The sequence below is a fragment of the Paraburkholderia piptadeniae genome, from assembly GCF_900007165.1.
Lineage (GTDB): Bacteria > Pseudomonadota > Gammaproteobacteria > Burkholderiales > Burkholderiaceae > Paraburkholderia > Paraburkholderia piptadeniae.
This window is the reverse complement of the sequence record NZ_CYGY02000043.1, coordinates 1-56,221: the sequence shown is the minus strand read 5'-3', so window position 1 is coordinate 56,221 and position 56,221 is coordinate 1. Positions and strand designations below refer to the sequence as shown.

General features: G+C 63.2%; 58 protein-coding genes, 1 tRNA gene and 1 riboswitch (1 of these 60 cut by a window edge). Of the genes, 49 read left to right on the top strand and 10 right to left on the bottom strand.

Annotated features, from left to right (window positions below; all coding sequences use genetic code 11):
* A protein-coding gene (gene aroB, locus BN2476_RS22580) for a 3-dehydroquinate synthase (protein WP_438942895.1) crosses the window boundary here: on the top strand, positions 1-571 show its 3' portion. Its footprint begins 512 nt before the window's first position; the window shows 571 of its 1,083 coding nt (coding positions 513-1,083); its start codon lies beyond the left edge, outside the window; its stop codon occupies positions 569-571.
* 81 nt (positions 572-652) lie between these two features.
* Positions 653-1,846, top strand: coding sequence for a deoxyguanosinetriphosphate triphosphohydrolase (locus BN2476_RS22575; RefSeq protein WP_438942896.1), 1,194 nt, complete (start codon positions 653-655; stop codon positions 1,844-1,846).
* Between the two features lie 321 nt (positions 1,847-2,167).
* Here BN2476_RS22575 and BN2476_RS22570 read toward each other — a convergent pair whose 3' ends face one another.
* On the bottom strand, positions 2,168-2,551 hold the full coding sequence (locus BN2476_RS22570) for an ElaB/YgaM/YqjD family protein (protein WP_087736390.1): 384 nt from the start codon (positions 2,549-2,551) through the stop codon (positions 2,168-2,170).
* Between the two features lie 376 nt (positions 2,552-2,927).
* On the bottom strand, positions 2,928-3,650 hold the full coding sequence (locus BN2476_RS22565) for an OmpW/AlkL family protein (RefSeq protein ID WP_087736389.1): 723 nt from the start codon (positions 3,648-3,650) through the stop codon (positions 2,928-2,930).
* A gap of 185 nt (positions 3,651-3,835) precedes the next feature.
* Between BN2476_RS22565 and BN2476_RS22560 the strand changes: the two genes are divergently transcribed.
* The 4 genes from BN2476_RS22560 (at position 3,836) to thpR (ending at position 12,039) form a co-directional block, all read left to right on the top strand.
* Complete coding sequence (locus BN2476_RS22560; RefSeq protein ID WP_087736388.1) at positions 3,836-4,543, top strand: transposase; 708 nt, start codon at positions 3,836-3,838, stop codon at positions 4,541-4,543.
* A gap of 320 nt (positions 4,544-4,863) precedes the next feature.
* On the top strand, positions 4,864-9,567 hold the full coding sequence (locus BN2476_RS22555; RefSeq protein ID WP_087736387.1) for a glutamate synthase-related protein: 4,704 nt from the start codon (positions 4,864-4,866) through the stop codon (positions 9,565-9,567).
* A gap of 114 nt (positions 9,568-9,681) precedes the next feature.
* The gene (locus tag BN2476_RS22550; protein WP_087736386.1) at positions 9,682-11,148 is read left to right on the top strand and encodes a glutamate synthase subunit beta; all 1,467 of its coding nucleotides are present in this window, start codon (positions 9,682-9,684) and stop codon (positions 11,146-11,148) included.
* 258 nt (positions 11,149-11,406) lie between these two features.
* Positions 11,407-12,039, top strand: a complete 633-nt coding sequence (thpR, locus tag BN2476_RS22545) for an RNA 2',3'-cyclic phosphodiesterase (RefSeq protein WP_087736385.1) — start codon at positions 11,407-11,409, stop codon at positions 12,037-12,039.
* A gap of 138 nt (positions 12,040-12,177) precedes the next feature.
* On the opposite strand, the gene BN2476_RS22540 is transcribed toward thpR, so the two are convergent.
* Positions 12,178-13,911: an ABC transporter ATP-binding protein/permease gene (locus BN2476_RS22540; protein ID WP_087736384.1), complete on the bottom strand. Its 1,734-nt coding sequence runs from the start codon at positions 13,909-13,911 to the stop codon at positions 12,178-12,180.
* 329 nt (positions 13,912-14,240) lie between these two features.
* A riboswitch (TPP riboswitch) is annotated at positions 14,241-14,351 on the top strand.
* Positions 14,352-14,573: 222 nt separating this feature from the next.
* On the opposite strand from BN2476_RS22540, the gene BN2476_RS22535 reads away from it, so the two are divergent.
* From BN2476_RS22535 to tatC, 29 genes are all read left to right on the top strand, one after another.
* On the top strand, positions 14,574-15,734 hold the full coding sequence (locus BN2476_RS22535; RefSeq protein WP_087736408.1) for an FAD-dependent oxidoreductase: 1,161 nt from the start codon (positions 14,574-14,576) through the stop codon (positions 15,732-15,734).
* Positions 15,735-15,743: 9 nt separating this feature from the next.
* The gene (gene thiS, locus BN2476_RS22530; RefSeq protein ID WP_087736383.1) at positions 15,744-15,941 is read left to right on the top strand and encodes a sulfur carrier protein ThiS; all 198 of its coding nucleotides are present in this window, start codon (positions 15,744-15,746) and stop codon (positions 15,939-15,941) included.
* Positions 15,942-16,029: 88 nt separating this feature from the next.
* Positions 16,030-16,866, top strand: coding sequence for a thiazole synthase (locus BN2476_RS22525; RefSeq protein WP_087736382.1), 837 nt, complete (start codon positions 16,030-16,032; stop codon positions 16,864-16,866).
* Positions 16,863-17,960: a thiamine phosphate synthase gene (gene thiE / locus BN2476_RS22520; RefSeq protein ID WP_087736381.1), complete on the top strand. Its 1,098-nt coding sequence runs from the start codon at positions 16,863-16,865 to the stop codon at positions 17,958-17,960. The genes BN2476_RS22525 and thiE overlap by 4 nt, the downstream gene beginning before the upstream one ends.
* Before the next feature lie 109 nt (positions 17,961-18,069).
* The gene (locus BN2476_RS22515; RefSeq protein WP_087736380.1) at positions 18,070-18,891 is read left to right on the top strand and encodes an ABC transporter ATP-binding protein; all 822 of its coding nucleotides are present in this window, start codon (positions 18,070-18,072) and stop codon (positions 18,889-18,891) included.
* Positions 18,888-19,655 (top strand): lipid asymmetry maintenance ABC transporter permease subunit MlaE, encoded by a 768-nt coding sequence (gene mlaE, locus BN2476_RS22510; protein ID WP_087736379.1) that lies wholly within the window; start codon positions 18,888-18,890, stop codon positions 19,653-19,655. The genes BN2476_RS22515 and mlaE overlap by 4 nt, the downstream gene beginning before the upstream one ends.
* Before the next feature lie 108 nt (positions 19,656-19,763).
* Complete coding sequence (mlaD, locus tag BN2476_RS22505) at positions 19,764-20,318, top strand: outer membrane lipid asymmetry maintenance protein MlaD (RefSeq protein ID WP_087736407.1); 555 nt, start codon at positions 19,764-19,766, stop codon at positions 20,316-20,318.
* 12 nt (positions 20,319-20,330) lie between these two features.
* A complete protein-coding gene (locus tag BN2476_RS22500) occupies positions 20,331-21,314 on the top strand; it encodes an MlaA family lipoprotein (RefSeq protein ID WP_087736378.1) in 984 nt (327 codons plus the stop codon).
* Positions 21,315-21,452: 138 nt separating this feature from the next.
* Positions 21,453-22,085, top strand: coding sequence for an MlaC/ttg2D family ABC transporter substrate-binding protein (locus BN2476_RS22495; protein WP_087736377.1), 633 nt, complete (start codon positions 21,453-21,455; stop codon positions 22,083-22,085).
* Positions 22,082-22,390: an STAS domain-containing protein gene (locus tag BN2476_RS22490; protein ID WP_087736376.1), complete on the top strand. Its 309-nt coding sequence runs from the start codon at positions 22,082-22,084 to the stop codon at positions 22,388-22,390. The genes BN2476_RS22495 and BN2476_RS22490 overlap by 4 nt, the downstream gene beginning before the upstream one ends.
* A 281-nt stretch (positions 22,391-22,671) precedes the next feature.
* Entirely contained in the window at positions 22,672-23,598 is a 927-nt protein-coding gene (locus BN2476_RS22485) for an ABC transporter ATP-binding protein (protein ID WP_087736375.1), read from the top strand.
* The gene (locus tag BN2476_RS22480) at positions 23,595-24,350 is read left to right on the top strand and encodes an ABC transporter permease (RefSeq protein WP_087736374.1); all 756 of its coding nucleotides are present in this window, start codon (positions 23,595-23,597) and stop codon (positions 24,348-24,350) included. Before BN2476_RS22485 ends, BN2476_RS22480 begins: the two co-directional genes overlap by 4 nt.
* An 11-nt stretch (positions 24,351-24,361) precedes the next feature.
* Entirely contained in the window at positions 24,362-24,601 is a 240-nt protein-coding gene (locus BN2476_RS22475) for a BolA family protein (RefSeq protein WP_087736373.1), read from the top strand.
* 235 nt (positions 24,602-24,836) lie between these two features.
* Complete coding sequence (gene murA, locus BN2476_RS22470) at positions 24,837-26,099, top strand: UDP-N-acetylglucosamine 1-carboxyvinyltransferase (RefSeq protein ID WP_087736372.1); 1,263 nt, start codon at positions 24,837-24,839, stop codon at positions 26,097-26,099.
* Positions 26,096-26,794, top strand: a complete 699-nt coding sequence (gene hisG / locus BN2476_RS22465) for an ATP phosphoribosyltransferase (RefSeq protein WP_087736371.1) — start codon at positions 26,096-26,098, stop codon at positions 26,792-26,794. The genes murA and hisG overlap by 4 nt, the downstream gene beginning before the upstream one ends.
* A gap of 54 nt (positions 26,795-26,848) precedes the next feature.
* Positions 26,849-28,171 (top strand): histidinol dehydrogenase, encoded by a 1,323-nt coding sequence (hisD, locus tag BN2476_RS22460; RefSeq protein ID WP_087736370.1) that lies wholly within the window; start codon positions 26,849-26,851, stop codon positions 28,169-28,171.
* A gap of 152 nt (positions 28,172-28,323) precedes the next feature.
* The gene (hisC, locus tag BN2476_RS22455; RefSeq protein WP_087736406.1) at positions 28,324-29,394 is read left to right on the top strand and encodes a histidinol-phosphate transaminase; all 1,071 of its coding nucleotides are present in this window, start codon (positions 28,324-28,326) and stop codon (positions 29,392-29,394) included.
* Between the two features lie 59 nt (positions 29,395-29,453).
* Positions 29,454-30,041, top strand: coding sequence for an imidazoleglycerol-phosphate dehydratase HisB (gene hisB / locus BN2476_RS22450; RefSeq protein WP_087736369.1), 588 nt, complete (start codon positions 29,454-29,456; stop codon positions 30,039-30,041).
* Positions 30,042-30,084: 43 nt separating this feature from the next.
* A complete protein-coding gene (locus tag BN2476_RS22445) occupies positions 30,085-30,705 on the top strand; it encodes a MarC family protein (RefSeq protein WP_087736368.1) in 621 nt (206 codons plus the stop codon).
* Complete coding sequence (gene hisH / locus BN2476_RS22440; protein ID WP_087736367.1) at positions 30,702-31,343, top strand: imidazole glycerol phosphate synthase subunit HisH; 642 nt, start codon at positions 30,702-30,704, stop codon at positions 31,341-31,343. Before BN2476_RS22445 ends, hisH begins: the two co-directional genes overlap by 4 nt.
* 198 nt (positions 31,344-31,541) lie before the next feature.
* Complete coding sequence (gene hisA, locus BN2476_RS22435) at positions 31,542-32,294, top strand: 1-(5-phosphoribosyl)-5-[(5-phosphoribosylamino)methylideneamino]imidazole-4-carboxamide isomerase (protein WP_087736366.1); 753 nt, start codon at positions 31,542-31,544, stop codon at positions 32,292-32,294.
* A 161-nt stretch (positions 32,295-32,455) separates the two neighbouring features.
* Positions 32,456-33,229, top strand: a complete 774-nt coding sequence (gene hisF / locus BN2476_RS22430) for an imidazole glycerol phosphate synthase subunit HisF (protein WP_087736365.1) — start codon at positions 32,456-32,458, stop codon at positions 33,227-33,229.
* Between the two features lies 1 nt (position 33,230).
* Positions 33,231-33,641: a phosphoribosyl-AMP cyclohydrolase gene (gene hisI, locus BN2476_RS22425; protein ID WP_087736364.1), complete on the top strand. Its 411-nt coding sequence runs from the start codon at positions 33,231-33,233 to the stop codon at positions 33,639-33,641.
* Positions 33,638-34,012 (top strand): phosphoribosyl-ATP diphosphatase, encoded by a 375-nt coding sequence (locus BN2476_RS22420; RefSeq protein WP_087736363.1) that lies wholly within the window; start codon positions 33,638-33,640, stop codon positions 34,010-34,012. The genes hisI and BN2476_RS22420 overlap by 4 nt, the downstream gene beginning before the upstream one ends.
* A gap of 110 nt (positions 34,013-34,122) precedes the next feature.
* The gene (locus BN2476_RS22415) at positions 34,123-34,518 is read left to right on the top strand and encodes a DUF4870 family protein (protein WP_087736362.1); all 396 of its coding nucleotides are present in this window, start codon (positions 34,123-34,125) and stop codon (positions 34,516-34,518) included.
* A gap of 45 nt (positions 34,519-34,563) precedes the next feature.
* The gene (locus tag BN2476_RS22410; RefSeq protein ID WP_087736361.1) at positions 34,564-34,929 is read left to right on the top strand and encodes a histidine triad nucleotide-binding protein; all 366 of its coding nucleotides are present in this window, start codon (positions 34,564-34,566) and stop codon (positions 34,927-34,929) included.
* 322 nt (positions 34,930-35,251) lie between these two features.
* Positions 35,252-35,488: a Sec-independent protein translocase subunit TatA gene (gene tatA / locus BN2476_RS22405; protein ID WP_087736360.1), complete on the top strand. Its 237-nt coding sequence runs from the start codon at positions 35,252-35,254 to the stop codon at positions 35,486-35,488.
* A gap of 58 nt (positions 35,489-35,546) precedes the next feature.
* Positions 35,547-36,095 (top strand): Sec-independent protein translocase protein TatB, encoded by a 549-nt coding sequence (gene tatB / locus BN2476_RS22400; protein ID WP_087736359.1) that lies wholly within the window; start codon positions 35,547-35,549, stop codon positions 36,093-36,095.
* Between the two features lie 42 nt (positions 36,096-36,137).
* Positions 36,138-36,914: a twin-arginine translocase subunit TatC gene (gene tatC, locus BN2476_RS22395; RefSeq protein ID WP_087736358.1), complete on the top strand. Its 777-nt coding sequence runs from the start codon at positions 36,138-36,140 to the stop codon at positions 36,912-36,914.
* A 200-nt stretch (positions 36,915-37,114) separates the two neighbouring features.
* On the opposite strand, the gene BN2476_RS22390 is transcribed toward tatC, so the two are convergent.
* Complete coding sequence (locus tag BN2476_RS22390) at positions 37,115-38,329, bottom strand: Do family serine endopeptidase (RefSeq protein ID WP_087736357.1); 1,215 nt, start codon at positions 38,327-38,329, stop codon at positions 37,115-37,117.
* Between the two features lie 20 nt (positions 38,330-38,349).
* On the opposite strand from BN2476_RS22390, the gene BN2476_RS22385 reads away from it, so the two are divergent.
* The 8 genes from BN2476_RS22385 to BN2476_RS22350 all read left to right on the top strand — a co-directional run bounded on the left by BN2476_RS22385 (position 38,350) and on the right by BN2476_RS22350 (position 44,748).
* A complete protein-coding gene (locus BN2476_RS22385; RefSeq protein WP_087736356.1) occupies positions 38,350-39,096 on the top strand; it encodes a Nif3-like dinuclear metal center hexameric protein in 747 nt (248 codons plus the stop codon).
* A 219-nt stretch (positions 39,097-39,315) separates the two neighbouring features.
* The gene (gene petA / locus BN2476_RS22380; RefSeq protein WP_087736405.1) at positions 39,316-39,933 is read left to right on the top strand and encodes a ubiquinol-cytochrome c reductase iron-sulfur subunit; all 618 of its coding nucleotides are present in this window, start codon (positions 39,316-39,318) and stop codon (positions 39,931-39,933) included.
* Positions 39,933-41,315 carry a cytochrome b gene (locus tag BN2476_RS22375; protein WP_087736355.1) on the top strand — a complete coding sequence of 461 codons (1,383 nt, stop codon included), beginning with the start codon at positions 39,933-39,935 and terminating at the stop codon, positions 41,313-41,315. The genes petA and BN2476_RS22375 overlap by 1 nt, the downstream gene beginning before the upstream one ends.
* Before the next feature lie 23 nt (positions 41,316-41,338).
* Complete coding sequence (locus BN2476_RS22370) at positions 41,339-42,091, top strand: cytochrome c1 (protein WP_087736354.1); 753 nt, start codon at positions 41,339-41,341, stop codon at positions 42,089-42,091.
* Positions 42,092-42,186: 95 nt separating this feature from the next.
* Positions 42,187-42,798 (top strand): glutathione S-transferase N-terminal domain-containing protein, encoded by a 612-nt coding sequence (locus tag BN2476_RS22365; RefSeq protein WP_006052302.1) that lies wholly within the window; start codon positions 42,187-42,189, stop codon positions 42,796-42,798.
* 69 nt (positions 42,799-42,867) lie between these two features.
* A complete protein-coding gene (locus BN2476_RS22360; RefSeq protein ID WP_087736353.1) occupies positions 42,868-43,344 on the top strand; it encodes a ClpXP protease specificity-enhancing factor in 477 nt (158 codons plus the stop codon).
* A 19-nt stretch (positions 43,345-43,363) separates the two neighbouring features.
* A tRNA-Thr gene (locus tag BN2476_RS22355) sits at positions 43,364-43,439 on the top strand.
* A 184-nt stretch (positions 43,440-43,623) separates the two neighbouring features.
* Complete coding sequence (locus tag BN2476_RS22350; RefSeq protein ID WP_087736404.1) at positions 43,624-44,748, top strand: methyltransferase; 1,125 nt, start codon at positions 43,624-43,626, stop codon at positions 44,746-44,748.
* A 37-nt stretch (positions 44,749-44,785) separates the two neighbouring features.
* On the opposite strand, the gene BN2476_RS22345 is transcribed toward BN2476_RS22350, so the two are convergent.
* A complete protein-coding gene (locus tag BN2476_RS22345) occupies positions 44,786-46,057 on the bottom strand; it encodes a TIGR03862 family flavoprotein (RefSeq protein WP_087736352.1) in 1,272 nt (423 codons plus the stop codon).
* A gap of 309 nt (positions 46,058-46,366) precedes the next feature.
* On the opposite strand from BN2476_RS22345, the gene BN2476_RS22340 reads away from it, so the two are divergent.
* Complete coding sequence (locus BN2476_RS22340) at positions 46,367-46,579, top strand: DUF1059 domain-containing protein (protein WP_087736403.1); 213 nt, start codon at positions 46,367-46,369, stop codon at positions 46,577-46,579.
* A 120-nt stretch (positions 46,580-46,699) separates the two neighbouring features.
* On the opposite strand, the gene BN2476_RS22335 is transcribed toward BN2476_RS22340, so the two are convergent.
* Positions 46,700-47,020 carry a type II toxin-antitoxin system HicA family toxin gene (locus BN2476_RS22335; RefSeq protein WP_087736351.1) on the bottom strand — a complete coding sequence of 107 codons (321 nt, stop codon included), beginning with the start codon at positions 47,018-47,020 and terminating at the stop codon, positions 46,700-46,702.
* Positions 47,021-47,429: 409 nt separating this feature from the next.
* Here BN2476_RS22335 and BN2476_RS22330 point away from each other — a divergent pair, with 409 nt between their 5' ends.
* Complete coding sequence (locus BN2476_RS22330; RefSeq protein WP_087736350.1) at positions 47,430-48,260, top strand: class I SAM-dependent methyltransferase; 831 nt, start codon at positions 47,430-47,432, stop codon at positions 48,258-48,260.
* A 21-nt stretch (positions 48,261-48,281) separates the two neighbouring features.
* On the opposite strand, the gene BN2476_RS22325 is transcribed toward BN2476_RS22330, so the two are convergent.
* Both BN2476_RS22325 and BN2476_RS22320 read right to left on the bottom strand, forming a co-directional pair.
* Positions 48,282-48,863, bottom strand: a complete 582-nt coding sequence (locus tag BN2476_RS22325) for a DUF1415 domain-containing protein (RefSeq protein WP_087736349.1) — start codon at positions 48,861-48,863, stop codon at positions 48,282-48,284.
* Positions 48,864-48,899: 36 nt separating this feature from the next.
* Entirely contained in the window at positions 48,900-49,532 is a 633-nt protein-coding gene (locus tag BN2476_RS22320) for a TetR/AcrR family transcriptional regulator (protein WP_087736348.1), read from the bottom strand.
* Positions 49,533-49,687: 155 nt separating this feature from the next.
* On the opposite strand from BN2476_RS22320, the gene BN2476_RS22315 reads away from it, so the two are divergent.
* Positions 49,688-50,974, top strand: a complete 1,287-nt coding sequence (locus BN2476_RS22315) for an MFS transporter (protein WP_087736347.1) — start codon at positions 49,688-49,690, stop codon at positions 50,972-50,974.
* Between the two features lie 236 nt (positions 50,975-51,210).
* Entirely contained in the window at positions 51,211-51,804 is a 594-nt protein-coding gene (locus BN2476_RS22310; RefSeq protein WP_087736402.1) for a nitroreductase family protein, read from the top strand.
* Positions 51,805-51,878: 74 nt separating this feature from the next.
* Here BN2476_RS22310 and BN2476_RS22305 read toward each other — a convergent pair whose 3' ends face one another.
* Complete coding sequence (locus BN2476_RS22305; protein ID WP_087736346.1) at positions 51,879-53,348, bottom strand: MFS transporter; 1,470 nt, start codon at positions 53,346-53,348, stop codon at positions 51,879-51,881.
* A 262-nt stretch (positions 53,349-53,610) separates the two neighbouring features.
* Between BN2476_RS22305 and BN2476_RS22300 the strand changes: the two genes are divergently transcribed.
* Positions 53,611-54,879, top strand: coding sequence for an Hsp70 family protein (locus BN2476_RS22300; protein WP_087736345.1), 1,269 nt, complete (start codon positions 53,611-53,613; stop codon positions 54,877-54,879).
* A gap of 92 nt (positions 54,880-54,971) precedes the next feature.
* On the opposite strand, the gene BN2476_RS22295 is transcribed toward BN2476_RS22300, so the two are convergent.
* On the bottom strand, positions 54,972-55,175 hold the full coding sequence (locus BN2476_RS22295) for a cold-shock protein (RefSeq protein WP_012402098.1): 204 nt from the start codon (positions 55,173-55,175) through the stop codon (positions 54,972-54,974).
* 525 nt (positions 55,176-55,700) lie between these two features.
* On the opposite strand from BN2476_RS22295, the gene BN2476_RS22290 reads away from it, so the two are divergent.
* A partial coding sequence (locus tag BN2476_RS22290) for an APC family permease (RefSeq protein WP_143811022.1) occupies positions 55,701-56,221 on the top strand: 521 nt, incomplete at its 3' end.

Here is a 56,221-nt window from a genome sequence, read left to right as displayed (position 1 = left end):
CACGCTGCCCGCGCGCGAACTCGCGGCTGGCATCGCGGAAGTCATCAAGACAGGCGCAATCGCCGACGCAGCGTTCTTCGAGTGGATCGAGGCGAACGTCGAAGCGCTCAACCGTTGCGAGCCGCAGGCGCTCGCGGAAGCCGTCAAGCGTTCGTGCGAGATCAAGGCGTCCGTCGTGGCTGCCGACGAACGCGAAGGCGGTCTGCGCGCGATCCTCAATTTCGGCCACACGTTCGGTCATGCGATCGAGGCGGGCCTCGGCTACGGCGAATGGCTGCACGGCGAAGCAGTCGGCTGCGGAATGGTGATGGCGGCCGATCTGTCGGTGCGGCTCGGTCATCTGGACGAAGCCGCGCGCGAGCGACTCGTTGCCGTCATCAAGGCCGCGCATCTTCCGACTCAGGCTCCCGAGCTCGGCGCGTCGCGTTATGTCGACCTGATGCGCGTCGACAAGAAAGCGGAAGCGGGCGAAATCAAGTTCATCCTGCTGAAGCGTTTCGGCGACACACTGATTACGCGCGCACCAGACGACGCCGTGCTACGGACGCTCGACGCCAGCGTCGGCGACTGACACGACGCGCAGCCAGCGCAACGGCATGAGGACGTCGCTTCTGATTCGGAGACATCGGTGAGTGAAACACGCAGCGACAATCTGATCGGATCAAGTGACGTATCGGGGGCGCCCTCCACGGGCGCCGCGTCGTTGCCCACCATCGCCGCGCTCGAAGCGCATCTCGCGCCTTACGCCGCGCACTCTTCGCAGTCGCGCGGCCGGCGCCATTACGAACCGCCGCCGAGCGCGCGCACCGAGTTCCAGCGCGATCGCGATCGCATCGTTCACTCCACGGCTTTCCGGCGGCTCGAATACAAGACGCAGGTGTTCGTGAATCACGAGGGCGATCTGTTTCGCACGCGGCTCACGCACAGTCTCGAAGTCGCGCAGATCGCGCGTTCCGTTGCGCGCAATCTGCGCGTGAACGAGGACCTCGTCGAAGCGATCTCTCTTGCACACGATCTCGGACACACGCCGTTTGGCCACGCGGGACAGGACGCGCTCAACGAATGCATGCGTGAGTACGGCGGCTTCGAGCACAATCTGCAGAGCCTTGCCGTTGTCGACGATCTCGAAGAGCACTACGGCGCATTCGATGGCCTGAATCTGTGCTTCGAAACGCGCGAAGGCATCCTCAAGCATTGCTCGCGCGAAAACGCGCGGCGTCTGGGCGAACTAGGCGAGCGTTTTCTGCAAGGACGCCAGCCGTCGATCGAAGCGCAGATCGCAAATCTCGCAGATGAAATCGCGTACAACAATCACGACGTGGACGACGGTCTGCGCTCGGGATTGCTCACCATCGACCAGCTAGCCGAAGTCGAGCTGTGGCGCACGCATTACGAGGCGGCGCGTCACGACTATCCGCATATCGAAGGGCGCAGGCTGGTTCACGAGACGGTTCGCCGCATCATCAACACGCTGATCGTCGATCTGATCGACACGACGACGCGCAACATCGCGCGCCATGCGCCGTCGTCGCTCGACGATGTGCGACGTTCGCCGCCGCTCGTCGCGCATAGCGCAGCCGTCGCCGCGCAGGCCACGGCGCTCAAGCAGTTTCTGTTCAAAAACCTGTATCGGCACTATCGGGTGATGCGCATGGCGAGCAAGGCGCGGCGTGTGATCATCGGTCTGTTCGATGCGTTCATCGACGACCACCAGTTGTTGCCGCCGGATTACCAGACAGCGGACGCGGCGAAGCAGCCGCGACTGATCGCGCATTACATCGCGGGGATGACGGATCGTTACGCGTTGAAGGAATACCAGCGGCTCTTCGTCGTCGACGGTAATTGATGTCATATGTGTGCCGCGTTTCACAAGCGATGCTCAACCCGTGTCCGCCGTGGATGTGACGCAAGACCTCTCACGCTCACCGTCGCGCGCAAAACGGTCCGTGCGCCGTGCAACGTCCATCGCACCTGTGTGAAGACGCAGACGCGCGATCACGACGGATCACGACAACACGCGCACGCGCGCATGCACAACCGCGCGCTGGCGCGCGGTTGTGCATGGCGTCCTGTCCTTTACAGCGATCCGATGTCCAGCCGATCCAATCGCCTGACCGTTCAACCAGGTCCGTTCAGTCGGCACATCAGCACGCGCTCCGCACGTACATCAACGCATGCCGCCTCGTGCGATGAGCGCTCCCGCGATCAACGCGACGCCGCCGACGAGCGCAATCGTGCGCCATGGGTTTTCGTGCACGTATTCGTCGGCATCGTGAAACGCTACTTGCGCGCGGTCGCGCATCGCGTCGCGTGTGTCGTTCAGGCGTGAGCGCGCATCGTCGAGGCGTTTGCGGAATTGCGTCTTGATGGCCTCGGCATCCGCCTGCGTGCCGTCGCCGAGCGAGTTCTCGAGTTCCGTCATCAGTCTGCGCAGTTCACTAGCAATGTCTTCAGCGGCATGCCGGCTATGGCGCGCTATGCGGCGCGCGCGACGACCCGTCGTTGTCAAGGATTCGCCGATGGCATCTCGCGTATTAGGTAGTGCTGTCATGGTCGCTCCGTCGATGAGGGTGGTTCAACATGCCCGCAACACAGCGCGGGAAGACTCCCTTGACGCAACTTCGATGCCCGCCTGGCGCGAGGCTCTACAACGTGCGCCCTAACATGCATCGACGACGCGTTTTGCGTCAGATGATGCGCGAGGCATGCGGCAGAAATTGCGTCGGAAGTCTTCGCGCGTCAGTCAAATTTACAACGAGTCGCGCGGGCGAGCAGGGCAAGGTCGCAAGTGGCGGAAACGATGTCGCGATACGCCGGAGACGAAGGCACGTCCATACGAGTATCGTGATGGGATTGAAAGCAGAACGCCGTCACGGTTTAACGCGACGGCGTTGTTCAAGCCCGAAAATCTCGACTAACCTGTTGTGTTAGAAGCGGTATCCGAGGCTCACGTACGTGACGATCGGGTTCAGACGGATCTTCGTTTGCGATTGCACGGTCAGTGGGCCGACGGGTGTGCTTGCCGTGGTGTTCAGCTTGGCTGTCGTGCTGAGCGGCAGGTACGAAATCGAGAAGCCGGCGAACCAGTGATCGGTGAACGCGTACGTGAAGCCGGCATTAAACACGGGCTCCCACGAACTATCCGTGGTCACCGTGGTCGGACCATGCAGGACGTTGTTCTGGAAAGTGCCGTTCGTGATGTGTTCGTCGGTGAACCAGATGCGGCTCACGCCGATGCCGAGATACGGACGGAACTTCGCTTGCGGCTGATTGAAGTAGTACTTCAGCAGCAGTGTCGGGCTCCATTGTTTGGCCGAGCCGATCTTGCCGTACTGCGCGAATGCGCCTGTGCCTTTCAGATCGAATTGCGGCGGAATGCCGATGTCGAACTGGGTGGCGATGTGGTCGGTAATGAAATAGCCGGCCGTGAAACCAAGGGTGTCGCCATCGCCGAGCGAGGCGCCGGAGTTGGGTATCGTAACGTTGACGGGCGAACCGCCGACGTTTGTCTCTCTCAACGGCTGACTGCTGGACTGCGGCGCAAGGTGGAACCACCCGGTTGTAACGTAGATACTGCCGGCCGATTGCGCGTGCGCTGCGGTAGTCATGCAAGCAAGCGTCGCGATCCCCAAGGCCTGTTTTAATTTCATTTGTGCTCCTCCAAAAAAGGCCCGCTAATTATGACCACAACGTTTCAAACAAACCATGGCGCCGGTTAGAGCGTTCTGCCTGGGCTTTATGCCGTTTCCGGCAGACCCGTACGGCGCGTGAGGTCGCGCCGGCGCAGTTTTTCGGACCTTCGGGTATGTACCAACGCGACTTTGGATAATCCAGCATGGCACGGCTTGCACGTCTTTATGTCCCCGACCAGCCGCAGCACGTGATCCTGCGCGGACTCGACCAGCAGCCCGCATTCGTCGACGACCAGGATTACGAACTGTTCATCGATTGCCTGAAGGCGGCTTCGCGCGATCACCATCTGTCCGTTCATGCATACGCGCTGATGCCAGGCGCGGTGCAACTGCTCGTCACGCCCACCGACGAATCGAGCTTGCCTAAAGCGATGCAGGCAGTCGGCCGGCGCTACGTCGCGCATTTCAACCGTCGTTACTCGCGACGCGGCACGTTGTGGGAAGGCCGTTATCGCGCGACGGTCATCGAAGGCGAGAAGTACTTCCTGCTCGCGAGCCGCGTCGTCGAGATGTCGCCGGTGCGCAATCAGCTCGTGAGCTCGCCCGAGGACTATCGATGGTCCAGTTATCGGCATCACATCGGGCTGACCCTGGACAGTCTCATCACCGACCATCGTCTGTACTGGTCGCTCGGGAATACGCCGTTCGAACGTCAGCGCGCTTATCGCGAACTGTGCGAGCAGCCGCTCGACGAACGCGAAGCGAGCCAGCTTCAGCAGGCCACGCTGAAGGGATGGGTGCTCGGCAGCGACTCGTATCGCGAGTGGGCAGCGCGGGCGGCGAACCGGCGCGTGTCGCCGCTGCCGCGAGGCCGGCCGCGCAAGGTCCGGGAGACGCCGCAAACACAATAAAGCCTTTTTGATCAAGGGTTTGTAGGCAACAAGAGAAAGCGAACGGCATCCGCGAATGCCGTTTTCTTTTGCCCTTTTTTGATGTGGAGCCAATTAATTTGATGAAAAATGCACCACATTGATAATAGGGGCCTGAACATCAGATTTTGTTTGCTATTCCTTTGATTCGTCGCGTATATTTCGACTTCCGGCGTCCGAATGTGCAACTGCAATATCGCGCAGTCACACGACAAGCGGCCGCCCGCGCAGTTGAGGTTGAAACTGCGGGCAACAACAAAATGGATTAACGGCCCCCACGGCCCCTGACAGACGGTGTCCCCATGAACGACCACCAGCAGCCGATTTCCACGGTTCCCGCCGCGCAGGGTCTTTACGACCCGCAGAACGAGCACGACGCATGCGGCGTCGGCTTTGTTGCACATATCAAGGGCAAAAAGAGCCACGAGATCATCCAGCAAGGCCTGAAGATTCTCGAGAACCTCGATCACCGGGGCGCCGTCGGCGCCGATCCGCTGATGGGCGACGGCGCGGGCATCCTGATCCAGATTCCGGATGCGTTCTACCGCGAGGAAATGGCGAAGCAGGGCGTAACGCTGCCGCCCGCTGGCGAATACGGCGTCGGCATGATCTTCCTGCCGAAGGAGCACGCATCGCGTCTCGCGTGCGAACAGGAGCTGGAGCGCACGGTGAAGGCCGAAGGCCAGGTCGTGCTCGGCTGGCGCGACGTGCCCGTCGATCACAACATGCCGATTTCGCCGACCGTCAAGGCGAGCGAGCCGCTGATCCGCCAGATCTTCATCGGTCGCGGCAAGGACATCATGGTGACGGACGCGCTCGAGCGGAAGCTGTATGTAATCCGCAAGACGGCGAGCCACCGCATTCAGGCGCTCAAGCTCAAGCACGGCAAGGAATACTTCGTGCCGTCGATGTCGGCGCGCACGGTCGTCTACAAGGGCCTGCTGCTGGCGGGCCAGGTCGGCGTGTACTACCGCGACCTGCAGGACGAGCGCGTCGTGTCGGCGCTGGCGCTCGTGCACCAGCGCTTCTCGACCAACACGTTCCCGGCGTGGGAGCTGGCTCACCCGTACCGGATGATCGCCCACAACGGCGAGATCAACACGGTGAAGGGTAACGTCAACTGGCTGAACGCGCGTACGGGCGCGATCGCGTCGCACGTGCTCGGCGACGACCTGCCGAAGCTGTGGCCGCTGATCTATCCGGGTCAGTCGGATACGGCATCGTTCGACAACTGTCTCGAACTGCTCGTGATGGCCGGCTACCCGCTCGTCCACGCGGTGATGATGATGATTCCGGAAGCGTGGGAACAGCACACGCTGATGGACGACAACCGCCGCGCGTTCTACGAATATCACGCCGCGATGATGGAGCCGTGGGACGGCCCCGCTGCGATCGCATTCACTGACGGCCGCCAGATCGGCGCGACGCTCGATCGTAACGGCCTGCGTCCGGCGCGCTACATCATCACCGACGACGATCTCGTGATCATGGCGTCGGAAGCGGGCGTGCTGCCGATTGCCGAATCGAAAATCGTCAAGAAGTGGCGCCTGCAGCCGGGCAAGATGTTCCTGATCGACATGGAGCACGGCCGCATCATCGACGACAAGGAACTGAAGGACAACCTGGCGAACGCGAAGCCGTACAAGAGCTGGATCGACGCCGTGCGCATCAAGCTCGACGAAATAGAGCCGAGCGCGGAAGACGTCGTCACGGAGCGCCGCGAAGCGGCTGCGCTGCTCGACCGCCAACAGGCGTTCGGCTACACGCAGGAAGACCTCAAGTTCCTGATGGCGCCGATGGCGCAGGCAGGCGAGGAAGCCGTCGGCTCGATGGGCAACGACTCGCCGCTCGCCGTCATGTCCAACAAGAACAAGACGCTCTATCACTACTTCAAGCAGCTGTTCGCGCAAGTCACGAACCCGCCGATCGACCCCATCCGCGAAAACATGGTGATGTCGCTGGTGTCGTTCGTCGGTCCGAAGCCGAACCTGCTCGACACGAACAACATCAACCCGCCAATGCGTCTCGAAGTGTCGCAGCCGGTGCTCGACTTCAAGGACATCGCGAAGATCCGCGCAATCGATCAGTACACGGGCGGCAAATTCAGTTCGTACGAGCTGAACATCTGCTATCCCGTCGGCTGGGGCAAGGAAGGGATCGAAGCGCGCCTCGCGTCGCTGTGCGCGGAAGCCGTCGACGCCGTCAAGTCCGGCTACAACATGCTGATCGTGTCGGATCGCAAGACGGACCGCGACAACGTCGCGATTCCGGCCCTGCTCGCCACGTCCGCAATCCATACGCACCTCGTGCAGCAAGGTCTGCGCACGAGCACGGGCCTCGTCGTCGAGACGGGCTCGGCGCGTGAGACGCACCACTTCGCGCTGCTCGCGGGCTACGGCGCGGAAGCCGTGCATCCGTATCTCGCGATGGAAACGCTCGCGCAGCTGGCAGCGGGCATGAAGGGCGACCTGTCGGCGGAAAAGGCCGTCTACAACTTCACGAAGGCAGTCGGCAAGGGCCTTCAGAAGGTCATGTCGAAGATGGGCATCTCGACGTACATGTCGTACACGGGTGCGCAGATTTTTGAAGCGGTCGGTCTCGCCGAAGATCTCGTGAACAAGTACTTCAAGGGCACGGCGTCGAAGGTCGGCGGCATTGGTCTCTTCGAAGTGGCTGACGAAGCGATTCGCCTGCATCGCGAAGCGTTCGGCGAGAGCCCCGTTCTCGCGAACATGCTCGACGCGGGCGGCGAGTACGCATACCGCGTGCGCGGCGAAGACCATATGTGGACGCCCGATGCGATCGCGAAGCTTCAACACTCGGCGCGCAGCAACTCGTATCAGACGTACAAGGAATACGCGCATCTGATCAACGATCAGACGAAGCGTCACATGACGTTCCGCGGCCTGTTCGAATTCAAGGTCGATCCGTCGAAGGCGATTCCGCTCGACGAAGTCGAACCGGCGAAGGAAATCGTCAAGCGCTTTGCGACGGGCGCGATGTCGCTCGGCTCGATCTCGACGGAAGCGCACGCCACATTGGCCGTCGCGATGAACCGTATCGGCGGCAAGTCGAACACGGGTGAAGGCGGCGAGGACGAGAACCGCTACCGCAACGAACTGCGCGGCATCCCGATCAAGAACGGCGACACGATGAAGACCGTCCTCGGCGACGAGGTGATCGTCGACATCCCGCTGAAGGACGGCGATTCGCTGCGCTCGAAGATCAAGCAGGTTGCGTCGGGCCGTTTCGGCGTGACGGCGGAATACCTCGCGTCGGCGGACCAGATCCAGATCAAGATGGCGCAAGGCGCGAAGCCGGGCGAAGGCGGCCAGTTGCCGGGCCATAAGGTGTCCGAGTACATCGGCAAGCTGCGTTACTCGGTGCCGGGCGTCGGCCTCATTTCGCCGCCGCCGCACCACGACATCTACTCGATCGAAGACCTCGCGCAGCTCATTCATGATCTGAAGAACGCGAACTCGTCGGCGAGCATTTCGGTGAAGCTCGTGTCGGAAGTGGGCGTCGGCACGGTCGCTGCGGGTGTCGCGAAGGCGAAGGCCGATCACGTCGTGATCGCGGGCCATGATGGCGGCACGGGTGCATCGCCGCTGTCGTCGATCAAGCACGCAGGCACGCCGTGGGAACTGGGCCTCGCGGAAACGCAGCAAACGCTGGTGCTGAACCAGTTGCGCGGCCGCATCCGCGTGCAGGCCGACGGCCAGATGAAGACGGGCCGCGACGTCGTGATCGGCGCGCTGCTCGGCGCGGACGAATTCGGCTTTGCGACGGCGCCGCTCGTCGTCGAAGGCTGCATCATGATGCGCAAGTGCCACCTGAACACGTGCCCGGTCGGCGTCGCGACGCAAGACCCCGTGCTGCGCGCGAAATTCCAGGGCCAGCCGGAACACGTCGTGAACTTCTTCTTCTTCATCGCCGAAGAAGTGCGCGAAATCATGGCGCAACTGGGCGTGCGCAAGTTCGACGACCTGATCGGCCACAGCGAATTCCTCGATATGAAGAAGGGCATCGAGCACTGGAAGGCGAAGGGTCTCGACTTCTCGCGCGTGTTCTACCAGCCAAGCGTTCCGGCGAGCGTTGCGCGTCTGCACGTCGAATCGCAGGATCACGGTCTGGACCGCGCGCTCGATCACACGCTGATCGAAAAGGCGAAGGCCGCGATCGAGAAGGGCGAGCATGTGTCGTTCATCCAGCCGGTGCGCAACGTGAACCGTACGGTCGGCGCGATGCTGTCGGGCACGATCGCGAAGAAGTACGGCCACGACGGTCTGCCCGACGACACGGTGCACATCCAGTTGAAGGGCACGGCGGGCCAGAGCTTCGGCGCGTTCCTCGCGAAGGGCGTCACGCTCGATCTCGTCGGCGACGGCAACGACTACGTCGGCAAGGGCCTGTCGGGCGGCCGCATCATCGTGCGTCCGACCAACGATTTCCGCGGCAAGTCCGAAGAGAACATCATCATCGGCAACACGGTGATGTACGGCGCAATCGAAGGCGAATCGTTCTTCCGCGGCGTCGCGGGCGAGCGCTTCTGCGTGCGTAACTCGGGCGCGACGGCCGTCGTCGAAGGCACGGGCGATCACGGCTGCGAATACATGACGGGTGGCACGGTCATCGTGCTCGGCGAGACGGGCCGCAACTTCGCAGCGGGCATGTCGGGCGGCATCGCTTACATGTACGACCCGGACGGCACGTTCGCCGCGAAGTGCAACAAGTCGATGGTCGCGCTTGAGCCGGTGCTGCAACAGGCCGAACAGGAACGCACGGTCGACAAGGCGCTGTGGCACACGGGCCAGACCGACGAAGCGCTGCTCAAGGGGCTCATCGAACGTCACTTCCAGTTCACCGGCTCGCCGCGCGCAAAGGCGCTGCTCGAAAACTGGGATGCGTCGCGCCGTCAGTTCGTGAAGGTGTTCCCGACCGAATACAAGCGCGCGCTGGGCGAAATGGGCGCGAAGAAGGCCAGCAAGGAAGTGCTCGCGGCCTGATCGTTTCCTGATAAAGCCACTGACGACATAACGAAGCGCACCCGCCGCTTGCGAACGAAACGCAGGCGGCGGGCGCCGATCCCCTCACCGATTCAGATAGACATAGAGAACCACATGGGCAAGGCAACCGGTTTTCTCGAGTTCGAACGCCGCCACGAGGCGTACGAAGCACCGCTTACGCGTGTGAAGCACTACAAGGAATTCGTCTCGGCGCTGACCGACGACGAAGCGAAGATTCAAGGTGCACGTTGCATGGACTGCGGCATCCCGTTCTGCAACAACGGCTGCCCGGTGAACAACATCATCCCGGACTTCAACGATCTGGTGTTCCGCCAGGACTGGAAGAACGCGATCGAAGTCCTGCACTCGACGAACAACTTCCCCGAGTTCACGGGCCGCATCTGCCCGGCGCCGTGCGAAGCGGCGTGCACGCTCGGCATCAACGACGACCCGGTCGGCATCAAGTCGATCGAGCACGCGATCATCGACAAGGCATGGGCCGAAGGCTGGGTCGCGCCGCAGCCGCCAAAGCACAAGACGGGCAAGAAGATCGCGGTCGTCGGTTCGGGACCCGCGGGTCTCGCCGCCGCACAACAACTCGCGCGCGCCGGCCATGACGTGACGGTGTTCGAGAAGAACGACCGCATCGGCGGCCTGCTGCGTTATGGCATCCCCGATTTCAAGCTGGAGAAGTGGCTGATCGACCGCCGCATGCGCCAGATGGAAGCCGAAGGCGTGACGTTCCGCGCGAACGTGTTCGTCGGCAAGGACCCGATTCCGGCGCACATCGGCAACACCGCGAAGGAAACCATCACGCCGGACCAGCTGAAGGAACAGTTCGACGCCGTGATCCTGACGGGCGGTTCGGAAACGCCGCGTGATCTGCCCGTGCCGGGCCGCGAACTCGCGGGCATTCACTACGCGATGGAGTTTCTGCCGCAGCAGAACAAGGTCAACGCGGGCGACAAGGTGGCCGATCAACTGCTCGCGAAGGGCAAGCATGTCGTCGTGATTGGCGGCGGCGATACGGGTTCGGACTGCGTCGGCACGTCGAACCGTCACGGTGCGAAGGACGTCACGCAGTTCGAGCTGTTGCCGCAACCGCCGGAGGAGGAAAACAAGCCGCTCGTGTGGCCGTACTGGCCGGTGAAGCTGCGCACGTCGTCGTCGCATGAGGAAGGCTGCGAGCGCGACTGGGCCGTCGCCACGAAGCGCTTTGAAGGCAAGAACGGCAAGGTCGAGAAGCTGATCGCGGCGCGCGTCGAATGGAAGGACGGCAAGATGCAGGAAGTGCCGGGCTCCGAGTTCGAAATGAAGGCCGATCTCGTGCTGCTCGCGATGGGCTTCACGCAGCCGGTTTCGCCCGTGCTGGAGGCGTTCGGCGTCGACAAGGATGCGCGCGGCAACGTGCGCGCGTCGACGGAGGGGGACAAGGCCTATTACACGTCCGTCGACAAGGTGTTCACGGCAGGCGACATGCGCCGTGGCCAGTCGCTCGTCGTGTGGGCGATCCGCGAAGGCCGCCAGTGCGCGCGCTCCGTCGATGCGTACCTGATGGGGCACTCGGAGCTGCCGCGTTAAGTTTCGCGCTCGGGCGTGGCCGCGCGGCATGCATCGCGCGGTTCGCTACTCCAAATGCGCTCTGCGTGGGACCGGAGTAAGGCGCTAAAGCGCCAACTCCGGTCGACAGAGGAAGTGGAGACAGACGCGGACGCGTTAAACCGTACCGCACAGCAGTAGAAGCAGGACAAAACCGGGCGCTCGCAAGAGCGACCCGGTTTTTTCCTTGCGTCAGGCGATAATGTGTCGATGAGCGGGAAAGCGTACGGAGACAGAACGATGCAACGCACCGATCCGCAGCCTGATCCAGAGGAAAGCGCAGACACGGCATTCGACAATGCGTCCGCGAACGGCGTGCCGGCCGAACAGGACGCGCAGCAGGACTATCAGCGCTGCTTCATCGCGCTGGTGCCGGATGCCGCGACACGCGATGCGCTCACGTCGATTGCCGTTCCGTCGACGGCGCGTCGCGTCCCTTACGAACAACTGCATCTGACCGTGACATTCATCGGCATGCTGCCGCACGAGAAAAGCGCGGCGCTGATCGACGCACTGACGCGCGAGACGGTGCCGCTGCAGCTCACGCCTGTCACGAAGATCGAGCATTGGCCGCGCGCCTCGCATCCGCGTCTGACGGTCGCGACGCTCGCGATGTCCGATGAGTTTGTCGCGCTGGACTGGCGCGTGCGCTCGTCGATGATCGCACTCGGCCTGCCCGTCGATGCGCGCACGTTCCGGCCGCACGTGACACTCGCGCGATTCCGGCACGACGCAGCGGCCGTCGGTCCCGCAACCGAGTTGCAAGGCGAACTGATGGCGCGTTTCGATTCGCTGATACTTTATTCGAGCACATTGGCCCGCAACGGCGCGCGGTATCGGTCGCTGGCGAGCGTGCCTGTCGTCTACGCATGACTATGCACGACGCGCGGCGCGGGCCGCCGTGCGTCGTGCATCAAGCGCGATAGCGTGCCAGCGTCAGCCCGTCGAGATTGATGTCCGGCTTGCGCCGCGTGTCCGTGACGAGCACCACGCGATCGAACGGCGCGTCGCTCATGCGGCCACGCGCTCGACGGCGCGCTCGACGAACAGCGTCTGATCATGGAACGTTTCGAGCGTCTTGCGATGCGCGACGCTGATGATCGCCGCATTCGGCAGACGCTCGATCAGCGCGTTGTAGACGATGCTTTCGTTGTCCGGGTCGAGCGCGCTCGTCGCTTCGTCGAGGAACAGGAAGTCCGGCTTTTGCAGCAATGCGCGCGCGGCTGCGAGGCGCTGCTGTTCACCCGGCGACAGCGAGCGTTCCCAATGCGCCGCTTCGCCGAGCCGGTCCGCGAACTCGGACAGGCGGCAGACCGTGAGCACTTCGCGGCACGCTTCATCGGAGAACGCGGACGCCTCCGACGGATAGCAGAGAGCGGCCTTCAGCGTGCCGATGGGTAGATAGCTTCGCTGCGGAATGAAGAGCAGCTTCGCGTCGGCGGGCATCTCGATCGTGCCTTCGCCGAACGGCCACAAGCCCGCGAGCGTGCGCATCAGCGTGCTCTTGCCCGCGCCCGACGGACCGCGCACGAGCCAGCGCGACTTCGGCGCGATGCGGAACGAGCCGACGTTCGCCATCGCTTCGCCGTTCGGGCGCAGCAGGCGCAGGTCCGTCACGTCGAGCGAGTCGGTGTCGGTGAGGTGAATGTTGATGCCACCGTGCGCGGTGCCTTCGACCACCGATTCATGCAGATGCTGCGAGCGCATCACGCGATTGAATTCCCGCAGACGGTTGACGGTGGCGCGCCATTCGGCGAGCGAATCGTAATTGTTGATGAACCACGAAAACGAATCGCTGACCGTACCGAACGCACCCGTCAGCTGCTGGTAGACACCGAACGAGATGCTCTTCGAAAAATACTTCGGGGCGGCCGCGATGTATGGAAAAACGATGGCCAACTGCGAATAGCTGATGACGACGATGTTGAAGCGCCGCGTGAAGCGCATGATGAGACGCCAGTTATCGCGGATATGACCGAACACGCCTTTGAGCGCGCGCTCTTCCGACGGCTCGCCCTGGTACAGCGCGATCTGGTCGGCGTTCTCGCGGATGCGGATCAGCGAGAAACGGAAGTCCGCCTCGACGCGCTGCTGCTGGTAGTTGATCGACACAAGCGGGTGGTTGACCTTGTGCGTGACCCACGAGCCGAGCGCCGCGTAGATCAGCGCGACCCACACCATGTAGCCGGGGATCGACATCTGCGTGCCGAGGATGTTGAACGACAGCGCGCCCGACAGGTTCCACAGGATCACGATGAACGAGAACAGCGTGACCGTGGTCGACAGCAGGCCGAGCGACAGATTCAGCGTCGTGCTGGCCAGCCCTTGCAGGTCGGCGGACACACGCTGGTCGGGGTTGTCGGCGAGACTGTCGCGCTCGATCCGGTAGTACGCGCGGTCGCCGAGCCATTCGTTCAGATAGCGGTTCGTGAGCCATTGCCGCCAGCGGAATTCGAGCATCTGGCGGAAGTACGTGCGGTACGAGCCGAGCAGGATCAGCGCGAGCGCGATGACGGTGAACTGAAGAAGCGAATACTTGAAGACGGGGTAGTTGTATTGCTGGATCGCGTCGAAGAACGTGCGCTGCCAGGTGTTGAACCAGACGTTGGCCGCGACCATCGTCATGTTCATCGCAATGACGAGCGCGAGAAGTCCCCACGCTTTCCATTTGTCCTCGGACACCCAGTAGGGCTTGATGAGACCCCACGCGGTGATGTCCGCGGAGCTGGTCGAGTTGTTGGCCATATGCGTCCTTTCAAACGGTCGTCGCGAGTGGCGGCGCGGTGCCTTCGTGGTGCGGTTTCGTGCTGCGCGCCCTATGCCTCGTCGCGTTGCGGCTCGGGCGGCGATTGTCCCGGCAGCGGCTTAATCTGAACTTAAGCAGACGATGCGCAGCGCCGCGAGTTCGCCGCCCGTAGCCGGGCAGTGGCCTGACAGCGCGGCGTGGTTCCGTCCGCATTGACGCGTGCCATTGTGCCAGACCCGGCGAAGGCCACGGCATTTCGAAAATAAGCCCCGGCCGATTGCGTTCCTTCCGGGTTTGCGGCGCGCGCGGCTTTTATGGTCTAATGGTCCGGACGAAACAGGGGTGCTTCGTGCGCAAGCAGTCGTTGCAGCGAGGCTGAGAGAGACCCTTCGCACCCGATCCGGGTAATACCGGCGCGGGAAGTTTTCGGGAAGTTTTTCCTGGAAGTGCTCCTTCCGCCGGGCCGCGCTCCCGTTCAACGGTGAGCGTCCATGCCCGGCCGGCCTCGCCCGCCGGTTTCGTCCTTGGGTACGTGCGCACGTCTGCCGTACGGAAAGGATTCGATGACCGCTCATTGTTCAGTTATTTGCTTCGTTGGCCCGGCTTCTGCCGGTCGCTTCGTCATGCGCGTGCCGTTTGCGGCGCGCCGGGGAGCCGCGTGATGACGATCTCTGCTCAACCGGATTTCGCCGTGATCGGCGGCGGGCTGTGCGGGCGTCTCGTCGCATGGCAACTCGCGGGCGACGGGCATCGTGTCGCGCTGTACGAGCGCGGCGACGTGTCGGGCTCGCAGGCGGCCGCGTGGGTCGCGGCGGCCATGCTCGCGCCGCTCGCCGAGGCGGCCAGCGCCGAACTGCTGATTACGCGGCTGGGCGCGGCGTCGCTGGAAACGTGGCCGACGTTGCTCGATCAGTTGCCCGAGCGGGTCTTTTTCCAGCGCAACGGCTCGCTGATCGTGTGGCACCACAGCGATCGCGCCGAAGCGCCGCTGTTCGAGCGCCGCCTGCGCGCGAACGCGCCCGCCGAACTGCTCGACGGCGGCCTCGTGGCGCTGGCGGGTGCTCAGGTCGGCGCGGCCGAACCGGCGCTCGGCGGCCGTTTCAATCAGGGCTGGCTGTTGCCGCACGAGGGACAGCTTGACAACCGTCAACTGCTGGCGGCGCTCGCGGCGGGTCTAGCGGCGCGCGGCGTCGAGACGCACTGGAATACGTCCGTCGACGACAACGCATTGCCGGCCGCGCGCATCACGATCGATTGCCGCGGGCTCGGCGCGAAGCCCGTCATGCCGACGCTGCGCGGCATTCGCGGCGAGGTCGCGCGCGTGCACGCGCCCGGCATCGGCCTGACACGCCCGGTGCGGCTGCTGCATCCGCGCTATCCGCTCTATATCGCGCCGAAGGAGAACGATCTGTACGTGATCGGCGCGACGGAAGTGGAGGGCGAGGACATGTCGCCCGTCAGCGTGCGCTCGGCACTAGAACTGCTGAGCGCGGCGTTTTCCGTCCACCCGGCTTTCGGCGAGGCGCGCATTCTCGAACTGAATTCGCAGTGCCGGCCGACGCTGCCCGATCATCGTCCCGCCCTGATGTGGGACGGTGCGAGCACGCTGCGCGTGAACGGGCTGTACCGGCACGGCTACATGATCGTGCCCGAAGTCGCGGGCGAAGCGGTGCGCTTCGCGTCGGCGCTGCTGGATGGCCGCGTCGCCGATGAAGACGCCTTCGCCGACTGGCGGAACAATGCGCGCTGGAGGGAGCTGTTCCAGCTGGATCGCGGGCACATCCGTGGCGACGCCCGCCCGGCCGCTACTCTCAACGTTTGAACGAAAGACATGGATATCCAGATCAACCACAAGCCGCTGTCGCTGCCCGAGGGCGCGACGGTCGCCGACGCGCTCAACGCTTTCGGCGCGCGGCCGCCGTTCGCCGTCGCGCTGAACGGCAATTTCGTCGCGCGTGCGCAGCATGCCGCGCGCGCCTTGCAGGCAGGCGACAAGCTCGACGTCGTGCATCCCGTCGCGGGCGGCTGACGGGCGAGGCGCCGCCTGCCGCAAGTGACAAAAGCAGGCGGACACAAGCACGCGACACAAGCAGCTGACACAAGCCAAGGACTCACGCATGAACTCACACGCGAACCCACCCGCGCTGGCCCCCGCCGACGTGCTCACGCTTTACGGCGAAACCTTCCAGAGCCGCGTGCTGCTGGGCACATCGCGCTATCCGTCGCTGCAGTCGCTGTCGGATTCGATCGCGGCGGCGAAGCCCGGCATGGTGACGATCGCGCTGCGCCGGCAGATGAACGAGGGCGGCGCGGAAGCCGGCTTCTTCGATCTGATCAAGCGCCACGGCGTGCCGCTACTGCCGAACACGGCGGGATGCCAGACGGTCGGCGAGGCGGTCACGACGGCGCACATGGCGCGCGAGATTTTCGAGACCGACTGGATCAAGCTCGAGCTGATCGGCGATGACTACACGCTGCAGCCCGATCCCGTCGGCCTGATCGAAGCTGCCGCGCAACTGGTCAAGGATGGCTTCAAGGTGCTGCCGTATTGCACCGAAGATCTAGTGATCGGCCGGCGTCTGCTCGATGCGGGCTGCGAAGCGCTGATGCCGTGGGGTGCGCCCATCGGCACCGGCAAGGGCGTGCTGAATCCGTATGGCTTGCGCGTGCTGCGCGAGCGTCTGCCCGGTGTGCCGCTGATCGTCGACGCGGGGCTCGGCGTGCCGTCGCATGCGAGCCAGGTGATGGAGTGGGGCTTCGACGGCGTGCTGCTGAATACGGCCGTGTCGCAGGCGACGCATCCCGAGACCATGGCGCGCGCGTTCGCGCTGGGCGTCGAAGCCGGCCGCGAGGCTTATCTGGCCGGCCCGATGGCCGAACGTGAAACCGCCCATGCGAGCACGCCCGTCGTCGGCATGCCGTTCTGGCACCAGGATGGGAGCGCCGCTGCATGACCGAAACCCTGAAACTCGCGGGCCGCGACCTGTTCTGGCCACCCGCCGACGAACTCACGGAAGCCGCCGAGCGCATCCGCGCGCGCCTCGGCGACTGGCCGCCGACGCACGTCGACTGGCGCATCTGCCTGACGGCGCACGATGACGCGAACGGCGGCGATCTGATCGTCGTCGCCGATCTGCAGCAGCGCGGCGAGCAGATCGCGCGCTGGCTGACGCAGGGCGCGGGCGTGATCGAGGCGGCGGCGGGCCGCGCGGTGCTGCATCTGGGCGGCGCGCGCTATCAGCTCGAAGGGCATCTCGCCGAAGACTGGATTCCCGCGCTGGCGGCGTTCCTCGATTGCGGCTTCGATCCGCACGACGCGCTGGTGCTCGCGCTCGCATGGCGCGACGGCGACGAAACGAAATCCGACGATGCCTGGCCGTGCGATCTGTCGCGCTTTCCGCGCGTCGCCGGTCTGCCCGACGCGCCCGCGCAGCCGTTCGCCGCGTGCCCCGACGCGCTTGGCCTCTATCCCGTGCTGCCGACGGCGGACTGGGTCGAACGCGTGGTCGGCTTCGGCGTGAAGACCGTGCAGTTGCGCCGCAAGACGGCGGAGCCCGACGAGCTGAAGAAGGAAATCGCGCGCTCCGTCGCGGCGGGCCGCAAGCACGACGCGCAAGTGTTCATCAACGATCACTGGCAGGCCGCCATCGACGCTGGCGCTTACGGCGTACACCTCGGGCAGGAAGACGTGCATACCGCCGACCTGCACGCGCTCGCGGCGGCGGGCGTGCGCCTCGGCCTCTCGACGCACGGCTACTACGAGATGTTGACGGCGCTGCATTTCCGTCCGAGCTACATCGCGCTCGGCGCCGTGTTCCCGACCACGACGAAGGTGATGCCTACCGCGCCGCAAGGTCTCGCAAGGCTTGCGCGCTACGTGAAATTGCTGGATGGCGTCGTGCCGCTTGTCGCGATCGGCGGCATCAGCGGCGATGTGCTGCCGCAAGTGCTCACGACGGGTGTGAAAAGCGCGGCCGTGGTGCGCGCGGTGACTGAAGCCGCCGATCCCGCCGCCGCAGTCGCGTCGTTGCAGCAGGCTTTCGCGTAGCCCAAAAGTTGGGAGAAGGGTTCGAAAGGTTAAATCGTGGCGCCGTCAAGGCAGGGTTTGCACGAAGGCCCTATAATTCGGCCTTCCGTGTAAAAGGACTGTCCATTACGTGCCATCCTCTTCCGAGCCCCTTCTCGAACTGCGCGACGTCGACTTCGGCTATGGCGAGCGCCTCGTCCTGTCGAACCTGAATCTGCGCTTCAAACGCGGCCAGGTGGTCGCAGTCATGGGCGGGTCCGGGTGCGGGAAGACCACCGTGCTGCGGCTCATCGGTGGCCTCGTGCGCGCGAAGCGCGGCCAGGTGCTGTTTCACGGGCAGGACATCGGCGCGCAGACGCGCGACGGCCTGTACGCGCTGCGGCGCAAGATGGGCATGCTGTTCCAGTTCGGCGCGCTTTTCACCGACATGTCGGTGTTCGAGAACGTCGCCTTCGCGCTGCGCGAGCACACCGACCTCCCCGACGAACTGATCCGCGACCTCGTGCTGATGAAGCTGAACGCGGTCGGCCTGCGCGGCGCGCGCGACCTCGCGCCGTCGGAGATTTCGGGCGGCATGGCGCGCCGCGTCGCGCTTGCCCGCGCAATCGCGCTCGATCCCGAACTGATGATGTACGACGAGCCGTTCGCCGGTCTCGACCCCATCTCGCTCGGCATCACCGCGAACCTGATCCGCGCGCTGAATCAGGCGCTCGGCGCCACGTCCATCCTCGTCACGCACGACGTGCCCGAGTCGTTCGCGATCGCCGACTACGTCTACTTCCTCGCGAACGGCGGCGTCCTCGCCGAAGGCACGCCCGCCGAGCTGCGCGAGTCGACCGATCCGACCGTGCGCCAGTTCATCGACGGCGCGCCCGACGGTCCGTTCAAATTTCATTACCCGAGCAGCACGCCGCTTGCGGCGGATTTCGGCATCGGCGGAGGCCGCGCATGATCAGCACCATCGGTCGTACCGTCATCTGCGGCCTCGGTCAGACGGGTTATGCAACCCGCATGTTCGTGCGCCTCGTGCTGGAATTTTTTCCGCTGCTGCGCCGTCCGCGTCTTGTCACGAAGCAGGTCCACTTCGTCGGCAACTATTCGCTGGTGATCATCGCGGTGTCGGGGCTGTTCGTCGGCTTCGTGCTGGGGCTGCAAGGCTATTACACGCTCAACCGCTATGGTTCCGAACAGGCGCTGGGCTTGCTGGTCGCGCTGTCACTCGTGCGCGAACTCGGGCCTGTCGTGACGGCGCTGCTGTTCGCCGGGCGCGCGGGCACGTCGCTGACGGCTGAAATCGGCCTGATGAAGGCGGGCGAGCAACTGACGGCAATGGAAATGATGGCCGTCGATCCGCTCAAAGTGGTCGTGGCGCCGCGCATGTGGGCGGGCATCATCGCGATGCCGGTGCTCGCCGCGATCTTCAGCGCCGTCGGCGTGCTGGGCGGCTACGTCGTGGGCGTGCTGATGATCGGCGTCGATGCGGGTTCGTTCTGGTCGCAGATGCAAGGCGGTGTCGATGCGTATCGCGACGTCGGCAACGGCGTGATCAAAAGCATCGTGTTCGGTTTCGCGGTGACGTTCATCGCCCTCTACCAGGGCTACGAAGCCAAGGCCACACCGGAAGGCGTGTCGCGCGCGACGACGAAGACGGTCGTCTATGCGTCGCTCGCGGTGCTCGGTCTCGATTTCCTGCTGACCGCTCTGATGTTCAGCTAGGCGGTATTCAGCCAAGACTTGCGCGGTGTGAACCGTGATGCGACGCACGAATCGAGCTGCGCCGCACGGGTGTCACGCCGCTGCGACAGAATTCTCTTTGGGATGACGATGAAAAAAACTGCTCTCGATTTCTGGGTCGGTCTGTTCGTGGTGTTGGGATTCATCGCGCTACTGTTCCTCGCGCTGAAGGCCGGCAACATGAGCTCGCTGTCGTTTCAGGCGACATATCCCGTCAAGCTGAAATTCGACAATATCGGCGGACTCAAGCCGCGCGCGCCCGTCAAGAGCGCGGGCGTGACGGTGGGCCGCGTGGCGTCGATCGGCTTCGACAGCAACTCGTATCAGGCGGTCGTGACGCTCGATATCGACAAGCAATATCAGTTTCCGAAGGACACGTCCGCGAAGATTCTGACGGCGGGCTTGCTGGGTGAGCAGTACATCGGTCTCGAGCCGGGCGGCGACAGCGAAATGCTGAAAGCCGGCGACACGATCACGATGACCCAGTCGGCCATCGTCCTGGAGAATCTGATCGGGCAGTTCCTCTATAGCAAGGCGGCGGATTCGGGGGCTGCCAAACCCGGTGCGTCTGCTGCGGCGCCCGCGCCCGCAGCGTCGGCTCCCGCAGCTCCGGCTGCGGCTGCTTCGGGCGCGTCCGGTCAATAAGGAGAACAAGAAATGAAGACGACACGCCCACGTGTCGCGGCGCTCGCGCTCGCCGCGACGATGCTTGCGGGTTGCGCAACCGTTCAGAATCCGACGAAGGAAGATCCGCTCGAAGGTTTCAACCGCACGATCTTCACCTTCAACGACAAGGTTGACCAGTACGCCGTGAAGCCCGTCGCGAAGGGCTATGTGTTCGTGACGCCGCAGCCGGTGCGTGACAGCGTGACGAACTTCTTCTCGAACATCGGCGACGTGTACATCGCGGCGAACAACCTGTTGCAGCTGAAGATCGCCGATGGTGTGTCGGACATCATGCGGATCGTGATCAATACGGTGTTCGGTGTCGGCGGCCTGTTCGACGTCGCGACGATTGCGAAGCTGCCGAAGCACGACAACGACTTCGGCCTGACGCTCGGCCATTACGGCGTGCCGTCGGGGCCGTATCTCGTGCTGCCGCTGTTCGGACCGAGCACGGTGCGTGACGGCGTCGGCATGGTGGGCAACTACTTCATCAACCCGCTGACGTACGTGAAGCCCGACAGCGTGAGCTGGGCGCTCTACGGCCTGAACCTCATCAACGTGCGCGCGAACCTGCTGGGCGCGAGCGACGTGCTCGAAGGCGCGGCGCTCGACAAGTACTCGTTCGTGCGTAACGCGTACTTGCAGCGCCGCCGCTATCTGCTGTCGGATGGGAGCGCTGCGACGGGCCTGCCGGACTACGGCAATGAAGCGCCGCCCCCGAAGTACGAAGACGTCGAAGGCGGCGCCGCGGCGGCAGCGCCGGCGGCTGGCGCCGCGCCGGGCGCGGGAGCGGCCGCGAAGCCCGCTGCGCCCGCGTCCGCGCCGCAAGCGGCTTCGGGCGCGACGGCTGGCGGCGCCGAACCGGCATCGGGCGCGCAGCCGACGACGCCTCCCGCCGACGTGCCGCCGACCGTCCCCGGCGGCCAGATCGTGCCGCCAGCGCATTTCGGCTATCCGTCGCTGAAGCTGCGCTGATGTCAGATGATTGAGAGTCGCTGGTTGGGCTACCGTAACACTCGGATACGACTCTCGCAGTTTGCACGTGGATTGCGGCTGAACTCGCGTGATATTGTCGCCTCCAACATTAAGCTTATTTTTTTTGCAGGACTGGAAATGAAAAAATTCTTCTTCTTTATCCCGTTTTTTGCAGCTCTCTTTGCGTTCGGCGGCGCTGCGTCCGCGCAAACCGTGGATACCAGCAATCCGGACGCGATGGTCAAGACGGTCACGCAGCAGGTGATCGACGCGGTGCGCGCCGACAAGACGATCCAGACCGGAAACATCTCCGCCGTCACGAAGCTCGTGAACGAAAAGATCCTCCCGTACACGGACTTCCGCCGCACGACGCAGCTGGCGATGGGCCGCAACTGGCGCACCGCGACGCCGGAGCAGCAGGCCGCCGTCGTCGAGCAGTTCAAGACGCTGCTGATCCGCACGTACTCGGGCGCGCTCGCGCAGGTGAAGGATCAGGAGATCCAGTACAAGCCGTTCCGCGCAAACCCGGACGACACCGACGTGGTCGTGCGCTCGGTCGTGATGAACAACGGTTCGCCCGTCGAGCTCGACTATCGTCTGTACAAGACGGCGCAAGGCTGGCGCGTGTATGACCTGAACGTGCTCGGCGCGTGGCTGATCCAGGCATACCAGCAGCAGTTCAACGAGCAGATCCAGAAGAACGGCGTCGATGGTTTGATCCAGTTCCTCACGGCTCGCAACCAGCAACTGGCGAACGGCAAACAGTCGTGAACAACTTTTCGACCGCGCCGGTGGTCACGTCGTCGGCCGACACGTTCGAAACGGGCGCCACGCTGACCCACGCGAGCGCGAATGCCGCGCTCGCGGCGGGTCTTGCGCGCATCGGCAGCGGCGCGACGGCTGTCGATTGTGCGCCGCTCACGCAGTTCGATTCGTCGGCGCTCGCCGTGCTGCTCGCATGGCAGCGCGCGGCGACCGCGCGCGGCACGCCGCTCTCCATCGTCAATCTGCCTGCGGGACTGTCCAGTCTCGCGCAAGCCTACGGCGTCGACACCCTGCTGTCGGCACGACATTGACGCTCGCGCGTCAACGAGCTTCGCACAGCGTTTCAGCATTCGCGCCGGCTCGCGTTCTCTTCCGGGGCAAGCCGGCGTTTTCGACTTTTGCCCTATAATCAAACGTTTTTTGGCGCCTGGCCGACTCAGGCCGCTTCCCGCGAATGATGGTAGCGCGGCTGTAGCGGCTGCATCCGTCGCGCTGGCGGTGGCTGCGCACCGGGCCCCAATTCCGTTCCCCAGCTTTCGCGCCCTTGGCGGGCGACCCTATCAGGCGCTGTCGACGTCGACGGCGCACAGTCATGTCAGCGATCGAAATTCGTAACGTCAAGAAGCGCTACAAGGATCTGCAAGCGCTCAAAGGCGTCAGCTTCACCGTCGAGCAAGGCGAGTTTTTCGGGCTGCTCGGTCCGAACGGCGCCGGCAAGACGACGCTCATCAGCATTCTCGCCGGTCTCGCGCGCGCCGATGAAGGCAGCATCGCGGTTCACGGCCACGATGTCGTCGGCGATTTCCGCCTCGCGCGCCGCGCGCTCGGCGTCGTGCCGCAGGAACTCGTGTTCGACCCGTTCTTCACGGTACGCGAGACGCTGCGCCTCCAGTCGGGCTACTTCGGCCTGCGCAACAACGACGACTGGATCGACGAAGTGATGGCCAATCTCGATCTCTCCGAAAAAGCCGACGCGAACATGCGCGCGCTTTCGGGCGGGATGAAGCGCCGCGTGCTGGTCGCGCAGGCGCTCGTACACCGGCCGCCCGTGATCGTGCTCGACGAGCCGACTGCGGGCGTCGACGTCGAACTGCGCCAGACGCTGTGGAAATTCATCTCGCGCCTGAACCGCGAAGGCCACACGATCGTGCTGACCACGCACTATCTGGAAGAAGCCGAATCGCTGTGCGACCGTATCGCGATGCTGCGGCGTGGCGAAGTCGTCGCGCTGGAACGCACGAGCACGCTGCTGCAGCGTTTCGCGGGCACGCAGCTTTTCATCCGCTTCGCGCAGGGCGTCCTGCCCGCCGAACTGCGCTCGCTCGAAGTCGATCCGGGCGCCGTCAACGGACGTCAGCATCTGCTGCGCCTGTCGAGCTATGACGACGTCGAGCGCATCCTCGCGCAATGCCGCGCGGCGGGCTGCACGTTCGAGGAAATCGAAGTGCGCAAGGCCGATCTGGAAGACGTGTTCCTGCAGGTGATGAACGGACCGGAAATGGTCGAGGGACTGGCATGAGCGGCTTTCGTACCCTGCTTTACAAAGAGCTGCTGCGCTTCTGGAAAGTGTCGTTCCAGACGGTGCTCGCGCCCGTCATCACGGCGTTGCTGTATCTGACGATCTTCGGCCACGCGCTGCGCGACCACGTGCAGGTCTATCCGGGCGTGCTGTACACGAGCTTCCTCGTGCCGGGCCTCGTGATGATGAGCGTGCTGCAGAACGCGTTCGCGAACAGCTCGTCGTCGCTGATTCAATCGAAGATCACGGGCAATCTCGTGTTCGTGCTGCTGCCGCCGCTGTCTCACTGGGAGATGTACGCCGCCTATGTGCTCGCGGCCGTCGTGCGCGGGATGTGCGTCGGCTTCGGCGTGTTCATCGTGACGATCTGGTTCATTCCCGTGAGCTTCACGGCGCCGTTCTATATCGTCGCGTTCGCGGTGCTCGGTTCGGCGATTCTCGGCACGCTCGGTCTGATCGCCGGAATCTGGGCGGAGAAGTTCGATCAGCTCGCCGCGTTCCAGAACTTTTTGATCATGCCGCTCACGTTCCTCTCGGGCGTGTTCTACTCGACACATACGCTGCCGCCCGTGTGGCGCGAAATCTCCCGGCTGAACCCGTTTTTCTACATGATCGACGGCTTTCGCTACGGCTTCTTCGGCATGTCGGATATCGATCCGCTGTGGAGCCTCGCGATCGTCGGCGGTTTCTTCGTCGTGCTGGCCGTGCTGGCAATGCGTATGCTCGCGTCCGGCTATAAGCTGCGTCACTGACAGGAGCACTCATGCTACCCACTCCCGAACAGGTCAAGAACTACATCGCGGCTGCGCTTCCTTGCGAGCATCTCGAAGTCGAAGGCGACGGCCAGCATTTCTTCGCGACCATCGTGTCGCCGAACTTCGAAGGCAAGCGCCTGATTCAACGGCATCAACTCGTGTATGCGGCGCTCGGCGACCGCATGCGTGAAGAAATCCACGCGCTCAGCATGAAAACGCTGACGCCCGCCGAATGGCAAAGCGCCTGACCAGGCGCGTAACCAAAAGCGGAAAGAACAGGCTGTCTGTCGGGGGACAGCGCTCAACAACCCGGCTGCAAGAAAGAGCGGAACAACAAGCTGCACAATAAGCTTCGGATGTAGCACCCAATCAGTTGGAACATTAGTGCGAATTACAAATGAGAGTCGCGACGTCGCGTATGGCGCCGCAGCAACCGCCCATAAGACGCCCGTTGGCGGACGGACAGATCAGGAACAAACAGGCATGGACAAACTCGTGATTGAAGGCGGGCAGAAGCTCGCCGGTGAGGTCGTCGTTTCGGGTGCGAAGAACGCGGCGCTGCCGATTCTCTGCGCAGGCTTGTTGAGCGCGGAGCCGGTTCACCTCGACAACGTGCCCGATCTGCAGGACGTGCGTACCACGCTGAAGCTGCTTGGCCAGATGGGCGTGCGCGCGGAAAGCGGCGAAGGCAAGGTATCGCTCGACGCGTCGAGGGTCGACAACCTCATCGCGCCGTACGAGCTCGTGAAGACGATGCGCGCGTCGATTCTCGTGCTGGGTCCGCTCGTCGCCCGTTTCGGCGAGGCGAAGGTGTCGCTGCCGGGCGGCTGCGCGATCGGCGCGCGCCCCGTCGATCAGCACATCAAGGGCCTGCAGGCGATGGGCGCCGAGATCAACATCGAGCACGGCTTCATCGAAGCGCGCGCGAAGCGTCTGAAGGGCGCGCGCATCGTCACCGACATGATCACCGTCACGGGCACGGAAAACCTGCTGATGGCGGCCGTGCTCGCGGAAGGCGAAACGGTCATCGAAAACGCGGCGCGCGAGCCGGAAGTCGGCGATCTGGCGAATCTGCTCGTCGCGATGGGCGCGAAGATCGACGGCATCGGCACCGACCGCCTCGTCATTCAGGGCGTCGACAAGCTGCATGGCGCGAAGCACACGATCGTGCCGGACCGTATCGAAGCGGGCACATTCCTGTGCGCGGTCGCTGCGGCAGGCGGCGACGTCACGTTGCGCCACGTGCGCCCGCAAATCCTCGAAGCCGTGATCGACAAACTGCGCGAATCGGGCGTCGCAATCGAAGAGGGCGACGACTGGATGCGCGTGCGCATGAACGAGCGTCCGAAGGCCGTGTCGTTCCGCACGTCCGAGTACCCGGCGTTCCCGACCGACATGCAGGCGCAGTTCATGGCGCTCAACGCGCTGGCGGACGGGACGTCGCAAGTCGTCGAGACGATCTTCGAAAACCGCTTCATGCACGTGCAGGAGCTGAACCGTCTCGGCGCGCACATCACAATCGACGGCAAGACGGCGCTCGTCAACGGAGTCGAGAAGCTGTCGGGCGCGAAGGTGATGGCGACCGACCTGCGCGCGTCGGCGAGCCTCGTGATCGCGGGCCTGTGCGCGGACGGTGAAACGCTGATCGACCGCATCTACCACCTCGATCGCGGCTACGACCGGATGGAATCGAAACTCACCGCAGTCGGCGCGAAGGTGCGCCGCATCAAGGGTAATCAGGCATGAGCGAATTGCCGCAAACGTCGTTGTCGCCGGCAGTGGGCAAGCCGCTGACGCTCGCGCTGTCGAAGGGCCGCATCTTCGAGGAAACGGTGCCGCTGCTCGCGGCAGCGGGCATCGAAGTGACGGAAGACCCGGAAACGTCGCGCAAGCTGATTCTGCCGACCACCGATCCGAACCTGCGCGTCATCATCGTGCGCGCGACGGATGTGCCCACGTACGTCGAATACGGCGCCGCCGATTTTGGCGTCGCGGGCAAGGACGTGCTGATCGAGCACGGCGGCAGCGGCCTTTACCAGCCGATCGATCTGAATATCGCGCGCTGCCGCATGTCGGTTGCCGTCGCGGCCGGCTTCGACTACGCGAACGCGGTGCGCCAGGGCGCGCGCGTGCGCGTCGCCACGAAGTATGTCGAGACGGCCCGCGAGCACTTCGCGGCCAAGGGCGTGCACGTCGATCTGATCAAGCTGTACGGCTCGATGGAACTCGCGCCGCTCGTGGGCCTCGCCGATGCGATCGTCGACCTGGTCAGCTCGGGCGGCACGCTGCGCGCCAACAATCTAGTCGAGGTCGAAGAGATCATGCAGATCTCGTCGCGCCTCGTCGTGAATCAGGCGGCGCTGAAGTTGAAGCGCGCCGCACTGGCTCCGATCCTCGACGCGTTCGAACGCGCGTCGCAACGCACCGACGCACCGGCCTGACGAAAGCTCTCGATTCGCGGCTCACTCGCGCGCCTTACCGAAACGGATACCAGCATGTCTATCAAGATTCGCAAACTCGATTCCAGCACTGAAGATTTCCAGAAGTCGCTGCATGCGGTGCTCGCGTTCGAAGCGAGCGAAGATGAAGCGATCGAGCGCTCGGTCGCGCAGATCCTGGGCGACGTGAAGGCGCGCGGCGACGCCGCCGTCCTCGAATATACGAACCGTTTCGACCGCCTGAACGCGCAGGATGTCGCCGCGCTCGAACTGCCGATGGCCGAACTGGAAGCGGCGCTCGAAGGGCTCGAGCCGAAGCGCCGCGCGGCGCTCGAAGCAGCGGCGGCACGCGTGCGCGGGTATCACGAGAAGCAGAAGATCGAATGCGGCAGCCATAGCTGGCAGTACACGGAAGCCGACGGCACCGTGCTCGGCCAGAAGGTGACGCCGCTCGATCGCGCGGGTATCTACGTGCCGGGCGGCAAGGCGGCGTATCCGTCGTCGGTGCTGATGAACGCGATTCCGGCGCGCGTCGCCGGCGTGCGCGAAATCGTCATGGTCGTGCCGACGCCGGACGGCGTGAAGAACCCGCTCGTGCTGGCCGCGGCGCTGTTGGGCGGCGTCGATCGCGTGTTCACGATCGGCGGCGCGCAGGCCGTCGGCGCGCTCGCGTATGGCACGCAGACCATCCCCGCCGTCGACAAGATCTGCGGGCCGGGCAATGCGTATGTCGCGTCGGCGAAGCGCCGCGTGTTCGGCACGGTCGGCATCGACATGATCGCCGGTCCGTCGGAAATTCTCGTGCTGTGCGACGGCACGACCGATCCGCGTTGGGTCGCAATGGACCTTTTCTCGCAGGCCGAGCACGACGAACTCGCGCAATCCATTTTGCTGTGCCCGGATGAAGGGTTCATCGCGCGCGTCGAAGAGGCAATTGACGAACTGCTGCCGGCGATGCCGCGCCGCGACGTGATCCAGGCTTCGCTCGAAGGACGTGGTGCGCTGGTGAAGGTGCGCGATATGGAGCAAGCCTGCGCGATCGCCAACGACATCGCGCCCGAGCACCTCGAAATTTCCGCGCTGGAGCCGCAGCAGTGGGCGCAGCAGATCCGTCACGCGGGCGCGATCTTCCTCGGCCGCTATACGAGCGAAAGCCTCGGCGACTACTGCGCGGGGCCCAACCACGTGCTGCCTACGTCTCGTACCGCACGTTTCTCGTCGCCGCTCGGCGTTTATGATTTCTTCAAGCGTTCGAGCCTGATCGAAGTAAGCGCGGACGGCGCGCAGACACTCGGTGAAATCGCCGCCGAACTCGCATACGGCGAAGGCCTGCAGGCGCACGCGCGCAGCGCCGAATACCGGATGAAGAACACGGGCTGAACCTGCGGCGAGTCTGCTGCTTTGGACGGGTATCGCGCGTGCTCCATCCGACGCAAATCCCGTTGCAAGATTAATAGAACTCAACCCGGGCGGCCGGCGAGCCGCCCCACTTGCGCTATGGCCTGCCGGAGAGGGCGGCCGCGCTCCACGCCATGACGACACCTCAAGACATCATTCGCCGCGACGTGCTCGCGATGACGAGCTATCCCGTTCCCGACGCAACGGGCCTCGTGAAGCTCGACGCGATGGAAAATCCGTTTCCGCTGCCCGAAGCGCTCGCCGCGCAGCTCGGCGAGCATCTGGCAGGCGTCGCGCTGAACCGCTACCCCGCGCCGCGCCCCGAGGCGCTGCTCGACAAGCTCAAGCGCGTGATGAACGTGCCGGCGAACTGCGAGGTGCTGCTCGGCAACGGTTCGGACGAGCTGATCAGCATGATTTCCGTCGCGTGCTCGACGCCGGGCGCGAAGGTGCTCGCGCCCGTGCCGGGTTTCGTGATGTACGCGCTGTCGGCGAATTTCGCGCATATGGAGTTCGTCGGCGTGCCGCTCAATGTCGATTTCACGCTCGACACGGATGCGATGCTCGCTGAGATCGCCGAGCATCGGCCCGCCGTCATTTATCTCGCGTATCCGAACAACCCGACGGGCACGCTGTACGACGCCGCCGACATGGAGCGCATCATCGAAGCGGCGAGCAAGAGCCTCGTCGTGATCGACGAGGCGTATCAGCCGTTCGCGCAGCACAGCTGGATGCCGCGCGCGGGCGAGTTCGACAACGTCGTCGTGATGCGCACGGTGTCAAAGCTCGGGCTCGCCGGAATCCGGCTCGGCTATATGGCGGGCCGCGCCGAATGGATCAACGAGTTCGACAAGGTGCGCCCGCCGTACAACGTCAACGTGCTCACGCAGGCAACGGCCGATTTCCTGCTCGATCACATCGAAGTGCTCGACGCGCAGGCCACGCAACTGCGCGACGAACGCGCGAAACTCGCGCAGGCCGTGGCCGAGCTGCCGGGTGCCGAAGTGTTCCCGAGCGCGGGCAATTTCCTGCTCGTGCGCGTGCCGGACGCGTCCGCGACCTTCGAAACCCTGCTGACTTCGCGGGTTTTGATCAAAAACGTGAGTAAAATGCATCCATTGCTCGCGAATTGCGTGCGTTTGACGGTCGGTTCTCCGGAAGAAAACGCGCAAATGCTCGCGGCGCTGAAACTCGTGCTGAACTGATCTTTCACTTCAGCACTTCTCAACCCCACACTTTCACAAGTCAGATTCGAGGAATTGCCATGCGCCTTGCGGAAGTCGTTCGCAACACTAGCGAAACGCAGATCCGTGTGAAGATCAACCTGGACGGCACCGGTCAGCAGAAGCTGGCCACAGGCGTGCCTTTCCTCGATCACATGCTCGACCAGATCGCCCGTCACGGGTTGATCGATCTGGACATCGAAGCGCATGGCGATACGCATATCGACGACCACCATACCGTCGAAGACGTCGGCATCACGCTGGGCCAGGCCATTGCGAAAGCGGTCGGCGACAGGAAGGGCATTCGCCGCTACGGCCATTCGTACGTGCCGCTGGACGAAGCGCTGTCGCGTGTCGTGATCGACTTTTCCGGCCGTCCGGGCCTCGAATTCCATGTGCCGTTCACGCGCGCGCGCATCGGCACGTTCGACGTCGACCTGTCCATCGAATTTTTCCGCGGCTTCGTGAATCATGCGGGCGTGACGCTGCATATCGACAACCTGCGCGGGCTGAACGCGCATCACCAGATGGAAACGGTGTTCAAGGCGTTCGGCCGCGCGCTGCGCATGGCCGTCGAACTGGACGAACGCGCGGCGGGGCAGATTCCGTCGACCAAGGGCAGCCTCTGAGCGACAGAACCGGACCGGCCGCGCCGTGCGCGCCCGGCTTGCGATGGATATCCTCAAGTCGTTTATTTCGCTGCTGGCGCTGATCAATCCCGTCGGCGCCATACCGTTCTTTCTGAGCCTGACATCGCAGCAATCGGCCGCCGAACAGCGCCGCACGATCCGGATCGCGTCGATCTCGGTGTTCTGCGTGATCGCCGTGACGACGCTGCTGGGGCAGCAGATCATCGGCTTCTTCGGCATTTCGGTCGGTTCGCTTGAAGTTGGCGGCGGGATCATCATGTTGCTGATGTCGATCAACATGCTGAACGCGCAGATCGGCAACGCGCGCTCGACGCCCGAAGAGCGCCACGAAGCCGAACTGAAGGACAACGTCGCCGTCGTGCCGCTGGCGATTCCGCTGCTCACGGGGCCGGGCTCGATCAGTACGGTCATTGTCTATTCGGCCAGCTTTCGTCATTGGTACGACCGCGTTAGTCTGATCGTGATCGGCGCCGTGATTGCGGCGCTCTGCTTCGGGTCGCTGAGTCTTGCCGAGCCGATCGCCCGCTGGGTCGGCCGGACGGGCATCAATATCGGCACGCGGTTGATGGGTTTGATGTTGTCGGCGCTGGCGGTGGAGTTCATCGTCGACGGATTGAAGGCGTTGCTGCCTAACTTGAAATGAAAACTTCGATTGCGATTGTGGATTACGGAATGGGCAACCTGCGCTCGGTTGCCCAGGCGTTGAAGAAAGCCGCGCCGGAAGCGGACGTGGCGATCGTCGACAAGCCTGAAGCCATCCGTTCGGCAGACCGCGTGGTGCTGCCGGGGCAGGGCGCGATGCCCGACTGCATGCGCTCGCTCGGCGAATCCGGCTTGCAGGATGCCGTCGTCGAAGCGTCGCGCACGAAGCCGCTGATGGGCGTGTGCGTCGGCGAGCAGATGCTGTTCGACTGGAGCGCGGAAGGCGACACGAAAGGCCTCGGCCTGCTGCCGGGCAAGGTGGTGCGCTTCGAGCTGGACGGCCAGTTGCAGGACGACGGCTCGCGCTTCAAGGTGCCGCAAATGGGCTGGAACCGTGTCCGTCAGGTCGTGCCGCACCCGCTGTGGGACGGCGTCGCCGACAACGCGTTCTTCTATTTCGTGCACAGCTATTACGTCGTGCCTGAGAACGCGTCGCACACGTCGGGCGAGACGGTGTACGGCGTGCCCTTTACCTCGGCGGTGGCGCGGGATAACATTTTTGCGACCCAATTCCACCCGGAAAAGAGCGCCGACGCGGGCTTGCGCGTGTATCGCAACTTCGTGCACTGGAATCCCTGATCCCTGTCGTCAGCGCCTTAAACCGTCCATGTTCCCCTTCCGGTCCGACTGCCTTGCTCACATGCATATGCATACGCTGCCCATTGGCAAGCTCGCCGAAAGACATGTACTAAACTAGCGGAACGGCCTGGCGCGGGCCACAGCCGGATTTCCCGCCAGCCGAACTTCAACTTTCTTCCCAGATACCACCCGATTGCTATGCTGCTGATCCCCGCCATCGACCTGAAAGACGGTCAGTGTGTACGCCTCAAACAGGGCGATATGGACCAGGCGACGATTTTCCACGAGGAACCGCAGGTGATGGCCCGGCATTGGGTCGACCGTGGCGCGCGGCGCCTGCACCTCGTCGACCTGAATGGCGCGTTTGCCGGCAAGCCGAAGAACGAAGACGCGATCAGAGCGATCATCGAGGAAGTCGGCGGCGAGATTCCCGTGCAGCTGGGCGGCGGCATTCGCGATCTGAACACGATCGAGCGCTATCTGGACGATGGCCTCGAGTACGTGATCATCGGCACGGCCGCGGTGAAGAATCCGGGCTTCCTGCTCGAAGCGTGCACGGCGTTCGGCGGCCATATCATCGTCGGCCTCGACGCGAAGGACGGCAAAGTGGCCACCGACGGCTGGAGCAAGCTGACGGGTCACGAAGTGGCCGATCTCGCGCGCAAGTTCGAGGACTACGGCTGCGAATCGATCATCTACACGGACATCGGCCGCGACGGCATGCTCCAGGGCATCAACATCGAAGCGACGGTGCGCCTCGCGCGCGCGGTGAAGATCCCTGTGATCGCGAGCGGCGGCCTGTCGAACATGGGCGATATCGAAGCGCTGTGCGAGGTGGAAGCCGAAGGGATCGAAGGCGTGATCTGCGGCCGCGCGATCTATTCGGGCGACCTCGACTTTGCAGCGGCGCAGACGCGCGCGGACCGCTTGCGCGAATCGGATGACGCCTGAGCGTCGGGCGTTCTGCGCACGCGGCCGCGCCCGATCGATGTATGAGCGCACGTTGCGCAGCGTCCAGTGTGCCGGCCCGAAGTCGGACTTTTTCCGCTCTCCTGCGAATCGCGAATGGATGAGCGGCCTCATCAGCGGTATTGGCGAGAATTCGCAAGATCATGGCTTTAGCTAAACGCATCATCCCCTGTCTGGACGTCACGGCTGGCCGCGTGGTCAAGGGCGTGAATTTCGTCGAGCTGCGCGACGCGGGCGATCCCGTCGAAATCGCGCGCCGCTACGACGAGCAGGGCGCGGACGAACTCACGTTCCTCGACATCACGGCCACGTCGGACCAGCGCGACCTGATCCTGCCGATCATCGAAGCGGTGGCCTCGCAGGTGTTCATTCCGCTGACGGTCGGCGGCGGCGTGCGCGCCGTCGAAGACGTGCGCCGCCTTTTGAACGCGGGCGCCGACAAGGTCAGCATGAACTCGTCGGCGGTGGCGAATCCGCAGCTCGTGCGCGATGCGACGGACAAGTACGGCTCGCAGTGCATCGTCGTCGCGATCGACGCGAAGCGCGTGTCCGCGGACGGCGAGGCGCCGCGCTGGGAAGTGTTCACGCACGGCGGCCGCAAGAACACGGGCCTCGATGCCGTCGAATGGGCGCGCAAGATGGCCGAATTCGGCGCGGGCGAAATCCTGCTGACCAGCATGGACCGCGACGGCACGAAGAGCGGCTTCGACATTGCGCTGACGCGCGCCGTGTCGGACGCGGTGCCGGTGCCCGTGATCGCGTCGGGCGGCGTCGGCTCGCTGCAGCATCTCGCCGACGGTATCACGCAAGGCCGCGCCGATGCCGTGCTGGCCGCGAGCATCTTCCACTATGGCGAGCACACGGTCGGCGAGTGCAAGCGCTTCATGGCCGATCAAGGCATTTCGGTGAGGTTGTAACGTGGTCAATCCGTCTGAAGTCAGCTGGCTCGACAAGGTGAAGTGGGACGCGAACGGCCTGGTGCCGGCGATCGCGCAGGAAGCGTCGACGAACGACGTGCTGATGTTTGCGTGGATGAACCGCGAAGCACTGTCGAAGACGATCGAAACGGGCCGTGCGGTCTACTTTTCGCGCTCGCGGCAGCGCCTGTGGTTCAAGGGCGAAGAATCCGGCCACGTGCAGCATGTGCGCGAGGTGCGCCTCGACTGCGACGAAGACGTCGTGCTGCTGAAGGTCGAGCAGATATCGGGCATCGCGTGCCATACCGGCCGGCATTCGTGCTTTTTCCAGAAATTCGAAGGCTCGGCCGATTCCGGCAACTGGGTTGCCGTCGATCCCGTGCTGAAAGACCCCGAACACATCTACAAATGACGCAAAATTCGCAATCGACGGGCGACACGCTTCAGCGTCTCGCGGCCGTCATCGACAGCCGCAAGGGTGGCGATCCCGAAGTTTCGTATGTGTCGCGCCTCTTCCATAAGGGCGACGACGCGGTGCTGAAGAAGATCGGCGAGGAAGCCACGGAAGTCGTGCTCGCCGCGAAGGACGTGCGCCTCGGCGCGGAACGCAAGGCGCTCGTCGGCGAAGTGGCCGACTTGTGGTTTCACTGCCTCGTGATGCTGTCGCACTTCGACCTGAATCCCGCCGACGTGCTCGCCGAGCTGGAGCGCCGCGAAGGCCTGTCGGGCATCGAGGAAAAGGCCCTGCGCAAGAGCCGCGAACGCGAGCGGAACGGCGACTGAGCCCGTCCGATCTAAGCAAGGGCAGGCTCGGGTTCAGGATCGGCGAGACACGGCGATACAGCACCGGCACAGCAACAGTATCCAGTCGCACCCTCGAGGAGGACGCACACATGGAACAGTCGCAGGGCGGATATCCGCCACCGTCGTATCAGAGCGCAATCGAAATCGACCGGCAGCGCAGCCTGCGCACGCTGACGCATATCATCTACGCGCTCTACGCCGTCTACTGGCTGACGGGCGGGATCTCGGTGCTGATCGCGATCATCCTCAACTACATCAAGCGGCCGGAGACAATCGGCACACCGTACGAAGCGCACTTCGACTGGCAGATTCGAACGTTCTGGATGGCCCTGCTTGGGCATCTGATCGGCGTCGCGCTCTTTATCGTGCTGATTGGCGTGCCGATTCTGTGGGCTGTCGCGATATGGACGTTGTACCGTATCATCAAAGGCTGGTTGTTCCTGTATGACAACAAGCCGCTGACGAATCCGCGCAGCTGGTTCTGACAATCGCCGAATGCGGCGCGCGCTGCGTTCGGCGTCATCGAGACCATGAGCCACGATCCAAACTGCCTTTTCTGCAAGATCGCCGCGGGCGAGATTCCGTCGACGAAAGTCCACGAAGACGATGAGTTCGTCGCGTTCCGCGACATCCGCCCCGCAGCCGAGACGCATGTGCTCGTGATACCGCGCAGGCACATCGAAACGCTGTCGAATTGCACCGAAGGCGATGCCGCTCTGCTTGGTAAAATGTTGATATTGGTTGCACGTCTCGCCGAACAGTTGGGCGTCGCATACAAGGGCGGCCAGACAGGCTTCCGCACGGTCATCAACACGGGGCCGGGCGGCGGACAAGAGGTCTACCACCTGCACGCCCATTTGCTCGCGGGGCCGCGTCCTTGGCTGCGGATGGGCTGAACGCGGGCGAACATAGGCTGGGTATGCTGCCGCATGTTCGGTGCTAACCCAAACAGCATTAATTCGCCGCCCAGGCATTTTGACTGCGCACAATGGGGAGACCCGAAGCCGAAGACGCTGTTTTATGTAGGGATGTAACGACAGCGACCCGTAGTCATGCTCATAATGAGCGAGGGGCCAGGCTAACGGGCGCCGACGCGATGTGCGTCTGGCCGGCAGGTTTTACACACGGGGCGCGTTCGGAAGGCCGCACTTCGATTTACGCCGCAAGGCACACGATTGCCGTCGCAAGGTACGACGGCGGGGGTTAAGGAGATTTTCCATGGGTTCATTGAGCATTTGGCACTGGCTGATCGTTCTGCTGATCGTCGCACTGGTGTTCGGCACCAAGAAGCTGCGCAATATCGGCAGTGATCTGGGCGGCGCGGTGAAGGGCTTCAAGGAAGGGATGAAGGAAAGCGAATCGCCTGAGGCGCAGCAGCGTGACCAGCTGTCGCGCTCGAACACCGTCGATGTCGACGCAAAGGAAAAGGCGCCGCATTCCGGCGATTCCCGCTAATCCGGCGCAAGCCGCACGCTTGCGCTGACAAGGCGCGCACTGACGGGAAGCCCAATCCATGCTGGACCTCGGTTTGACCAAGATGGCGTTGATCGGCGTTGTCGCGCTGGTCGTGCTCGGGCCGGAGCGGCTGCCGCGCGTCGCGCGCACGGCCGGCGCGCTGTTCGGCCGCGCGCAGCGCTATATCAACGACGTGAAGGCCGAAGTCACGCGTGAAATCGAACTCGACGAATTGCGCCGCATGAAGACGGACTTCGAATCTGCGGCGCAAAACGTCCAGTCGTCGATTCACGAGAATCTGCGCAAGCACGAAGCCGAACTGAACGAGGCGTGGGCACAGGGCACGTCGGTGTCGCCGAGCATTGCAGGCGGCGCGGCGGAGAGCGAGGCGTCCGCCACGGCGGATGCTTCCGCCGCATCGGACGGCACGTCCTGGCGCAGCAACAGCGCGTCCGCGGCGAAACGCAAGAACTGGCGCGTCAAGCAGACAGCCACGCCGAGCTGGTACAAACGCGCCACGTTACGGCGCACGCGTGTCCAATCGGGGGCGGCGCGCGTTGCGCGGCATACGCCTGTCAGTCTGCGCCGGCCGACACGCTTCTTCTGATCTTCCGATGTCTCGTGCATCAATCTCCAACCGAGGGCCGGTGTGAGCGACCCCCAAAACCAGAACGAAGGCGCTGAAGAGACCTTCATCTCGCATCTCGTCGAGCTGCGCGATCGCATCATTCGCGCCGGCATTTCGGTGATCGTCGTGTTCGTCGGGCTGGTGTATTGGGCGCCGGATATCTTCCGGCTGCTTGCCCGTCCGCTAATGAACAATCTGCCGAAGGACGGCAAGATGATCGTCACCGACGTCACCGGCTCGTTTTTCGTGCCGATGAAGGTGACGATGCTCGTCGCCTTCGTGATCGCGTTGCCGTTCGTGCTGTATCAGATCTGGGCATTCGTCGCGCCCGGTCTCTATCAGCATGAAAAGAAGCTGGTCGGGCCGCTCGTCGGCAGCAGCTATACGCTGTTTCTGTGCGGGATGGCGTTTGCGTACTTCGTCGTGTTTCCGACCATCTTTCGCGTGATGGCGCATTACAACGCGCCGCTCGGCGCGGAAATGACCACCGACATCGACAACTACCTGAGCTTCGTGCTGACGATGTTCATTGCCTTCGGCGTCACGTTCGAAGTGCCGATCGTCGTCGTGCTGCTCGTCCGGATGGGCGTGCTGACGGTGAAAAAGCTCAAGGAGATCCGGCCGTATGTGATCGTCGGCGCGTTCGTCGTGTCGGCCGTGGTGACACCGCCGGACGTGTTCTCGCAGCTGATTCTCGCGATTCCGCTGATCGTGCTCTACGAGGCGGGGATCATCGCGGCGCGGCTCTTCGTGAACAAGACGGTGACCACGGAGAACGAAGAGAAGGCGGCGAGCTGACGGCCAGTCATACTGACGAAGGCGCGTCAGGTCGAGCCGCAGTCGACAGAGAAAAGCGCACAGAGTAAGCGGACAAAACCAGCGGACAGCAAAAAGGGCAGTGCTCCATAGGGGACTGCCCTTTTCGTTTGCGCTGCCGCCGGCTTCTCGCTTGCAGGCGCGTCATATCGCCGCGCTTCGTGGCTTCAGTTCAGCAGGCTTTAGCCGCCGTCGTCGCCCTGATCGTCGCCTTCGTCGGACGGCTGCTTCGGCGGCGGCGGGCGCTTGCCGATCATCACCGTCAGATCCATTTCCTTGTTCTTGCGCACCAGATGCACTTTCGCGCCCGTGCCGGGCTTGATCTGCGCGATGACGTTCAGAAGGCGCGTCGTATCGGTGATGTCCTGGCCGTTGACGGATACCAGGATGTCGCCGGGCTTGATGCCCGCCTTGTCGGCGGGGCCGCCTTTCAGCACGCCCGCGACGATCGCGCCCGATTTCTGGTCGAGCCCGAACGATTCGGCGATCTCGGGCGTCACGTCCTGCGGTTCGACGCCGATCCAGCCGCGCGTCACGGTGCCCGTCGTGATGATGCTTTCCAGCACGCTGCGCGCCGTCGACACGGGAATCGCGAAACCGATGCCGAGCGAGCCGCCCGAGCGCGAGTAGATGGCCGTGTTGATGCCGAGCAGGTTGCCGTTCACATCGACGAGCGCGCCGCCCGAGTTGCCGGGATTGATCGGCGCGTCGGTCTGGATGAAGTTTTCGAACGTGTTGATGCCGAGATGATTGCGGCCGAGCGCGCTGACGATGCCCATCGTCACCGTCTGCCCGACGCCGAACGGATTGCCGATCGCGAGCACAACGTCGCCCACGCGCGTCTGGTCCATGCGGCCGAGCGTGATGGTCGGCAGATTGGTCATGTTGACCTTGAGCACGGCGAGATCGGTTTCGGGATCGACGCCGATCACCTTTGCTTCCGTCGTGCGGCCGTCGGCGAGCGCGATTTCGATCTGATCCGCGCCGTCCACGACGTGCTGGTTCGTTAGAATGTAACCTTCCGAACTCACGATAACTCCCGAGCCTAGGTTGGCTGCGGGTTGCTCTTGTTGCTTGCGGTTCCGGTCGCCGAAGAAGTAGCGAAAGAGAGGATCTTTGGCGCGCGGATCGGGCGGAAGCGATCCGTCCTTGCTCGAAAACACGTTGACGACGGCGGGCATCGCTTTTTGCGCCGCGTCGGCATAGGAATTTTGCACAGCGCCGCCGTTGCCGATCCCCGGTGCTACCTCTCGCAGCGCGACGATCGGCTCGGCCAGTTGCTTGCCGAACTGCCCTTGACGTTGCAGCCATTGCGGTTTGAGGGTCGCAATGATGAACATCAGCGCCAGCAGCACGGTCACCGCCTGGGCGAAGAACAGCCAAAAGCGTCTGAGCATCTGAAAAATTAGAGGGATATATGGATCGGATCGAACTCGAATTGTACTTGAACAATCTCCTTGAAACTTCGCGCTTCAAGGACTACTGCCCGAACGGCCTGCAGGTCGAAGGGCGGCGCAAGATCGACAAGATTGCGACGGGTGTGACGGCGTCGCTGGCCTTTCTGGAGGCCGCGCTGGAGTGGGGCGCCGATGCCGTGCTGGTCCATCACGGCTACTTCTGGCGCAACGAGCCGCCGCAGATCACCGGCCGGAAATACCAGCGGCTCAAGGCGCTGATCGCCAACGATTTGAGTCTGTTTGCCTTCCATTTGCCACTCGACGACCACCCCGTCTACGGCAACAACGCGCAACTAGGCGCGAAGCTCGGACTGATCGGTGAATCGCGCTTTGGCGAGAACGACATCGGGTGGATGACCACGCTGCCGATGCCGATCACGCTCGCGCACTTTGCCGCACAAGTTGAGCATACGCTTGCTCGGGCTCCCCTGGTGCTCGGCGATCCCGACCAGGATTTACGGCGCGTTGCATGGTGCACGGGCGCCGCGCAAGGCTATTTCGACGCGGCGATCGAAGCAGGCGCGGACGTCTATCTGACGGGCGAAATTTCCGAGCCGATCACGCATATGTCGGTGGAAAGCGGCGTCGCGTTTCTCGCCGCCGGGCACCACGCCACCGAGCGCTACGGCGTGCAGGCGCTCGGCGCGCATCTGTCCGAACAGTTCGAGATCGAACACCTCTTTATCGATATTCATAATCCAGTCTGAATAACGATCCGATTACGCAACAAAAAGGCTTCAAAAACGGAGGAAATGCTTAAAAAAGGCTGCAAAAATGTTTGCGATCCGTGCGGGGAAACCCTGATTTATCAATGACTTCGCACGGTTTTTGGCAATCGGCCCTTGTAAATGCTGACTCCATTCGAGCAAACTAGCGGCGGTAGACCCGACGTGAAGGAAAAATCCAACTCAGAAGTGGGGCGTGTGATGCGAGACAAGGAAGATGAACGCGTCGACGGCAGCCGCCGTAGCTGGCTGATTGCGACGACCGTAGCAGGTGGCATCGGAGGAGTCGCCACTGTCGTACCCTTTGTTAGTTCGTTTGCACCATCCGAAAAGGCCAAGGCGGCAGGCGCGCCGGTCGAAGTCGATATCTCCAACCTGAAGCCCGGCGACATGCTGACTGTCGCATGGCGCGGCAAGCCCGTCTGGATCATCAACCGGACCGACAAGATGCTGGCCGACGTCCAGAAGGCCGACAAAGAAGTCGCCGACCCCGAAACCAAGAACCCTTTTTCGCTGCCCGAGCCGGATTACTGCAAGAACGAGTTCCGCTCGCGCACTGATCACAAGAATCTTTTCGTTGCCGTCGCGGTGTGCACCCACCTTGGCTGCACGCCGACTCCCCGCTTCCAGGAAGGCGCGCAGCCGAACCTGCCCGACGACTGGCCTGGCGGCTTCCTCTGCCCGTGCCACGGCTCGACCTATGACATGGCCGGCCGCGTCTTCAAGAACAAACCTGCGCCGCAAAACCTCGATATCCCGCCTTACATGATCACGGGCACCACGCTCGTGATCGGCAAGGACGAGAAAGGAGAAGCGTAATGGCGACAACCGAAAAAGAGTTGGAAACGACGGGGCTGACCGGCTGGATCGATCGCCGTTTTCCGATGACGGCGACGTGGAAAGCGCACGTCTCCGAGTACTACGCGCCGAAGAACTTCAACTTCTGGTACTTCTTCGGCTCGCTCGCGCTGCTGGTGCTGGTGAATCAGATCGTCACCGGCATCTTCCTGACGATGAACTACAAGCCCGACTCGATGACGGCGTTCGCATCGGTCGAGTACATCATGCGCGAGGTGCCGTGGGGCTGGTTGATCCGCTACATGCACTCGACCGGCGCATCGATGTTCTTCGTCGTCGTGTATCTGCATATGTTCCGCGGGCTGCTGTACGGTTCGTACCGCAAGCCGCGCGAGCTTGTGTGGATCTTCGGCTGCGCGATCTTCCTTAGCCTGATGGCGGAAGCGTTCTTCGGCTATCTGCTGCCGTGGGGCCAGATGTCCTTCTGGGGCGCGCAGGTGATCGTGAACCTGTTCTCGGCGATTCCGTTCATCGGCCCCGATCTTTCGCTGTGGATTCGCGGCGACTACGTCGTGTCGGACGTCACGCTGAACCGCTTCTTCGCGTTTCACGTAATCGCGATTCCGCTGGTGCTGCTGCTGCTCGTGTTCGTGCACATCGTCGCGCTGCACGAAGTGGGGTCGAACAATCCTGACGGCATCGAGATCAAGGCGAAGAAGGATTCGAAGGGCATTCCTCTCGACGGCATTCCGTTCCATCCGTACTACTCGGTGCACGACTTCATGGGCGTGTGCATCTTCCTGATGGTGTTCGCGGCGATCATCTTCTTCGCACCGGAGATGGGCGGGTACTTCCTCGAAGCGAACAATTTCATCCCGGCGAATCCGCTGCAGACGCCGCCCGAAATCGCTCCCGTCTGGTACTTCACCGCGTTCTACGCGATGCTGCGTGCCACAACGGACCCGTTCAAGATCGTGCTGATGATCGTGATCGGCCTGTTGGGCCTGTTCGCGCTGGTGCGGGCGCGCGGCAAGTGGAAGCTCGGTCTGCCCGTGCTCGCAGTCCTCGTGATTCTGGCGATGGCGTTCACCGAGTCGAAGTTCTGGGGCGTGGTGGTGATGGGCAGCGCGGTGGTGTCGCTGTTCTTCCTGCCGTGGCTCGACCGGTCGCCCGTGAAGTCGATCCGTTACCGGCCGTTCTTCCACAAGGCGTTTTACGCGATCTTCGTGCTGGCCTTCCTGACGCTGGCGTTCCTCGGAACGAAGCCGCCGTCGCCGGCCGCGACGCTGATCGCGCAGATTTGCGCACTGATCTACTTCGCGTTCTTCCTTGGCATGCCGTTCTGGACGCCGCTTGGCAAGTTCAAGCAGCCACCGGAACGAGTGCGGTTCAAACCCCACTAACCGCGAGCCAGGAGAAAACGAAGATGAAAAAACTGCTTTCGACGCTCGCGCTGCTCGGCGCAACGGCGCTGGCGCTGTCCACGGCACCCGTTCGCGCGGACGAAATCCCGCTCGACCGCGCGCCCGACAACACCGAAAATATCGCCTCGTTGCAGCACGGCGCTCAATTGTTTGTAAACTACTGCCTGAATTGCCACAGCGCGAGCCTGATGCGTTACAGCCGATTGCAAGATATCGGCATTTCGCAGAAGGAAATTGAAAAAAACCTGTTGTTCACGACAGATAAAGTCGGCAATACGATGACGGTCGCAATGCGCCCCGACGACGCGAAAGCGTGGTTCGGCGCGACGCCGCCGGATCTGTCCGTGGAAGCGCGCGCAAAGAACCGCGACTGGCTGTACACGTATTTGCGCGGTTTCTACCGCGATGACACACGACCGACAGGCTGGAACAATATCGTGTACGAAAACGTGAGCATGCCTCACGTGCTGTGGCAGCTTCAGGGGCAACGAACGGCGAAGTTCGAAGACGAAGTCGACGAAGAGACGAAGGAAAAGGTCAAGAAATTCGTGGGCTTCCAGCAGGTCACGCCGGGGACGATGTCGCCGGTGGATTATGATTCTGCTGTGGCCGACCTCGTGTCGTACCTTTCATGGATGTCCGAACCGACGCAGAAAACCCGTCGTCAGCTTGGCGTGTGGGTGCTGCTGTTCCTCGGCGTTCTGAGCTTTTTCGCCTGGCGACTGAACGCCGCGTACTGGAAAGATATCAAATAGTCACACCGTGACGGGTGTGGGGCCGGCGCAAGGGAAGACCTGCAGGACGGTTTTCCCGCTCGCTGGCCCTTTAAGTTTTTTGAGGAAACGCAAACATGATGGTTCTGTATTCCGGCACTACTTGCCCGTTCTCCCAGCGCTGCCGGCTGGTGTTGTTCGAAAAGGGCATGGACTTCGAAATCCGCGACGTCGACCTGTTCAACAAACCGGAAGACATCGCCGTGATGAATCCGTATGGTCAGGTGCCGATTCTCGTCGAACGGGACCTGATCCTTTATGAATCGAACATCATCAACGAGTATATCGACGAGCGCTTCCCGCATCCGCAACTGATGCCCGCGGACCCCGTCCAGCGTGCCCGCGCGCGCCTGTTCTTGCTGAACTTCGAGAAGGAGCTGTTCGTCCACGTCGGCACGCTCGAAAACGAGAAGGGCAAGGCCGCCGAGAAGAATCACGAGAAGGCGCGCCTCGCGATTCGCGACCGCCTGACGCAACTCGCGCCGATCTTCCTGAAGAACAAGTACATGCTCGGTGAAGAGTTCTCGATGCTCGACGTCGCGATCGCTCCGCTGTTGTGGCGCCTGGATCACTACGGCATCGAACTGTCGAAGAACGCCGCACCGCTGATGAAGTACGCCGAGCGTATTTTCAGCCGTCCGGCCTATATCGAAGCGCTGACGCCGTCGGAAAAGGTGATGCGCCGCTGAGTTTGAGATTGGCTTCGGGCGGGGCGCGTGCGCTTCGGTTCACGCGTCTGCCCGGCACGAGGACAGTTGATGCAAGAGATTTCCACGAAGCCGTACCTGCTGCGCGCGCTGTACGAATGGTGTACCGATAACGGCTATACGCCGCATATCGCGGTGCGTGTCGATAACCAGACGCGCGTGCCGCGTCAGTTCGTGCGCGACAACGAGATCGTGTTGAACATCAGCTTCGAGGCGACGAGCCAGCTGCAGATGGGCAACGAGTGGATCGAGTTCCACGCGCGTTTTTCGGGCAAGTCGCACAAGATCGAGGTGCCTGTCGCGAACGTGCTCGCCATCTACGCGCGCGAGAACGGGCAAGGCATGGCGTTCCCGGTCGAGTCGGCAGGCGGCGAGGCGACAGATTCCGAGGACGACGAAACCGGGATCGCCGACGAGCCGGAAGCGACCGCGGCGGCGGAGAAAGTCAGCGAAACCGATGAAGAACCGCGTCCCGATGACGACGGAACGAAAGGCGGCGGAAGAGGCCACCTCAAAGTCGTGAAATGAAGTAGAATCGCGGTCTTATGCCGGCTTAGCTCATCTGGTAGAGCAGTTGATTTGTAATCATCAGGTGGCGGGTTCGAGTCCTGCAGCCGGCACCACGCATTGAGAATCGGGCCACGCGGTATCGCGTGGCCCGATTTGTTTTTGGGTGCGTGATCGTTCCTGGTCGAAGCATCGACGGCGAAAGCACGCGGCTTCGCCGGAACGTTCAATACAATACGGGCATCGAAACGAGAGCCCGTGGCGCATGCGTGCTTGCACCGCCTCCCGCGCCACAAACACATGACCGATTTCCCCACCTTGACCTGGCCCGAAGCCGACGGCCCGCATTCCGCGCGTTGGCGTTCCGAAGCCGCCGTCCCGCCCGCCAAACGCGTCGTGATCGCCGACGATCGCACTACGGCCGACGCTGCCTATCGCCTTGCCTGCGAGGGCACCGCGCTGCTGTGGCGCGGCGATTTCCAGAACGCGCGCCAACTGCTGCAGGCGATGACTCGCCGGCTCGAACGCAAGCCGCGCAAGCAGGCCGCCAGTCCGCTCGATGCGTTCAACCTTCACCGGCAAGCCCAGTCGCAGCGCGCACGCACGCTCGGCATGCTGCTGGTTCCGCTCGAAGGCGACTACACGATTCCGCTGCGCCGCGCGCCCGATGTTCGACAGGCGTGCGAAGAAGTCTACGGACCGCCGACGCAGGAGTCGTCAATCGTTTCGTTACGCGAACTGCTTGGCCTGATCGGCGCACATGAATGGCGCAAGAAGGGCGTCGAGATTCCCGCGCTTCAGGAGCGCATCCACCCGCACTACGGCGTGTTCTCGCCAGTGCGCGGCGAGTATGTGGATCTCGTTGCGCGGACGCCGTTGCCGTCGCTCGAAAAGGCGTTCGATATCGGCGTCGGCACGGGCGTGCTGTCGGCCGTTCTTGCGAAGCGCGGCGTCAAGCGTATCGTCGCGACCGACCAGGACCCGCGCGCGCTGGCGTGCGCGAAAGAAAACCTGACGCGCCTCGGTTATGACAGGCAGGTCGAGATCGTCGCAGCCGATCTGTTCCCGGAAGGCCGTTCGCCGCTCGTCGTCTGCAATCCGCCGTGGGTGCCGGCGCGTCCCGCATCGCCGATCGAAAACGCGGTGTACGACTATGAGAATCGGATGCTGCTCGGTTTTTTGAATGGTCTCGCCGATCATCTCGAGCCGGACGGTGAAGGCTGGCTGATTCTGTCCGATTTCGCGGAGCATCTCGGCATGCGCACGCGCGACTGGCTGTTGGTCGCAATCGACAACGCGCGTCTCACCGTCGCTGGGCGCGAGGACATCAAGCCGCGTCATCCGAAGGCGACGGACACGACGGACCCGTTGCACACGGCGCGCGTCGCCGAAGTCACGTCGCTGTGGCGGCTCAAGGCCAAATGAAGCGTTGATCGCGTGACGGGCGCAAACGGGCTACGGCTCAACGCTTCGACGCTTGGACATAATCCAGCGCGCCGCGCCCCGCGACGACGCCGCTGGCGAAGCAGGCCGTCAACAAATAGCCGCCCGTCGGCGCCTCCCAGTCGAGCATCTCGCCCGCGCAGAACACGCCGGGCAACTGCCTGAGCATCAGCGCGCGATCGAGCGCTTCGAACGGAACGCCGCCCGCGCTGCTGATCGCTTCGTCGATAGGGCGCGCGCGTGCAAGCCGCAGCGGCAGCGATTTGATCGCGTGGGCGAGCGTTGCCGCATCGGCGAAGTCTTCCTTCGACAGGCATTCGTGCAGCAAGCCGAGCTTCACGCCCGCAATGCCGATCCGGCTGTGCAGATGACTCGACATCGAGCGCGAGCCGCGCGGCCGCGTCACTTCATCGAACACGCGCTGTGCCGTCAGGCCGGGCGCGAGATCGAGCCGTATCGTTGCTTCGCCTTCGGCGAGCAGGCGGTCGCGAATCGTCGAGGAAAGCGCATACACAAGACTCCCTTCGATTCCCGTCGACGTTACGACGAACTCACCTTGTCGATGCTGGACAAAGCCGTCCATGCCTTCGATGCTGATCGACACCGGCTTTACGGGCTGGCCTGCGTAGCGATCGCGGAAGAAGTCGGTCCAGTCAGCGTCGAAGCCGCAGTTCGTGGGCAATAGCGGCGCGACGGGGACATCGCGCTCCTGCATCAGCGCGACCCACGCGGCATCGGAGCCGAGGCGCGCCCAGCTGCCGCCGCCCAGTGCAAGGACCACGGCGTCCGCAGTGACGTCCTGCTCGCCTGCGGGTGTCGAGAAGCGGAGGCCATGCGCGTCATCGGATGAAGGCGACCAGCCGATCCACTTGTGCCGCATATGAAAGCGCACGCCCGATTCCCGCAATCGATGCAGCCACGCGCGCAGCATCGGCGCGGCTTTCATGTCGGTCGGAAACACGCGCCCCGAACTGCCGACAAACGTCTCGACGTCCAACTCGTCGAGCCACGCGCGCAGTGCATGCGGTCCGAACACGTCGAGCAGCGGCGCGATATCCGCGCGGCGCTCGCCGTAACGATCGAGAAACGGCTCAATCGGCTCGGAGTGCGTGATGTTCATGCCGCCTTTGCCCGCCATCAGAAACTTGCGGCCGACGGACGGCATTGCGTCGTACACGTCGGCGCGTAGGCCCCCGCGCGCCAGTGCTTCGGCGGCCATCAGCCCCGCTGGGCCGCCGCCGATAACGGCAACGCGGACGTGATCCTGGACGTGATCGGGCGAGTTCGACATCGGCTTGAGGCAGCGAAGGAGTGAGTGGAGACGCGGGGCAAAGCGTGCGGCGCAAAAGCCGGTATTGTCCCACTGGCCTGGAAGCCCGGCAAACCCGCGGCGAACATGCTGCGGGGCTCGCAGCGGGCTCGCGCGGCGGCACACGCGACCTATACTTTTCTCACATCCCTTCCGTTCCGGCGCACTCCGCGCCGTCCTGTCGCGCACGACTCACGCATTTCGCCGCTGCCCGCAGCTTCGCCGACCGATATGGCGAGGCCGTGCCAGCGCACGCGCCGTGCGCGACGCTTTTGGTCTGAGGAGACTGTCATGGGTCGCAAATACATCGATTGCCGCGAATTCCCGAGCGACATCAACTGCACAGTCGCGCTATCTGCCGATTCGGAAAGCGAACTGCTCGAAGCCGCCGTCGGACATGCAGTCCAGGCGCACAAGCACAGCGATACGCCAGAACTGCGCGAGCAATTGAAGTCGATGTTCCACGATGGCACGCCGCCGGTCGGCGGGCCTGCCGCCGCATAGCGTGTCCGTGAGCTTAGGCGCGGCGATCAGATCACCGCGCCGACCTGGCGAGGAGCACGTGCCGCCACAAGCAGGTCGAAGCAAGCGGTTGCGCGACGTGCCGCGCAGCCGGTGACGGACTCAGCCCGGATAGGCTTCGTCGACCTTGAGTCCCGCGAGTTTGAAGATCACGCGCAGCGTCTGAGGCTTGATGTCGCGACGCGACGCGAGTGTCGTCATCACGAAGTCCAGCACTTTCGCGTATTTGAGCAGCGTCAGGCACGTCTCCAGATCGACGCTGCCGTCGCGCATGGCTTCCGCGAGATGCAACATCTCGACTGAGATGTCGCGCGCCATTTCGAGTTCCAGCTGCTGCTTTTCCGTCCACTCGGGCGTGGCCAGCAGTTTCGCCATGAGCTCCTGAAACTTGCGCTCGGCGTTTCCGTTGGGTGTCGTATCCATTTGCCGCCTCATCAGATCTGAGCGCGCTTCGTTGCAGTCCCGGCGCGCTTCAGGTTATGTAACGTTCGAACCATGTTGCCGTTCGACCTCCCCCACGCGTACCGGCGGTCTCGATGCCGCAGCGGCCGGTCGCCTGGCTTGTCTCTTGTCATGCGTCCCGCGGCCGTCAGGCGCACCGTACGGCTTGCCTCTGGCCCGCGACAGACGACTCCTGCATCGCGACACGCTTGCCCCGCAGGTCCAGAGTCAGCCGCTTTGTTGCACGAACTGTTCCTGGCTGGGCGCGGTATCGCCGTCGACGCGGAAGAACCGGGACCGTCCGCCGCGCTTTGGGTAAACTGACAGACACTTTTCCCTTTTTCCGTCACCTGACGCACGTTCGCAATGCAATCGGTGGCGGGTTCATTCGATGTCCAGCAAAACTTACGAAGTCCGTCCTAACCAGTCGATCGAACTGCTGAAAGAACTCCATATCCTGACGCGCGACGGCAAGATGAACCAGGACAGCCGCCGCAAGCTCAAGCAGGTCTATCACCTGTTCCAGTTCATCGAGCCACTGCTCCAGGACGTGAAGGAGACGAGAGGCGAACTGACCCTCGTCGATCATGGCGCAGGCAAGTCCTACCTTGGCTTTATTCTGTACGACCTTTTCGTCAAGGAACTGCGGGATAACTCACACATTTTCGGCATTGAGACGCGCGAGGAGCTGGTTACGAGGTCCGAAGAGCTTGCTGCGCGCCTCGGCTTCAAGGGTATGTCGTTTCTGAATCTTTCCGTAGCGGAGTCAATCGTTTCAGACAAACTGCCGGCGAACGTCGACATTGTCACGGCCTTGCACGCATGCAACACCGCGACCGACGACGCTATCCGCTTCGCGCTGGAAAAGCACGCTAAGTACATCGTCGTCGTGCCGTGTTGCCAGGCGGAAGTGGCGGGCGTGCTGCGCAAGAACAAGGGCAAATCGCTCGGCAACGCGCTGACGGAGATCTGGCGGCATCCGCTGCACACGCGCGAGTTTGGCAGCCAGATCACCAATGTGCTGCGCTGCCTGCAACTGGAAGCGCACGGCTATCAGGTCAACGTGACGGAACTGGTCGGCTGGGAGCACTCGATGAAGAACGAGCTCATCATCGCGACCTATAAGGACTTGCCGCGCCGTCGTCCGGCGGAACGGCTCAATGAGGTGATGGAAACGCTCGGCATCGGCGAGTTGCGCGAGCGCTTCTATGTCGAGGCCTGAGGTGCGGTGAACGTTACCCCGTCAGTCTTTGGCGGGCTCGCTCATCCACTTGCGCCAGCCGTCCGGGCCGAGGCGGCGCATGGTTTCCTCGTTGCGTTCGTAGATGTCGGCGGCGTCCGGAAAGGCGTCGACCGCACGCTCGATGCTCGCTTCCCGCAGCAGATGCAGGATCGGCCAGGGCGAACGGTTCGTGTAGTTCTCGATATCGTCGGGGCCGCTGCCGTTGAACTGATAAAGCGGGTGAAAGCTCGCGATCTGCAGCGTGCCTTCCAGCCGCAACTGCTTCAGCATCCGGTCCGCGAAGAACAGACAGTCGTTGTACTCGAGAAAATCGGCGAGCGCGCGCGGGATGATCAGCAGCGTCGTGTCGATATCGGCGGGGTCGGATTCCGCCAGCGTGCGTAGTTCCGTTTCCAGATCGGCGAGCACGCCTTCCATGTCGGTTGCCTCGCTGATCGCGTAGCGGATCTGGTTCTTCACGTGCACCGCTTTCGCGAACGGACAAAGATTCAGCCCGATGACGGCCCGTGTCAGCCAGTGACGGGTGGCTTCGAGAATGGCGTCGTGGCTGGGGTCGTGCGATTCGGAAGGCGTCGAGGGCATGATGTAAGGCGTGCGGCAAAAGCGGAATCCAAACCGCTATTTTACGGGCGCCTCTCTGCATGCCTGTGCGACAAGCTGCACAGCGACGAGCGGCGCGACCTTGATCGGCCCGCAGCCCGGCCCATACGTCTGGCTCGATGCATAAACGCCCTCGATCAGCAGCGCAAGGGCATTCGCGAGTTCGTCCGGATCGCGCGCGCCCGCAGCGGCGCAAAGCTCGTTCAACCGCTGCATCAGCTTCGTCTTGTTGTTCAGCACGCACAGCCTCGCCGGATGCGAGGGTTCCGGAAATTCCGCCGACACGTTGACGAACGGGCAGCCGCGATAGTCGTCTTTCGATGCGCGCCCCGACAGATCCTCGAAATACTGCGCGATCTGCTTCTTCGGCTCGCCGGGATGCTTTGCGATGCTCTCGTCGAAGCGTTTGAAGAACTGCCGGTCCGACTCTTCCAGATACGCGACCACCAGATCGTCCTTTGACGAGAACTGGCGATACAGGCTCATCTTGTTGACGCCTGCGCGCTCGACGACGGCATCGACGCCCACCGCCCGCACGCCTTCCCGGTAGAACAGGTCGGCGGCGGCGCGTAGCAGATGCCGCTGCGCTTCGGAGCCGGCCGTCTGTGTGCGGCGGCTCGGCGCGGATTTGGTGGTGACGGAATTGGCCATGGTCTTGTGATCCACGAGTAAGACGCCTTGACATGTTACCGATTGGTAACTAAGATCGCAAGTCTGATTGTGACAGACCGGTCACAAATCCTTTACGCAGTTGGTAAAAATCCGTGCTGTGAAGCATAGAGTACGGCGAACCCATTGGAGAACCGATGAACTGGGCAGCAAGAATGATAAGTGGGCGTTTCCACTACGGCTGGCTGGCCGTGGCGGTGGTCTTTCTGGTGTTGCTCGCGGCGGCCGGCACGCGCGCGACGCCGAGCGTGATGATGGTGCCGCTCGAACATGATTTCGGCTGGAGCCGCGCGACGATCTCGCTGGCGATTTCAGTGAATATCGCGCTGTATGGGCTGATGGGCCCGTTCGCGGCGGCGGCGATGCAGCGCTTCGGCGTGCGCCCGACCATCCTGACGGCGCTCGGCACGATGGCGGCGGGCGTCGGCTTATCGTCGCTGATGACGCATCCGTGGCAGATGATCCTCGTGTGGGGCGTGATGGTCGGCGGCGCGACGGGCGTGGCGGCGCTGACGCTGTCGGCAACCGTCGTCAACCGCTGGTTCACGACGCATCGCGGTCTCGTGATGGGCATTCTCACTGCCAGTTCGGCGACGGGCCAGCTCGTGTTCCTGCCGCTGCTCGCGGCGATCGCGCAGCATCACGGCTGGCGGCCCGTCGTGTGGACGGTCGCGGCGGCCGCGGCCGTCGTGCTGCCGCTCGTCGCATTCCTGCTGCCGGAGCGTCCCGCCGACATGGCGCTGCGTCCGTACGGCGCACCCGCCGACGCGCCCATCCGGTCCGACATGAGCAAGCAAAATCCGCTTGCGATCGCGTTCGGCACGCTGGCCTCGGCAAGCAAGACGCGCGACTTCTGGCTGCTGTTCTTCAGCTTCTTCATCTGCGGCGCGAGCACGAACGGTTATGTCGGCACGCACCTGATCGCGATGTGCGGCGACTACGGGATGACGGAAGTGCAGGGCGCATCGCTGCTCGCGGCAATGGGGATCTTCGATCTGTTCGGCACGACGCTGTCGGGCTGGCTGTCGGACCGCTTCAACGCCCGCGTGCTCCTGTTCTGGTACTACGGGCTGCGCGGCCTGTCGCTGATCTATCTGCCGCACGCGTTCGGCATCGACTTCTTCGGACTGCCGCTTTTTGCCGTGTTCTACGGCCTCGACTGGATCGCGACCGTTCCGCCGACCGTGCGACTTGCCACCGATGTCTACGGCAAGGAGTCGGCGCCTGTCGTGTTCGGCTGGGTCGTCGCGGGGCACCAGCTCGGCGCGGCGTTCGCGGCGCTTGGCGCGGGCATGCTGCGCGCGAGCCTCGGCACGTATACGGTTGCGTCGATGATCTCGGGCGGCTTGTGCCTCGTCGCGTCGATCATCGTGCTGCGGATCAATCGCGGTGAACGCCGTGTGGTGAGTCAGGCCGCTGTCTGACGCTTTCGTCGCGGCGTCGGTTTGCATCCCTTTAGAGACCACGTTTCGAAGCAGAAGCAAGCGTTTCGAATCCCCCTCACAGCGCGTCGCAGCCGAAGAGCCGCGGCGCGCTTTTCCTATGCGCTCTCGCGATTTGTATCTGCACGACGCGCGAAGCGGGATCGGGACGCCTCGGTTATCCTAGTGGGCCCTCGGGCTACGGCCCGCCATTCATGAATTTCGACCGAGAGATGCGCATGACCAACAAACCCGCACCCACCGACGTTCCCATTCATGAACTGATCGCCGGCCGCTGGAGCCCGCGCGCGTATTCGAGCGAGCCGGTCAGCCGCGAGCAACTGCGCGCGGTGCTCGAAGCGGCGCGCTGGGCGCCTTCGTCGTACAACATGCAGCCGTGGCGCTTCGTCGTGTTCGATCGCTCGACAGACGAAGTGGCGTTCAAGAAAGCATTCAACACGCTCGTGCCGTTCAATCAGGCTTGGAACGCGAATGCGCCGGTGCTGATCTGCGTGACAACGCACACGCTGACGTCGAAGGGCGACGTGAACCGCTGCGCGCCGTACGACGCAGGTGCGGCGGCGATGTCGCTGGTCTTGCAGGCGCACGCGCTCGGACTCGCCGCGCATCAGATGAGCGGCTTCGACGTGAACGCATTCCGCAAGGCGTTTTCGGTGCCCGACGACGTCGAAGTGATCGCGATGATTTCGCTTGCGCATTACGGCGATATCGACAAGCTCGACCCTGTGCTGCGTGAGCGTGAGAAATCGGCGCGCGTGCGTCTGCCGCTCGGCGACGTCGCCTATGCGGGCGCGTGGAACAAGGCGTTCTGAGCGATCCGCGAGCCGAGTGAGTTTGCACGATGACAGGGCGCGGCCCGAGGGCCGCGTTTTTCATGGGCGTGCGACTACTCGCTGTCGACGGCGGACAGCGGCGTCGCGACGGTTTCGAGCGACCGCCGTTCGGCATCGACGCCCCAGATCGCGGCGATCAGCGCGGCGGCGAGCATCAGCGCCGAGCCGACCAGATAGCCGGAAAAGACTTCGCTGCGCTGATGCGTGTCGATCAGCCGGCCGAAGAAGGCCGGTCCCGCGATGCCGCCAAGCGCCGTTCCGAACGCGTAGAACACCGCAATTGCGAGCGCGCGGATTTCGAGCGGGAACGATTCGCTGACGGTCAGATACGCGGAACTCGCGGCCGCCGAAGCGAAAAAGAAAATCACCATCCACGAGATCGTCTGCGTCGTCACGGAGAGCATTTCCTTTTCAAACATATAGCCGCTGACGGTCAGCAGGATTCCCGACAGCGCGTACGTCGCGGCGATCATCTTGCGTCGGCCGATCACGTCGAACAGCCTGCCGATCAGCAGCGGCCCCGTGAAATTGCCGAACGCGAACGGCAGGATGTACCAGCCGATGTGCTCGCCCGGCACGTGATAGAAGTCGGTCAGCACGAGCGCGTAGGTGAAGAAAATCGCGTTGTAGAAGAACGCCTGCGCGGTCATCAGCGACAGACCTACCAGCGCGCGACGTCGGTGCAGCATGAACAGCGTGTGGAAAACCTCGCGCAGCGTCGTGCGCTCGCGAGCCCGCAGACGCAGGCGGTTCAGGCCGTCGTCGGCGAACGTGTGATTGGCCGCGCGAAAACGTGTTTCGATGCTTTCGACAATCGAGCGCGCCTCTTTTTCTTCGCCGTGCGTCAGCAGCCAGCGCGGGCTTTCGGGTATCCAGGCGCGCATCGGCAGAATCGCCAGCGCGAGCGCCGCGCCGATGAAAAAGCACGCGCGCCAGCCCCAGTCGCCGGGCAGCAGATGCGGATCGAGCAGAATCAGCGAGCCGAACGCGCCCAGAGCCGCGCCGATCCAGAACGTGCCGTTGATCGCGAGGTCGGTGTGGCCGCGCACGCGGGCGGGCGTGAACTCCTGGATCGTCGAGTTGATCGCCGTGTATTCGCCGCCGATACCCGCGCCCGTCAGAAAGCGAAAGACGAGAAAACTTGCGAGATTCCACGAAAAGGCCGTCGCCGCCGTGGCCGCCAGATACAACGCGAGCGTGATGAAAAACAGCTTGCGCCGCCCGAGCCTGTCGGTCAGCCAGCCGAAGCCGAGCGCGCCCAGCACCGCGCCGGCGATATACGCGCTGCCCGCGAGGCCGACCTCCGCGTTCGAGAAGCGCAGCACCGCGCTCGACTTCAGCGCGCTCGCCACCGAGCCCGCGAGCGTCACCTCCAGCCCGTCGAGCAGCCACGTCACGCCGAGCGCGACGACGATCAGCGTGTGAAAGCGCCCCCAGGGCAAGCGGTCGAGCCGCGATGGCAGATCGGTCTCGACGATGGTCGTCGAGTCGCTGCGAATCGTGGCGGCGGAGGATTCGTCCATCGAGTCTCCTGAATGTTCGAATGTGATCCGTCGAGTGATCGGAAGGTTCTGCAAGCTGGGCAATCTGACGGGGTATCCTGTCGGATTCATCCGTGCGCGGCGCGACCCTTCAACGGAGCAAATTGCGTTCCTCGGCGCCGGCCAGGTGACCGGTGCGCTATGGGGCGCTGTCGGGGTTGCTGTCGGTTGATGGTGTCACCGCTTTCATGTTACAAAGCCCGTCCTCTTTCTGTGCGCGCCAGCGCGAGCGGCGTTTCCTGCCATGACTTATTGCGCGATTGACTTCGGCACGTCTAACTCGGCAGTCGCCGTCCCGGTCGGCGGCCCGTCGGCTGAACAAGCTGTGTTGAAGCTGGCGCCCGTCGAAGGCGCGTACACGACGCTGCCGACCGCCGTCTTCTTCAACACCGACGAAAACACACGCGAGTACGGCCGCGCTGCGCTCGACGCGTATATCGACGGTTTCGACGGCCGCCTGATGCGCTCGATGAAGAGCATTCTCGGCTCGCCGCTCGCCGAAAACACGACCGATCTCGGCGATGGCAGCGCGATCAAGTACACCGACGTCATCGCGATCTTCGTCACGCATCTGAAGCGGTGCGCGGAGCTGGCGGCGGGCACGCCGATCAGCCGCGCGGTACTCGGGCGCCCGGTGTTTTTCGTCGACGACGATCCGCAAGCCGACCTGCTCGCGCAGCAGCAACTGGAAGCGGCGGCGCGTTCGGTCGGCTTGCAAGAGATTCACTTCCAGTACGAGCCGATCGCGGCCGCGTTCGACTACGAAGCACATCTGACACAAGAGGGGCTCGTGCTGGTCGCGGATATCGGCGGGGGCACGTCGGACTTCTCGCTGGTGCGTGTCGGCCCGGAGCGGATGAAGCGTCTGGAGCGCAAGGACGACGTGCTGGCGCACCACGGCGTACACGTCGCCGGAACGGATTTCGACCGGCGCGTCGAGTTAGTCACGATCCTGCGCGAGCTCGGCTATCAGTCGCTCGATCCCGAAGGCCGTGAAGTGCCGAACCGCGTTTATTTCGACCTTGCGACGTGGCATCTGATCAACACGATTTACACGCCGAAGCGTGTATCGGAACTGGGGTTGATGCGGCATCTTTACTCGGACACGCGTCATCACGACCGGCTGATGCGCGTCGTCGAGCAGCGCTTTGGCCATGCGCTTGCTGCGCACGCGGAGGAAGCGAAGATCGGCGTCGCGGCGGGCGGCGAGACGTTGATCGATCTGGAGATCGTCGAGGAGGACTTGCGCCTTGCTTTCGACGAAGCGCAACTGATCGCGGCTGGCAAGGACGAGACGCAGCGCATCGTGCAGGCTGCGCGCGAAACGGTGCAACGGGCAGGCGTCGCGCCGCGCGACGTCGATGCGCTGTACTTCACGGGCGGATCGACGGGGCTCGCGTTTCTGTCGGGCGCGCTGGCGGCGGCGTTTCCCGATGCGCGTCCTGTTTTCGGCGACCGGCTCGCTAGCGTCGCAACAGGTTTGGGCATTCACGCGCGAAGTCTATTCCGGTAAAGATCTCATATCGCGCGCCGATAATCGCATCGGGCAATAAACAAAAAACCCCGCCGAGGCGGGGTTTTTTGCGTTCCAGAAGGAGGCGAAGCTTAGGCCGGCTTGATGTTAGCGGCTTGCTTGCCCTTCGGGCCCGTCTTGACGTCGTAGGTAACCTTTTGGTTTTCCTGCAGCGTCTTGAAGCCTTCGACGCGGATTTCCGAGAAATGCGCGAACAGGTCTTCACCGCCGGCGTCCGGCGTGATGAAGCCAAAGCCCTTTGCGTCGTTGAACCACTTGACGGTACCGGTTTCCATATTACTTTTTCCTAAAAATGGTGAACAAGGCCGAAGCCAAAAAAAAGGCCGTAGCCCGAGGGTGCATGAAAATCAAGGAAGGGTAATGGGACCAACCGGAGTACCGTTGATGGGCGAACTACGAAAGACCAATTCACTCGCCGCTTGAAATCCTGCCCGTTCTTTATACGGGCATTTCGAGAGAAGGTCAACCGCAATCTTTAAATCCCCATATAGGACGGGGATATCAGCGCTACACCGCTTGTCTTACATAGCTTGCTATGTTCTTGATTTTTTTATAGGGCGGATACGCTTTTTGACTGCAATCGGGCGGTGCAACCGTTAAACTACGCCCCGCGCGCGACCGGTTGCACCTGGCATAACCCGCAGCCCGGACTCGCGCCCGCCCTCCGTATGCCCTAGTCTTTTGGATGACCTCCAGCCGTCTCTCGTGGCACGCGGTAGCGGCGTGCTTTCAGATAGTAACCATCTTGCATGGGACGGGAGCAAGCGCTAAAGCCCAACCCCGTCGACACAGGAGAAGACGTGAAAAGTTCTATTCAACGGCACATTGGCCCATTCGCGCTGATGCTGACGGGGCTCGGCTCGATCATCGGATCGGGCTGGCTGTTCGGCGCCTGGAAGGCGGCCAAGATTGCAGGTCCGGCCGCGATCTGCGCGTGGGTGATCGGCGCGGTGGTGATTCTCGCGATCGCGCTGACGTATGCCGAGTTAGGGTCGATGTTCCCCGAGTCGGGCGGCATGGTGCGCTACGCGCGCTATTCGCATGGCGCGCTGGTGGGCTTCATCAGCGCATGGGCCAACTGGATCGCGATCGTGTCGGTGATTCCGATCGAGGCCGAGGCCTCCATCCAGTACATGAGCACGTGGCCGTACGAGTGGGCGCACAACCTGTTCGTCAACAGCGAACTGACGGCACCGGGGTTGCTGCTCTCGGCGGTGCTGGTGGTCATCTACTTCCTGCTGAACTACTGGGGCGTGAAGGTTTTTGCGCGCGCCAACACGGCGATCACGATCTTCAAGTTCATCATTCCGGGCCTGACGAT

Coding starts and splice junctions, on each gene's coding strand:
- BN2476_RS22570 (WP_087736390.1), bottom strand. CDS start 2,551: ATGACAGCACTACCTAATACGCGAGATGCCATCGGCGAATCCTTGACA.
- BN2476_RS22565 (WP_087736389.1), bottom strand. CDS start 3,650: ATGAAATTAAAACAGGCCTTGGGGATCGCGACGCTTGCTTGCATGACT.
- BN2476_RS22560 (WP_087736388.1), top strand. CDS start 3,836: ATGGCACGGCTTGCACGTCTTTATGTCCCCGACCAGCCGCAGCACGTG.
- BN2476_RS22555 (WP_087736387.1), top strand. CDS start 4,864: ATGAACGACCACCAGCAGCCGATTTCCACGGTTCCCGCCGCGCAGGGT.
- BN2476_RS22550 (WP_087736386.1), top strand. CDS start 9,682: ATGGGCAAGGCAACCGGTTTTCTCGAGTTCGAACGCCGCCACGAGGCG.
- thpR (WP_087736385.1), top strand. CDS start 11,407: ATGCAACGCACCGATCCGCAGCCTGATCCAGAGGAAAGCGCAGACACG.
- BN2476_RS22540 (WP_087736384.1), bottom strand. CDS start 13,911: ATGGCCAACAACTCGACCAGCTCCGCGGACATCACCGCGTGGGGTCTC.
- BN2476_RS22535 (WP_087736408.1), top strand. CDS start 14,574: ATGACGATCTCTGCTCAACCGGATTTCGCCGTGATCGGCGGCGGGCTG.
- thiS (WP_087736383.1), top strand. CDS start 15,744: ATGGATATCCAGATCAACCACAAGCCGCTGTCGCTGCCCGAGGGCGCG.
- BN2476_RS22525 (WP_087736382.1), top strand. CDS start 16,030: ATGAACTCACACGCGAACCCACCCGCGCTGGCCCCCGCCGACGTGCTC.
- thiE (WP_087736381.1), top strand. CDS start 16,863: ATGACCGAAACCCTGAAACTCGCGGGCCGCGACCTGTTCTGGCCACCC.
- mlaE (WP_087736379.1), top strand. CDS start 18,888: ATGATCAGCACCATCGGTCGTACCGTCATCTGCGGCCTCGGTCAGACG.
- mlaD (WP_087736407.1), top strand. CDS start 19,764: ATGAAAAAAACTGCTCTCGATTTCTGGGTCGGTCTGTTCGTGGTGTTG.
- BN2476_RS22500 (WP_087736378.1), top strand. CDS start 20,331: ATGAAGACGACACGCCCACGTGTCGCGGCGCTCGCGCTCGCCGCGACG.
- BN2476_RS22495 (WP_087736377.1), top strand. CDS start 21,453: ATGAAAAAATTCTTCTTCTTTATCCCGTTTTTTGCAGCTCTCTTTGCG.
- BN2476_RS22485 (WP_087736375.1), top strand. CDS start 22,672: ATGTCAGCGATCGAAATTCGTAACGTCAAGAAGCGCTACAAGGATCTG.
- BN2476_RS22480 (WP_087736374.1), top strand. CDS start 23,595: ATGAGCGGCTTTCGTACCCTGCTTTACAAAGAGCTGCTGCGCTTCTGG.
- BN2476_RS22475 (WP_087736373.1), top strand. CDS start 24,362: ATGCTACCCACTCCCGAACAGGTCAAGAACTACATCGCGGCTGCGCTT.
- murA (WP_087736372.1), top strand. CDS start 24,837: ATGGACAAACTCGTGATTGAAGGCGGGCAGAAGCTCGCCGGTGAGGTC.
- hisG (WP_087736371.1), top strand. CDS start 26,096: ATGAGCGAATTGCCGCAAACGTCGTTGTCGCCGGCAGTGGGCAAGCCG.
- hisD (WP_087736370.1), top strand. CDS start 26,849: ATGTCTATCAAGATTCGCAAACTCGATTCCAGCACTGAAGATTTCCAG.
- hisC (WP_087736406.1), top strand. CDS start 28,324: ATGACGACACCTCAAGACATCATTCGCCGCGACGTGCTCGCGATGACG.
- hisB (WP_087736369.1), top strand. CDS start 29,454: ATGCGCCTTGCGGAAGTCGTTCGCAACACTAGCGAAACGCAGATCCGT.
- BN2476_RS22445 (WP_087736368.1), top strand. CDS start 30,085: ATGGATATCCTCAAGTCGTTTATTTCGCTGCTGGCGCTGATCAATCCC.
- hisH (WP_087736367.1), top strand. CDS start 30,702: ATGAAAACTTCGATTGCGATTGTGGATTACGGAATGGGCAACCTGCGC.
- hisA (WP_087736366.1), top strand. CDS start 31,542: ATGCTGCTGATCCCCGCCATCGACCTGAAAGACGGTCAGTGTGTACGC.
- hisF (WP_087736365.1), top strand. CDS start 32,456: ATGGCTTTAGCTAAACGCATCATCCCCTGTCTGGACGTCACGGCTGGC.
- BN2476_RS22420 (WP_087736363.1), top strand. CDS start 33,638: ATGACGCAAAATTCGCAATCGACGGGCGACACGCTTCAGCGTCTCGCG.
- BN2476_RS22415 (WP_087736362.1), top strand. CDS start 34,123: ATGGAACAGTCGCAGGGCGGATATCCGCCACCGTCGTATCAGAGCGCA.
- BN2476_RS22410 (WP_087736361.1), top strand. CDS start 34,564: ATGAGCCACGATCCAAACTGCCTTTTCTGCAAGATCGCCGCGGGCGAG.
- tatA (WP_087736360.1), top strand. CDS start 35,252: ATGGGTTCATTGAGCATTTGGCACTGGCTGATCGTTCTGCTGATCGTC.
- tatB (WP_087736359.1), top strand. CDS start 35,547: ATGCTGGACCTCGGTTTGACCAAGATGGCGTTGATCGGCGTTGTCGCG.
- BN2476_RS22390 (WP_087736357.1), bottom strand. CDS start 38,329: ATGCTCAGACGCTTTTGGCTGTTCTTCGCCCAGGCGGTGACCGTGCTG.
- BN2476_RS22385 (WP_087736356.1), top strand. CDS start 38,350: ATGGATCGGATCGAACTCGAATTGTACTTGAACAATCTCCTTGAAACT.
- petA (WP_087736405.1), top strand. CDS start 39,316: ATGCGAGACAAGGAAGATGAACGCGTCGACGGCAGCCGCCGTAGCTGG.
- BN2476_RS22375 (WP_087736355.1), top strand. CDS start 39,933: ATGGCGACAACCGAAAAAGAGTTGGAAACGACGGGGCTGACCGGCTGG.
- BN2476_RS22370 (WP_087736354.1), top strand. CDS start 41,339: ATGAAAAAACTGCTTTCGACGCTCGCGCTGCTCGGCGCAACGGCGCTG.
- BN2476_RS22365 (WP_006052302.1), top strand. CDS start 42,187: ATGATGGTTCTGTATTCCGGCACTACTTGCCCGTTCTCCCAGCGCTGC.
- BN2476_RS22360 (WP_087736353.1), top strand. CDS start 42,868: ATGCAAGAGATTTCCACGAAGCCGTACCTGCTGCGCGCGCTGTACGAA.
- BN2476_RS22350 (WP_087736404.1), top strand. CDS start 43,624: ATGACCGATTTCCCCACCTTGACCTGGCCCGAAGCCGACGGCCCGCAT.
- BN2476_RS22345 (WP_087736352.1), bottom strand. CDS start 46,057: ATGTCGAACTCGCCCGATCACGTCCAGGATCACGTCCGCGTTGCCGTT.
- BN2476_RS22340 (WP_087736403.1), top strand. CDS start 46,367: ATGGGTCGCAAATACATCGATTGCCGCGAATTCCCGAGCGACATCAAC.
- BN2476_RS22335 (WP_087736351.1), bottom strand. CDS start 47,020: ATGGATACGACACCCAACGGAAACGCCGAGCGCAAGTTTCAGGAGCTC.
- BN2476_RS22330 (WP_087736350.1), top strand. CDS start 47,430: ATGTCCAGCAAAACTTACGAAGTCCGTCCTAACCAGTCGATCGAACTG.
- BN2476_RS22325 (WP_087736349.1), bottom strand. CDS start 48,863: ATGCCCTCGACGCCTTCCGAATCGCACGACCCCAGCCACGACGCCATT.
- BN2476_RS22320 (WP_087736348.1), bottom strand. CDS start 49,532: ATGGCCAATTCCGTCACCACCAAATCCGCGCCGAGCCGCCGCACACAG.
- BN2476_RS22315 (WP_087736347.1), top strand. CDS start 49,688: ATGAACTGGGCAGCAAGAATGATAAGTGGGCGTTTCCACTACGGCTGG.
- BN2476_RS22310 (WP_087736402.1), top strand. CDS start 51,211: ATGACCAACAAACCCGCACCCACCGACGTTCCCATTCATGAACTGATC.
- BN2476_RS22305 (WP_087736346.1), bottom strand. CDS start 53,348: ATGGACGAATCCTCCGCCGCCACGATTCGCAGCGACTCGACGACCATC.
- BN2476_RS22300 (WP_087736345.1), top strand. CDS start 53,611: ATGACTTATTGCGCGATTGACTTCGGCACGTCTAACTCGGCAGTCGCC.
- BN2476_RS22295 (WP_012402098.1), bottom strand. CDS start 55,175: ATGGAAACCGGTACCGTCAAGTGGTTCAACGACGCAAAGGGCTTTGGC.